The sequence below is a fragment of the Sphingosinicella sp. SM1-17 genome, assembly GCF_056821765.1.
Genome location: NZ_JBPDIO010000001.1, coordinates 1,278,085 through 1,333,845 on the forward strand (window position 1 = coordinate 1,278,085; position 55,761 = coordinate 1,333,845).

Sequence of the window (55,761 nt, forward strand, 5' to 3'; positions counted from 1 at the left end):
CCTCGGCTTTGGGCCATTCCATCTCGGGCGGGACCGGCCCGGGCTTGGCCGTTACGACCACGGCTTCCCTACTCCGTTCCTTCGACAGCAGATTGTCAGCTGAACGCCACCCTAGTCCAGGAGCAATGCTTGCCAGCCACGCTCGGCTAATCGCAGCTTGATGGCGGTCGGCATCCCCCGGGGAAAATGGTCGATAATCCGAGGGTGGATCCCACAAGATCGTGGTCGGGTTTACCCTTCGATGATCGGTGGCCCAGCGGATCGCGGCAACCCACTTGGCGGGGTGAATTTCCGTTGTGCCGTCGAACGTCTTAACTCGCTCGAACTGCGATTTGCCATCATGCGCGCACTTCGGACCGCCTGTGGACAAGAAGTCGTTCGAAGTTAGGCTACCCTTAGCTTCGCAGAGCACAAACCGCGATGCACGATCATCCCAGGCTATCCAATCGGGTATGTCGCCGGGAACCTGACGCTCGACGTGAACTGATCCTGGTATAGCAAGTCCATTTCTCTTCAAGGAAAGGAAACGTGTCAGGCAGCTTGGAAAGCGTCGATTCCGAGCGACCTTCCTTCTGGAGCCGCTCAAGCCACTCATCCGCGATGACGCTGAATGTCTCCTCCTGTCTCGCCCGCTTCTCGGCCTCCTCCTGCTTCCGCTGAGCGGCCGGGTCATGTCCCGCTACGACGACTTTTCGGGCGGCATCGCGCTTCTCGCGGGCGCCCGCCAGACTGACATCAGGATAGACTCCGAACGCGAGCGTCTTCTCCTTCCCGTCAGATCGATATTTAAAGCGCCAGTACCGCTGACCCTTGGGCGTCACGAGCAGAAACAACCCCCGCTCGTCGCTCAGCTTGTAAGGTTTTCCCTTTGGTTTCGCGTTGCTTACGGCGACTGCGGGAGAGGGGCATGGGGATATCTCCCGAGTTACGTTTGAGGACGTACCCCCAAAAGTACCCTCCCCTCTTTCGGATGCAAAGCGACGCCCCGACGCAACTCGGTACATCACCGCAGAAAACTGCAGTTTCTAGGCTGTTCCGAAGCTGCTTGGGAGGCCCTGAGACAGGGAGGTGGTGCCCAGGGGCGGAATCGAACCACCGACACCGTGATTTTCAGTCACGTGCTCTACCAACTGAGCTACCTGGGCATGACCGCCGGAAGCGGACGAGCGCCTATAGAGGCGGTCAGCGTCCGCTGTCCAGTGCGTCCTCGCCTTCGCCGAAAACCGGTTCGCCGGGCACGCGATAAGCGTCGCCGAGCCAGTTCAGCAGATCCCGATCGCGGCAGCCCTGGCTGCAGAACGGCCGCGCGGCGGGGGCGGCGGGTTTCCCGCAAAGCGGGCAGCTTTCGCCTGGATGCGCTTTGCCGGAATCACGACGGCTGACGATGGACATGCCCGGCCCATATGGAGAGGTCCGCCCGCTCCTGCAAGGCGACGGGCGCGCCGGCGCGGCGCTGCAGCGCCTCAAGCCAGTCCGCCCTGGCGGCGAGCCGGGCAATTACCGCCGGAGCGGCGTGGAGCATGATCGAGCCATGGCCGGAGCTTCGCTCGGCCCGCCGGAGCAAGGCGCGACTCGCCGCTCCGACCGGATCGCCCTGGACGATTTCGGCGATCGACGGCCGCTCGCGCCGGCGGACGATCTGGACGAAGCCGAAGCCATTGACCGAGGTTCGCTCGAACGGCTGGGGAAGCAGGGCATCAATCGCCCGAGCGGCGGCCTGCCGGTCGCCTCGCGCGGCCAAAGTCGGCAGGTCGATCCCGATCGAGCCGCCAAGGCCCAATCGGCGGATCGCTCGGGCGGCCGCCGCCGCTCCGGCCTCGGCGAGCTGGGCGGCGGGAAGGCTGCCGTCGACGTCGAACAGAGTCATGGCCGGAGTGAGACTCATGCGCAGCGCACCGCCGAGAAACCGTATCTCCCCCTGGGCGGCCTGTTCGAGTAGTTCCGACCAGCCCGCTTCCTCGAAACGGTCTGGGCCATGCAGCGGGTTCGACGAGCGGGGACCCAGCCGGTTGGCGAGGCATGGGCCGGGGCAGGGCGGCCGGTCCGTTGCTCGCCCCTTCGCCAGCTTGGTCCGGCCGGTCTCCGGAATCGCTTCGCGGACGATCTCGATCCGGAAGGCCGCACCTTCGCTAAGCTGGGGAGGCAGCGGCTCGACCAGCGCCTGTTCGCCGTTGGCGAGCTCTGCGATGCCGCGTTCTGCCGGTATCAGGATCCGGGCGAGGCGGCCCGGGATCACCGAGCCCGAGCGGGTCTCCGACGGCAGTTCCAGAATGGCTTCGACGATCAAGCCTTGCTCGACGAGAATGGCGCGATTCTCGCCAATCCCTTCTTCATAGATCCACTCAGCCAACAGGATAGCCCGCGGATCGGAGCAGAGCGCGGGTTTCGAACAGCGGCAATCCGACCACCGCGGAATAGGAGCCCGAGATCATCCGGACCAGCGCCTGGGCGCGTCCCTGGATGCCATAGGCGCCGGCCTTGCCCTGCCACTCGCCGCTGGCGAGATAGGCGTCGATCTCCTCTGCGGAGAGCCGCTTGAACGCGACGATCGTGGTGGCGAGGCGGTGTCGTGCCGTCCCGTCCGGATGAACCAAAGTGACGGCCGAGTGGGCCCGGTGGCGACGCCCCGACAGAAGCTTCAGCATCGATCGAGCGTCGTCCTCGGTCGCCGGCTTGCCGAGGATACGCCGTCCGGCGACGACGATCGTGTCGGCGGCGAGCACCAGCGATCCCGGCTGAGCCACGGCTTGCGCCTTCTCGCGGGCCATTCGCTCGACGTAACGCAGCGGCACTTCGCCCCGCCCCGGCGTTTCGTCGATATCCGCAGGAATGACGGCGTCGGGCGTGACTCCGATGCGGGCGAGCAGTTCAAGCCGTCGAGGCGAGGAAGAAGCCAGGACGAGCCGCATTGGCGGACAACCGTCCTACTTGAATCGGTAGGTAATCCGACCCTTGGTCAGATCATAAGGCGTGAGCTCGACCAGCACCTCGTCGCCGGTGAGCACCCGGATGCGGTTCTTGCGCATCTTTCCGGCGGTATGGCCGAGTATCTCGTGGCCATTCTCCAGGCGGACTCGGAACATCGCGTTGGGCAGAAGTTCGACGACCTGCCCGCGCATTTCGAGAAGTTCTTCCTTGGCCATTCAGATCCTTGTCGCAAAAGAGCCGGCAGCCCTTAGCTTCTGAACTCCGAAATGGAAAGTCCGCCTTAGGGCAACCGCGCGGCGGTGACCGTCGATGACGCGTCAGCCGGGTTGTGCCGGCGAAGGAACGCCTCGACCCGGCGTAGATAGTCGATGGAGTCTTCGGGCTGGGTGAAACCGTGCCCAGCTTTCGCGTAGAAGACGGATTCCACGCTGGCGCCAGTTCGTTGAAGCGCTCGCAGCAGGTCGCGCGACTGCGAAACGGGCACGTTGGTGTCGCGTTCGCCGTGGGCGAGGAGCAGCGGGATACGGAACCTCGCTGCCTGCTGAGTCGGTGAGATAGCAGAAAGATCCGTCCGCTCCTGACCTTCAACCCTCAGGCGCCATTCGCGCGAGTAGCGCGGGGCGGCAGCCACTCGCGAGTCGTAGCGAAGCATGGCTCGAACATCTCCGATCCCGGCAAAGCTGATCGCGCAGCGGTATAGTCGCGGGTTTCGGATCGGTGCCCACAGGGCTGCATAGCCGCCATAGGAGCTGCCCATGATGCAGACCCGGCCAGGATCGATCGTTCCCTGGGAGGCAAGCCAGTTCACGCCGTCCTCCATATCGTCGATCATGCCGGTACCCCACTGACCGAAGCCGCGCTCCACGAAATCTCGGCCATAGCCGGTAGATCCGCGGAAGTTCGGCTGGAGGACGGCATAGCCGCGGCTGGCCAGAAACTGGACTTCTGGATTGAAGGTCCAGCCGTCGCGCGCAAAGGGACCTCCGTGTGGCAGGACGATCAGCGGCAAGCGGCGATCGGCCCGCCGATCGGGAAGCGTGAGGTAGCCATGGATGGTGAGACCGTCGCGGCTCCTGTAACGGATTGGCCGGACTTCGGCGAAGCTCTGGTCGCTCAATTGCGGAAAGGGGCTGGCGAAGACCTCCATCCGGCGTGCGCGCCTGTCGAAGATGTAATAGGTTCCGGGATCATCGGCGGCCCCCGACCAGACCAGCACCCGGTTTCCATCCCTGCTGGAATTCAGAATGGTGTTGGTCTTGTCTGGAAAGACCCCGTCGATCGTCTCCTGAAGACGGCGAAGCTCCGGATCGATCCAATGGACCCGGGGGCGCTCATCCTCGAAGGCAATGCCGTCAACACTCCCGTCCGAGCCCATGATCGTCCGGCTGACATCGACTTGGGCATGCTCGAACAGAACTGTGCCTCGGGTGTCGGTGGCGAAGTCATATTCGTAGGCGGCGAACCGGCCGGTTTCCGCGTTGGTGATGACGACACCGCGATCGGTGTCGCTCACGAACCGGATCATGTCGACGACGCTGTCATCCCGGACGTAGCGGCGGGTGTCGACCCGGCGCAACGGCTCGCCCGCCGCAGCGCGGTAGTAGAGTTTGATGCGCCGCTCCCCATAGTCGACCCCGACCCGGACCACGCCCTGGTTGTCGGCGAACCAGTTCCAAACGCCCGTGCGCGGGCTCTGGATCTCCGTGGACTCTCCGGTGGCGAGATCGAAACGCTGCACGCTTGGAAAGCTGGTCACCCGCTCCTGCGCGGACACCAGCACATAGCGGCCGCTCGGATCGATATGGATGACGTCGTCGCCGATCAAGCCGCGGCCCACGTCAAGCAGCTCGGCCTTGTCAGCAAGCAAGTCATAGGAGACGACGCGCGAGACCGGAACCGGGATCCCGAGGATTACGGCCACGGTATGGACGCCGATCAGAAGGCGCTGGTCTCCCGCCCAGCGAAGCCACCGAACATTGATGTTCCCTGGAGAGATCAGCCGGCGCAATCTCCTCTCGCTACCGGCCTCCCACAGGGCGATCCGTTCCTTGCCATCCTCGAAGACCCGTGCGGCCACCTGTGTGCCGTCAGGCGAAAGTATGGGATCGGTGATGAAGGGAAGCTCGCCGAATAGTTCCACCGGGATCTGGGGTTCGGGAGTCTGGCCGGTTCCCGGTGCCGGCGAAACCGTCAGCAACGCCGCAGCCGACACGGCGAGCAGCCTCTTCAATCCCCCTTGCCCCACCAATCGTCCTCTCCCCCGATGAGGACGATGTTAAGGGAGTCGAAGGAGCTGTAAAGATAAAGAATGGCCCGCCCGGCACTCGCCGGACGGGCCAGAAGGACAGTCGAACTACAGATCAGCCTGCGCCGTGGCCGGCAAGCGCCGCGAGCAGCAACAAAGCGACGATGTTGGTGATCTTGATCATCGGATTGACCGCCGGACCGGCCGTGTCCTTGTAGGGATCGCCCACCGTGTCGCCGGTCACCGCCGCCTTGTGGGCTTCGGAACCCTTGCCGCCGTAATTGCCGTCCTCGATATACTTCTTGGCATTGTCCCAGGCGCCGCCGCCCGAAGTCATCGAGATGGCGACGAACAGGCCGGAGACGATGACTCCGATCAGAAGGGCGCCGAGCGCCGCGAAGCCATGTTCCGGACCCGCGACCGCGCGTATCACGAAATAGACGACGATCGGCGCGAACACCGGCAGCAGCGACGGGATGATCATCTCCTTGATCGCGGCACGGGTCACCAGGTCGACGGTGCGGGCGTAATTGGGGCGGCTGGTGCCGTCCATGATGCCCGGATTGTCGCGGAACTGCCCGCGCACTTCCTCCACCACCGCGCCGCCGGCCCGGCCGACCGCGGTCATGCCCATGGCGCCGAACAGATAGGGCAGGAGCGCTCCGAGCAGCAGTCCGACGATCACGTAGGGATTGGCCAAGGTGAAATCGATGTCGGCATAAGCCACGCCAAGATCACCGGCGAAGCGCCTGAGGTCGGTGGTGTAGGCGCTGAACAGCACCAGCGCACCGAGCCCGGCGGAGCCGATCGCATAGCCCTTGGTCACCGCCTTGGTGGTATTGCCGACCGCGTCGAGCGCGTCGGTGCGGGTGCGAACGTCTTCCTCCATGCCCGCCATTTCGGCGATCCCGCCGGCATTGTCGGTGACGGGGCCATAGGCGTCCAGGGCGACGACCATTCCGGCCAGGGCGAGCATCGCGGTCGCGGCGAAGGCGATCCCGATCAGGCCCGCAAACTGATAGGCGACGATGATGCCGATGCAGATCACCACCGTCGGCAGCGCCGTCGATTCCAGGCTGATGGCGAGGCCCTGGATCACGTTGGTGCCGTGGCCGGTCTGCGAGGATTGAGCGATCGACTTCACCGGCCGATAGTTGGTTCCGGTATAATATTCGGTGATCCACACGATCAAAGCGGTGACGGCGAGACCGACGATCATCGACCAGAAGAGGTCCCAGCCGGTGAAGCCGCCGGTGACCGCGTCGAGCGACACCGCCGGATCCACATCGAAACCCGTCGCCTCGCGAGCGCCGCCAATGACGGTGTTCATGTCGCCGAGGGTCTGGGCGGTGACGTACCAGAGCGCCGGCACCGACAGCAGGGCGGTCAGCCAGAAGCCCTTGTAGAGCGCTCCCATGATCGACTGGTTGCGGCCCAGACGGACGAAATAGGTGCCGATGATGGAAGTCAGGATGCACACGCCGCCGATGATCAGCGGAAGGCTCATCAGCGCCGTCATCTGCTCGACGCTCGTGCTGACCAGGAGCGCGATGAGCACCATCGTCGCGCCGACGGTAACGACATAGGTTTCGAACAGGTCGGCGGCCATTCCGGCGCAGTCGCCGACATTGTCGCCGACATTGTCGGCGATCACCGCCGGATTGCGGGGATCGTCCTCGGGAATGCCCGCTTCGACCTTGCCGACCAGGTCGGCGCCGACGTCGGCGGCCTTGGTGAAGATGCCGCCGCCCAGTCGGGCGAAGATCGAGATCAGGGAAGCGCCGAAGGCGAGGGCCACGAGCGCGTCGATCACGTCCCGGTCGTTGGGGGCGAGTTCGCGGACCCCGACCAGAAAGTAGAAGAAGACGGAGATGGCGAGAAGCGCCAGGCCGGCCACCAGCATCCCGGTGACGGCGCCGGCGCGGAAGGCGACGGTGAGGCCGCGCTGGAGGCTGGCCCGGGCCGCCTCAGCCGTGCGCACATTGGCGCGCACCGAAATGTTCATGCCGATGTAGCCGGCTGCCCCCGACAGGATGGCGCCCAGCACGAAGCCGATCGCCTCCGTCGAACCAAGGAAGACGAAGACGAGCGCCGCGACGACGACGCCGACGATGGCAATGGTCGTATATTGGCGGCCGAGATAGGCCTTGGCGCCCTCCTGAATAGCCGCCGAAACGGCCATCATCTTTTCATTGCCGGCCGAAGAGGCCAGCACCTGACGGCTGGTAATGATGCCATAGAGCACTGCGACCAGGCCGCAGGCGATGGCAATAAGCACGACGGTCATGAAATGTCCTTCCCCTGATTTGAAGGGCGCATGGAAGCGCCCACGGAGCGGACAAGCTCCGGAGTGACATGGGTTTACGAAGGAAAAGAGGAGGATTCAACTGTGGAGACTTGGGGTCTCCAGGTCTCCCTCAGCCCTGATGTTCGAACCCGAGCCTGGCGGGCAGAAGCACCGGCTCCCCGTCTTCAGTGAGGGTGAGTCCAATGCCCTGGACGCACTGGCCAATTCGAGTCATCGGCAGCCCGATTTCTTCGGACAAGGCAAGAAGAAGGGCGGCGGCATCGATCGGCGCGGCAAACAACAATTCATAATCGTCGCCCGCCGTCGCGGCGAAGAGCCGATCGGAGCGGCCGTCGCTGCGAACCGACAGGAAGTCGTCCGACAGCGGCACCGCCTCCAGCTCCAGCGCTACTCCGCAGCCGCTTGCCTCGCCCAGGCGGCGAGCATCGATCAGAAGCCCGTCGGACACGTCCATCATCGCCGACACGAGGGGCGCCAGCCGCTCGCCCGCCTCGAGCCGGGGCCTGGGGCTTCGATAGCGCTCGATCAGCCCCATCGGGCTTTGGCCGCCCTTCTCCAGAAGCTCCAGTCCGGCGCCCGCATCGCCGATCGTTCCGGTGACCCAGAGCTGGTCTGAAGGGCGAGCTCCGCTTCGCGAAGGCACCGGTCCGGCGGCTTCGCCGATCGCGGTCAATCCCAGCGCACGCGGAGCCCCGCTCGGCATCGAAACCGTGTCCCCGCCGAGGAGAGGGATCCCGAACGCCGCGAGCCCGGTGCGAAGTCCGGCTGCGAAGCTGGAGTCCCAATCGCGCTCGCCCAGCGCATAGCCGAGCAGGGCGCCGACCGGCCGGGCCCCCTTGGCCGCGAGATCGGACAGGTTCACCGCCAGCAGTTTCCACGCCACTTCTTCAGGCGGGTCGTCCGCGCGATAATGGACGCCTTCGACGATCATGTCGTGGGTAAGGACGAGAGTCCGCCCAGCCACTCCGAGAACCGCCGCATCGTCGCGCAGCCCTCGCGCTCCAGGTTCGGTCGCGAGCGCCCGGAGCGCGGCGATGAAGTCGGCCTCCGCGCTCATCGCGCCCGACCGGCCGCGAAGCGGCGGCGGCCTTCCGATCGGGTCTGGACCCTAACGCCTCGCCTCCTTCGCCACGGCATCGAGCAAGCCGTTGACGAAGGCCGCCTCGCGCTGGTCGTAAAAGGCTTTGGCGACATCGACATATTCGGAAATGATGCTTCCGGTCGGAACGTCCGGCCGGGCCAGCAACTCGTAGGTGCCCGCACGAAGGATCTGCCGCATCGGCCGGTCGAGCCGGGCGAGCGACCAGTCCCGGGCGAGCTTGGCGGCGATCCGTTCGTCCAGCTCCTCGCGGCGGGCATCGACGCCCTTCACAAGATCGTCGAAGAAGTCGACTTCGGCGTCGGCATATTCGATCCCGTCAATCGTCGCCCCCAACCGGTGGTGATGGAATTCGTGGAGCAGCGGGGCAACGGGCGTGCCTTCCATCTCCTGCTGATACAGGGCCTGGACGGCGGCAAGCCGAGCGGCGGATCGGGATCGTGAACGGGCGGGGGAACTCGACATGGCGGCCGGCATAGCCGTCCGGTGCGGCCAGCCCAACCCCCCTATTCCCGGCCGGCCGGGGTCTCGGCAATGAAATCCCGGATCGCTTCGACGACGAAGCGAGGATCCTCCCAGGGGATGAAATGTCCGGCCTGCGGATTGGTGGCGATCCGAAGATCGTCGACCAGATCGTGGAGGCCGAGCTGCAACGGCAGCAGCGCCTTGTCGCCCAGGCCCCAGATGACGAGCGTCGGCACCTTGACGCTTGGGAAGGGAAGGCTGGTCCAGAGCGGAGTCGACGCCTTCTCGCCGACAGCCGGAACGACGATGTCGCTGGCGCGGTACCAGTTGAGCATGGCCGTCAGCGCGCCTTCGCCGCTCCATTCGTCGAGATAGGCCTGCCGCTCCTGATCGGATATCCTGTCAGGATCGACATGGCTTGTGAACAGCTTGTCGAAAAAGGCGTCGAGACCCATCGCCTTGATCCCCGCCTCCATCATCGGGCTCTTGAAGGCTCGGATATATTGCGAGGCGGCGCGCTGGTCCTCGTCCTCGATCAGGCTGCGCTGGAAGACGAGGGGATGGGGCGCGTTGACGATGACCAGCCGATTCAACCGGTCGGGATGGCGGAGCGCGGCGAGCCAGGCGACGGCTCCGCCCCAATCATGTCCGACCAGAGTGAAGCGCTCGAGCTTCAGGGCGTCGGCCAGAGCGAGCAGATCCTCGAGGATTCGATCGGTCTTGTACGCGTCCACGCCTTCCGGCTTGTCGGATCCTGCGAAGCCCCGCTGGTCCGGGGCCACGACTCGGAAATCCCGAGCCAGATCGGGCGCGACGGAGCGCCAGGTGCGGTGCGATTCCGGGAAGCCGTGGAGCAGGAGGATCGGCTCGGCCGCTTCGAAGCCGCCGAGCTGCACCCGCAACGTCACGCCCGTCGGCAAGCCGATCCGAGTCAAAGCGAGCTGGCTCACGGATAGCTGACCGTCTTTGGCACTTCCGGCAGCGGGATGAACTCGTCGCGATCGTCGGGAGGAAGGGGAAACCGCATTGCTTTCCAGTCTTCGCGCGCCTGGCGGATCCGATCGCGGCTGGAGGAGACGAAGTTCCACCAGACGTGTCGCGGCCCGTCGAGCGGCTCGCCGCCGCAGAGCATCACATGTCCGCCCGATTCCGAGCGAAGGGTCGCCCGGATCCCGGGACGAAGAACGTAAAGCGTGCGCGGCTCCAGCCGGAGGCCGTTCAGCGAAGCTTCCCCTTCGGCGACATAGAGACCGCGTTCCTCCGCTTCCGGATCGATCGGCATCGCCCCGCCGGTAGCGAGATCGATATCCGCGTAGATGGTGTGGCTGTGGCAGGTTACCGGCGCGGTTTCGCCCCACAAGCTGCCCATCACGATCCGTGCCCGAGCGCGGATTCCCTCGACCAGAGGAAGGTCGCTGCGCGGCACATGTTCGAAGGCGGGATCGATCTCCTCCCTGGCGCTCGGCAGGGCAAGCCAGGTCTGGATACCGGACAGTTCCGGTCCGCCGGGCCGTTCGCCGGCGGGCGAGCGCTCGGAATGGGTAATCCCGCGCCCGGCCGTCATCAGGTTCACCGCGCCGGGCTCGATCGTCTGGACGGTGCCGAGCGAATCGCGATGCTCGATCGCTCCGGCGAAGAGGTAGGTGACCGTCGCCAGGTTGATGTGCGGGTGCGGCCGAACGTCGACTCCGCCACCCGGCGGGAGCTTCGCCGGCCCCATCTGGTCGAAGAAGATGAACGGACCGATCGTCGTCCGGTCGCGGTGCGGCAAGGTCCGGTAGACCTTGAAGCCGCCAAGATCGTGGCTGGTCGGGAGCAGGGTCTGGAGGAAAGGATCCTCGCTCACAGCCGCACCAGCATCTTGCCGATATTGGCGCCCCGGAACAGGTCGAGAAAGGCATCGGGCATGCTCTCGATCCCCTCCCGGACCGTCTCCCGGGACTTGAACTGGCCGCTCGTCACCCAGCTCCCCATGTCGCGATAGAAGTCGCCAATCTCGGGAAGGAAGTCGGTATAGATGAAGCCCTTCAGCATGATCCGCGCGGCGATGATCCGCAAGATGTAGCGGAAGGAGTGATTGGAGCCCGTATTATAGTCTTCGATCATGCCGCAGATCGCGAAGCGCGCATCCTGGCGGGCGGCCGCGAAGGCGGCGTCGAGATGCTCGCCGCCGACATTGTCGAAATAGACGTCGATCCCCTTGGGCGCGGCCTCCATCAGCTGGGGAAGCACGGGACCGGCCTTGTAGTCGATCGTTGAGTCGGCGCCGAGCTCGCGTAGCCACGCCGTCTTTTCCGCTCCGCCGGCGGAACCGATCACGGTCATGCCCTTCGCCTTGGCGATCTGGACGACCGCCGATCCGACCGCTCCGGCGGCCGCCGAGACGAAGACGGTATCGGACGGCTGCGCCTGCGCCACCCTCAGCAATCCGAAATAGGCGGTGGCTCCGGTGAGCCCCAGATTGCCGAGCCAGTGATGATCCTCGATCGGGATCGGCGGAACCTTGTTGAACTGCTCGGCCGGCCCGGCCGCCGACTCGCGCCAGCCGTGCATGTGAAAGACCGTCTCGCCCTCGCGGAAATGCGGCGAGCGGCTTTCCACCACCTTGCCGACAGCGCCGCCCTGCATCGGCTCGCCGATCTGAAACGGCGGGACGTAGCTTTTCACGTCGTTCATCCGGCCGCGCATGTACGGGTCGACCGAGAGCCACTCGTTGCGCACCAGGATCCAGCCGTCCTGAAGCTCGCCGAGCGTCGTTTCCTTCAGTTCGAAATTGTCCATGGTCGGCAGCCCGGACGGGCGCGACTTGAGGTGCCAAGCGCGGGTGGTGGCCATCGTCTCTCCCCTGTGCGTTGCCGTTGCTTTCGCGCCAATGGCCGCAAGAGTCAAAGAGGCCCGGCGCTCGGCCGGGCCTCTCACGCTCGGACGAAAGTCACTCGTCGTCGCGATAGGTCCCGGAGAAGCTCCGGTTGAGCATGTGCGGTCCGCGGCTCCCCTCGTGCTGGCGCTCGAACAAGGCGCCGCTTCGCTCGACGTTGCGCCAGCGCCGGATGGCTTCTTCGGCGCTGATGTTGAGATGCACCTGATTGTCCACATTCTCGATCCAGGAACAGGGAATCGAATGATGGGCACCGCCCGAATTCGGGTCGTTCTTGGTCAGGACGATATGGTCACCGCGTACCGCATCGACGGTTCCGACATGAGCGCCGTCGGAACCGACCACCTCCATATGGTCGACGACCTTCCCGAGCGCCTGGCGCTGCTGGCCGCGCCGTTCGCGCCAGGCGCCGAATTCCTGCTCGAAGCGCGACTGCCGCTCGCGGCAATATTCCTCATAGTCGCGGTCATATTGTTCCATCTGGCGATTACGCCACTCGGCATAATGGGGATCGTGCGCAGGCTGCTGCCGCTGGCCGCCGCCAAGCATGGCATAGCGTCGGGCCGAACTGTGACCCTGCATGCCGAACCCATAATCGCCGCCGAACGGCGATGCCACCGGGTGGACGCCGTGAGTGCCGGTGCTGCCGACGTCGGCACGGTCGAAGCGCGGTCCGGGAAAGCTCGGATCATAGCCGGGCGAAGCCGCAAAGCGCGCCGGATCGCTGCTGATCCCGCCGAAATTCTCCTCGGCGCCATAGCCCTGGCTGGGCCCGGCGCCATAACGGGCGCTGCCGGCATCGGGATCGTCCGGCTCCGAGCGGAAGTTGCGCCCGCCCAGTCGCTCGGAGCGCGGGGTCTGGTTGCCCCAGCCGCCGCCGAAACTATTGTCGCCGCTCCAGTGCATGTCGCGGTTCCGCCCGCGGCCATAACGGTCGTCACTCATCTCACTCTCCTGCTGTGCGAAGATCGTGTCGGATGAACGTAACGGCGCCGGTCGGCGTTCCGGTCGGTCGGACGATCCGTGGCTCGCCCCGGTCGGAGCGCGGGAGGCTCTTTCGCAATCGGGAAGAGGGACGCATTGCAACTTCGCAGGCCGCCCGCTATCTGGAGCGCCCACCGTCAGGTACGGGGCCGTAGCTCAGCTGGGAGAGCGCTGCAATCGCACTGCAGAGGTCAGGGGTTCGATTCCCCTCGGCTCCACCATTCCTCCAAAAATTTCGCAGGTTTCCGCGGGTTTGATCGACCGGCTCGATTCCCGCCCCACATTTGCGTCCACAGGCTCGTGCGCTTTGGTGGAACTGCCTGAGATGATAACCGCGTTACCTCTCTCAGTCGGCTTTGGGCTGAAACTGGCGGAAGCGGAAGATCAGCTCCGGGAATCATAGGTGGCGAACACGGCCGCTCAGCCGCAATCGGCAGCTATGACCGCTTTGGACCCATTGCGGACGACGCCGAACGACCCTGCGCAACAGCACGACTAGCAATGGACCAAGTAGGCCGATTGCAGAACTGGCGTAGCTGGCAGTGACATAGCTTCCCTTCTGGCGCAGCGCCGCAGCGCGAGACGCGTAGCCGCTGAATGTCCGTCACGTCAGTCAGCCAAATGTAGGGCGCTGACAGATGAAGTCTTCCGAAAGCCCTTGCTCAGGACCGCGCAATATGGTCGTCCCGTGCCAATGGCGACGATTGCAGTTTTCAGTTTGAAGGGCGGTGTTGGGAAGACGACGCTGGCGACCACGCTCGCCTGGTTCGCAGCTGCCGGCCCTTCGGCCAGGCGCACATTGCTGTGGGATCTCGATCCCCAGGGCGCGGCATCCTGGCTGCTGAACACAGAACCGGGCGGCCAGGAGCATGCTCGAGAGATATTCCTAAGGACTGCCGATGCCGAAAAATACGTTCGGCCCACTGCCATTGGCAGGCTGTCCATTCTGCCTGCGGATCGATCGTTGCGGGGTCTCGATCGTCTGTTTCAGGATCTCGACAAACGTAAACGGCTGGCCAAGCTGGCGGCATCCCTAAACAAGGAATGGGACCGGGTAATCCTCGATTGCCCTCCAGGCCTCACAGCGACCGCAGACCAAGTCATCCGGGCGGCGACTTTGATCATCGTTCCAGTGGTTCCGTCTCCCCTAGCCCGCCGTGCCTTCGACGATGTCGTCAGGCATCTGCGCGAGGAGCATGGCCGCACTGTGCCCATGTTGCCCGTCTTCAACATGATGGACCGGCGCCGCTCGCTGCACATGGCGGCAAGTGCGGATTTGCCGGATTGGCCGGTCATTCCGATGGCCAGCGCCCTCGAGGCGATGACAGCCAACCGGCCGGTATCCGGCCCATTTCCCAGCGGAACGGTGGCAGGGCAGGCCATTGCTCGGCTGTGGCAAGGCATCGAGCGAAAGCTTACCGGTTGAGCGTATCAGCCCTTCGTTCTGGCCTCGGCAATACCCGCCTTCCACTCTCCGTCCCGTATTCGCCCATCCTGCCTTGATGGCGCCATGGCATTGTCTAGATGCTTCGGCGAACTTCGGGACGATCACAGTTGCCGGGGTCGGCGCAGTCGTCACCATCTCCCCGCGCAGCAGGCGAAGCTTCGTCTCTTCGGCCTTTGTACGGGCCTTGGAGAGGGAGAGCTCCGCGGCGGACCCAAGACCGAGGTCCTGCCGCTTCCCGTTCACCTGCGTCCGGAGCACCCAGGACCGAGATACACTCTCGCGGACCATCATATGGGTTGAAGGCGGGTGCAGGGTTGGCAAGGTTTCATCTGCGAAGGTTACTCAAGGCTCGACGAACGGCCATTTGATCGCTTCTCAACCATCAGCAGCTGCGGTGGGCGGCGGCAGTGCTCGTCTTCGATGAACCGGCGCTTTCGACTAGGCAGGTCAGTCCATCGTCGTTTCTGGCGATAGATCACCCGGGTCGAAATGTCGGCAACCACAGGTCTTCACGAGAGGGCGATGTCTCCGCTCGGACCCGCGACGGCAAAGAGTTACCGAACCGTAAATTCCCCACCGCAAGGATACGGTACATCACCTGTATTGCCGTCCGTGGAGCGCCGAGCGAGACTGGGACGTCAGCTAAGTCCTTGTGACGACGACGGTCGGTGACGGATCATGGCCCAATTCGGGCCGCGCCATCAGACGCGATCGACCGGGTTGCTGGCGAGGGAGGAGATGCCGTCGTCGCGGCATCGAAGCGCGAGGGTGAAGCCGGAGCGCGTGAAGAGGGGGTGAGTATGACGGCCAACTATCCGCCGAGACTCCGAAGTCCGTGGACGGGATTCCGGATAGGCTGAGCGGGCAGCGCCCGCGAATGGGCGGCCGCCGATAGTCTGATCATGGAGAAGGCAGTGGAACGTGCGTCGGGCTCGGCGCGCGACCACCCGCCCCATGCCTGCTCCGGCCAAAGGCGCTGCGAAGCGTCGTCCGCGTTTCGGGAAAGGAGCGTGTCTCGATCGAAGGAAATGTCGAAGTGAAACTCTGAAAAAGGCAAACTGCCGGCGACGGCAGGACGCAAAGCCTCCGGGCTCGCAAGAGCTAGCGGGGCTGCTGGTGAGGGCGTGATGTTTCTGTCGTGTGATGTGTACCTTGCTGATTCCGGCCGGGCCCTGGGCTGGGACGGACGAAGGCGGCGTTCAGCGCCGTTCCCTGGCAGCGTGGCGCCGATCGACCATTGGCGAACGAGCTTTTCAGCGACAGATCCGGGCGCCCCATTGCGCCCAGGCCGGCTGCCTCCCGTCAGCCGCCGGGCGGCGAGATGAGCTTCGCCCGCGCGACATTTCAGAGCCAGCGTCGTCGCCGGGTGAGACGCGGGGCGGCCTCGCCGCCGCGCGGGCCTCCAACCGCGCCGGCCTTGTAGACAGAGAAGACTAAATGAAACTCCTACTAAGGCGACTTGAGTTGGGGTGAGAGGTGACGTGTATCTGTACACGGCAAGTAGAAGTTAATAACTGCTTACCAAATTGTTAAATATGTGAAATTGCATCTAACATGTTGACTTCAAGAAAGTTCCAAATCATCTTCATCAAACCGATTCGAAGGAGTCGTGTTGGTGATCGTACTTCGCACGTGTTTGTGGAAATGGTGCTAGTGCCGAACTAAGTGTTCGATCGGTCGCGCCTATTGTGCGGAGGGCAATTTGTTACTGGAGGGAGCGGGGCGAGCATGAGTCTTAATCGACCAAAGGGAATGGTCTCTGGCCGGGCGACGATCATGTTGCTGAGCCTGGCCTTGTCGGCCGGAGCCGCGCCGGCACGTGCCCAGCCTGCCCCGGCAAGCAGTACGGGGACGACGTCGACCAATGCCTTCCAGGAGCAATCAGATCGCCTTGGGGTGCGCCGGTGCGCCGGTCTCTTCACGGCGCTTGGAAATGTGGTTGCCCATGGCGCCGCCCACAACGTTCAGGTGCGGGCGGAGCGTGAATCGCCGGACGATCATGCGGTCCAGGGGCTCGTCGGAATGAACTATAGCGGCCCCGATCATCGCGGGCAGGCGGCAGGCATCGTCATGGCGGCTCCGGTGGGCCAGGGCTGCGAGGGTCAATTGGTTCGAGTCGCCCCGTTCGACCGCTCCTGCGACCAGGTCGTGTCGCTGCTGCCCGCTGGCAGTGTCCACTCAGGCACGCTGTCGGGCGTCCCGCTCTACGAACTCGGCGGCAATCAGGGCCAGGCTCTGCTGGTCGCGAGCGGCGGCACTTGTGTGGTCGTCAGCGTCGCTCAGGGCCGGGAAAATCCGTGATTCGGGACAAGGGCAATGCGAACGAAGGCCGTCCTCGGCCCCCGCTCGCCAGCCAAAGGGTGAAGGTCGGAAGTTCTCGCACCATTCGGGGGTGAGGGCCTGTGGATTGCTCGGCTGACGGCGGGAGGGTCGCAGCGAGCTGTTGGTAAGGGGAAATGCCATGTTCGGAGTTGAGCGCGCTTCGCAGAATCGCCGGTTCGGCTTCGCCGGAAACTGGGTCCTTGGCGGGGAGGGGGCGAGCTGGTCGCAGCGCCGCCGGCTCATGTCGGTGCTGCGGATGGCCCACCGGGTCCTTGGCGTCGATCGAACGAAGATCGGTATCGGAGCGCTGGGATTCGGCGGCGCGGCTCGTCCGGCGCTGCTATCCTCGGTCAGCTCGCCGAGCATGTTCGGCGGCCTGGCCGCCATTTTGGCGCTCGGCCTGTCCTCGCCCGCACAGGCTCAATATTCCGCCGGGAGCGGCACGGCAACGGCTGGTGGCGCAATCGGCATCAGCGGTAACTGCCCGGGGACCGAAGCTGCAGCCACCAACGGCAATGCGATTGCGGTCGGATGCAGTGCCAGTGCCGGCGGACTGCGCGGAATCGCGATTGGAAGCCTGGCAAGTGCGATCGGACTGGACTCCGTTGCTCATGGCTCAACAGCCAGTGCGGGCGCCCAGAACGCGATCGCTCTCGGCTTCCAATCGATCGCGTCGTCTTTGAACTCCATCTACATTGGCGCGCGCACAGTTCCTGGGACAGGCGCACTCGCTCAGGCAGCCATTGCCATCGGCCAGGATGTGACCGCATCCGGTTTCAGTTCAACGGCAATCGGCGCCCTGGCCGCGGCCACGGGCGATCGAAGCACCGCGCTGGGGGTTGGCTCTGACGCGAGCGGCCTGGAAGGCACAGCCGTCGGCCTGGCTAGCTCCGCGACGGCCACGAATGCCGTCGCGATCGGCAACCAGGTGACGGCCGCCGGCGTCAACAGCGTTGCGATTGCTGGGAATTCTGGGGTGATCGTCGCGACAGACGCTGCCTCGACCAGCGCCGTCGCCATCGGCAACGCGGCCAGAGTTACCAACGGGCCTTCGGCAGTCGCCTTGGGAGACCGAGCCCGATCCTCCGCTTTGAATGCCACCGCGGCGGGAACTTTGGCCACGGCCGCCGGCCAAAATTCTACTGCCCTGGGTTCCAGTGCAAGCGCTTCCAATGATGACGCCGTCGCCCTGGGCGCAAGGACGGTCGCGAACGGGCAGCAGACGTCCGCAATGGGCGCGGATGCATCGGCTCTGGGCTTCCAGACGATCGCAATCGGAACCGGCAGCAGCACCGACGGAAACAGCACCGTCGCCATGGGGACCGGGGCCACCGCCACCAACTTTGCAGGCCTTGCCCTCGGCCTCAACAGTGTCACGAATGGGAACAGCACCATATCGATCGGCAGGGCTGCGCAGTCGAGCGGGGTCGAGGGGATCGCAATGGGCGCCGAAAGCTCGGCCGATCTCGGCGGTACCGCGGTCGGCGCCCGGACCGTGGCCACAGGGTCGCTTTCCACCGCCCTGGGCCGGGCGGCAAGCGCGACGGCCGCCAACGCCACCGCGCTGGGCGTCCAGGCCAATGCCGCCGGCGACTATGCGGTCGCCGTCGGTAACCTGGCCCAGGCGACGGCCGCGGACGCCGTCGCGATGGGCGACCGTGCCGCTTCAAGCGGCGAAAGCGGCATCGCCATCGGTCGAGACAGCGCGTCGACCGCCGTCAACGCCATCACCATCGGCGTCGACACCGACGCGACAGCTGTCAACGCCGTCGCAATTTCGGCGCTCGCTCAGGCGACCGGCGTGAATGCGCTGGCGATCGGAACCAGCGCCAATGCCAGCGCCGACAATGCGATCGCCATGGGCAATGGCGCTCTCGCCAATTCGGCCGACGCCGTGGCCATCGGCAACGGGTCGACGGCCACGGGCGGGCGCGCCGTCGCCGTCGGAGCCGGCAATCTCGCCAACGGCAATGGCGCGGTGGCGATCGGAGACCCGAACACCGCGACCGGAGACGGCGCCGTGGCTCAGGGCCTCGACAATACGGCGACCGGCAACGGGTCCGTGGCCATGGGCAACACCAACTTCGTCGGCGGCGGCGGCCAGGCGGTCAGCACGCCCGGAACGCCCGCCCAGGGTGCCGTCGGCATCGGCTATCAGAACGTCGTCGTCGGCCAGGGAAGCGTTGCGCTCGGAAGCACCAGCCAGGCACTGGGCGCGGGCTCGCTCGCCTTCGGCGACACGGCCATCGCCAACAATTCCGGCGACGTGGCTCTGGGTTCGGGAAGCACGACCGCCGCGGCCGTCGGAACCACCGGAACGACGATCGGTGGGACCGCTTATACCTTCGCCGGAACGGCGCCGGCGTCGACGGTCAGCGTCGGTTCGGCGGGCGCGGAGCGGACGATCACCAATGTCGCCGCCGGCCGGCTCTCGGCCAGTTCGACCGATTCGGTGAACGGATCGCAGCTCTTCGCGACCAACCAGCAGGTCACCCAGAACAGCACCGACATCGCCAGTCTGGACGGGCGGGTGACGACGGTCGAAGGCGACGTCACCAACCTCGACGCCCGGGTCACGACCGTCGAGAGCGATGTCACCAACCTCGGCAACACGATCAACAACATCAACAATGGCGCCGGCATCAAATATTTCCGCGCCAATTCCCTGCTTGCGGATTCGCAGGCGCTTGGGACGGATTCGGTTGCGATCGGGCCCAATGCCATCGCCAACAATGCGGGCGACGTGGCTTTGGGGCTGGGAAGCACGACCGCAGCGGCCGTCGGAACCACCGGGACGACGATCGGCGGGACTGCCTACAGCTTTGCCGGAACGGCACCGACGTCGACGGTCAGCGTCGGCGCGGCGGGCGCGGAGCGGACAATCACCAATGTCGCGGCGGGCCGGCTTTCGGCCAGCTCGACCGATTCGGTGAACGGGTCGCAGCTCTTCGCGACCAACCAGCAGGTCACCCAGAACAGCACCGACATCGCCAACCTAGACGGGCGGGTGACGACGGTGGAAGGCGACGTCACCAACCTGGACGCCCGGGTCACGACCGTCGAGAGCGATGTCACCAACCTTGGCAACACGATCAACGACATCAACAATGGCGCCGGCATCAAATATTTCCGCGCCAATTCGCTGCTTGGCGACTCGCAGGCGCTGGGGACGGATTCGGTTGCGATCGGCCCCAATGCCATCGCCAACAATGCCGGCGACGTGGCTCTGGGTCTGGGAAGCACGACCGCTGCCGCCATCGGCACCACCGGAACGACGATCGGCGGGACCGCTTATGCGTTCGCCGGAACGGCGCCGACCTCGACGGTCAGCGTCGGTTCGGCGGGCGCGGAGCGGACGATCACCAACGTCGCCGCCGGCCGACTATCGGCCAGCTCGACCGATTCGGTGAACGGATCGCAGCTCTTCGCCACCAACCAGCAGGTGACCCAGAACAGCACCGACATCGCCAATCTGGACGGCCGGGTGACGACGGTCGAGGGCGATATCGCCAACCTGGACGGCCGGATCACGACGGTCGAGGGCGACGTCACCAATATCGGCAACACGATTACCAACATCGCCGGTGACACCTCCACCGCTTATACGGACGCCAACGGCGACGGCCTGCGCTATGCCCGCACCAACGAGGCGGGCCTGGCGGAAGCGGACGCGTTCGCGCAAGGCCTGGGCTCGACCGCGCTCGGCTATCAGGCGCAGGCAGGCGCTGCGAACGCCGTGGCGCTGGGTCGCGATTCCCAGGCTTCCGTAGAGGGGTCGTTGGCGCTCGGCGCCGGCTCGGTTGCGGATCGTGCGCTGGCTCCGGTCACAGGCCAGATCCCGGCTGGAACCGGCTACGTGCCGTACAATACGACAGACCAGGTCCTGCTCGGCTCCGTGTCGGTGGGGAATGCGGGTGCCTATCGCCAGATCACCAATGTCGCCGACGGCACTCAAGCGCAGGATGCGGTGACGCTCCGGCAGCTCGCCAATTCCCTCGCCTCCTTCGCGGTGACGCCGATCCAGTATTTCCACGCCAATTCGACCGCGGCCGACTCGCTCGCGGTCGGGCAGGAATCGATCGCGATCGGCCCGACGACCGTGGTCAACGGCAACAACGGCATCGGCATGGGCAATGGCGCCATCGTTCAGGCGACCGCTCCGGGGGGTACGGCGATCGGCCAGAACGCGCAGGTGGCCCAGGCGGACGCGATCGCCCTCGGTACCAATTCGCAGGCCAACGGGATCCAGTCGATCGCCATCGGACCGGGAGCGAATGCGAGCTTTTCCGGAAGCGTGGCTTTGGGTGCCGGCGCCGAAACGGTGGTGGGATCGAGGATCGGCTATACCGCTTATGCCCTCGCCGCACCGCAAAGTTCGGCAGGCGAGGTTTCGGTCGGACGAGCGGGTGCCGAGCGGCAGATCACCAATGTCGCGGCCGGCTCCGCCCCGACCGACGCCGTCAACGTGGCGCAGCTCGATCAGGTCGCGCAGAATGCGACCAATGCGATCAACAATCTCGGCGGGCGGGTCACGAACGTCGAAACCAATGTCGCCAATCTCGACAACCGGGTGTCGACGATCGAGGGCAGCATCACCAATGTCGGCAACAATGTCACCAATCTCGGCGACACGATCGCCAACAGCCTGGGTGGCGGTTCGACCTACGATCCGACGACGGGCACCGTGTCGACCGTCCTGAACGTCGGTGGCAACACGTACAACAATGTCAACGATGCCTTGCAGGCGGTCAACCAGACGGCGGGCGCCGGCTGGAACATCCAGGCCAATGGCGGCCCGTCGACCAACATGCCATCGAACGGCACTCTGAATGTCACGGCCGGGGCCAACACGGTCGTGACGTTGAACGGCAACGAACTTCGGGTGGCAATGGCCGACAATCCGACCTTCGCCGGCATGGTCACCGCCAATGGCGGTCTGACCGTCGGTGCCTCGACGACCGTGAACATGGGCGGCAACGTCGTCCAGAACGTTGCGGCGGGAGTCGCCCCGACCGACGCCGTCAATGTCCAGCAGCTCAACGACGGACTGGCCACCACTCTGGCATCGGCCAACGCCTATACCGATCAGCGAGTGGCCGCGCTCCAGTTCGACATCGCCGATGTCCGGCGCGACTCCAATGCGGGGGTTGCCGGAGCTTTGGCGGCCGCGGCGCTTCCCCAGGCGTTCGAACCGGGGCGGGGCATGCTCTCGATCGGGGCCGGCACCTTCCAGGGCCAGTCGGCCTTCGCGATCGGCCTTTCACGCGTGATGGACGACGGCCGAACCGTCGTCCGGGCCGGAGCGACCTACGACACCCAGCAGCGTGCCGGGGCGAATGTCGGAATCGGCTATGCCTTCTGAGCGTCCGCCTCACTGCCAACGGAGGATGAATTCCATGCGATCGAACATCTTTGTTGCGGCATCCCTGTTCGGACCGGTGCTGTTCACGTCGACCGGAGCCCTGGCGGCGGACGATCCACGATCTGGCTATGCCGGCATCGTCGATGCCTCCGCGTTCCGGGAAGTGCCGCGCGAGCGGAACCGGCCGGGGGCAACCGTCATGCCGGAGGTCGTGCGGGCGATTACCCCGGGAGTCGACAAGTTCAGCATCTACCGACTGATCGGCCCGCCTCATTTCAACGAAGGGATTACCCGGCGCTGGAACTATATCCTCTTCTTCCCGGTCGAGCCGGGAAGCAGCGAACGGATCCGTTGCCGGATGGAGATCCGCTTCGAGCGCCAACCCCGCCGCTACAACGTGACGGTGTCGGAAGTCGTCTGGCAGGAACAGGCCTGCGCCGATCGGGTCGCGGCGGCGAGCTGATCGCGTGAGGATCAGGCAGGTTCGTCTTGTCGGAGCGATTTCCGTCGCCCTGTTCGCCTGCGCCGGCCTGTCTGCGTCGGCGCAGACGTTCGGGCCGCCGGTCGCCGGCATCTGCCTCCTCTCGCGGACTGCGGCGATCGGCGCCTCCCGAGCCGGCCAGTCGATGCAGGCGCAGCTTCGCCAGATGCAGTCGACGCTTTCCGCTCAGCTCGGCCAGCAGCAGTCGGCCATCGATGCTCAGCGGCGTGCACTCGAGGCCCGCCAGAGCTCGACCGCGCCGATCGAATATCAGCGCCAGCTGGCGACGCTGGCCCAGCAGGCACAGGCCGCGGAGCAGCAGCAGAACGCCCGTTTCATTGCCGCTCAGCAGCGCGGGCAGCAACAGATCGATCGAGCTCTGGGCGAAGCGCTCAGCCGGGTCATCACCCGTTCGGCATGCAGCGTCGTGCTCGAACGCGACCATGCCTATGGCTGGAACAATGAAATGGACATCACGCCCCAGGTCACCCGAGAGATGGACGGGATCCTGAACAGCGTCGCGCTCTGACGAGCCGCGCGCGATCCGCGACCGCAGGATCGAAGCGCAACTGAGCGGCGCAATCGCTCCACGCTCACCTGGCGCGAACTCGCGCGTCAGCGCTGCGTGTCACTCGTCTCATTCTGGATCTTCTCCCGGAGTCGAATCGATTCGGCCCGAAATGTCCCGACGTGCGATGCCCTGTGGCGCCAGGAGCCCGCCTCATCGCGGCGTTAACCTTTTGTAAACCACTTTGGCGCAGCCGGAGCGAGGGAGTCGCGACAGAGGGTTTTTACCGTGAGCGCGCGAAAAGTTCGGCCTGGGATCTTGCTCCTTCTTCTCGTCAGCGGTCTGGGATTGTCCGGCTGCGCCCGTCAAGGCGCGGCGCCCCCGAGCGCGATCGTTGATGTCGAACCGGGAGCTGTGACGCCTGCGTGGCGGAGGGTCCTCCTGGACCATGACATCGACCGACTCGAGCGCATAAGGGACGCCTGGTCCCAGGCGCTCGAGACCGCCCGGTCCGCCGGCTTTGCCAGAGCCGTTGCGAGCGAAGGCGACCTGCTCGATCCCGACTCCGCCCTGCCGCACGCGGCGCTGGCTCCCGGGCCCTATCAGTGTCGACTCATCCGGATCGGCTCGGCGCCCCGCGGTCGCCGCGCCTATATCCCGACCCGGAGCTTCTTCTGTCATGTTGGCGCCGAAACCGAGCGACTTTCGTTCACCAAGCAGACGGGGACCGATCGCCCCGGCGGCTACGTCTACGAGGACGGACCGAGGCGCAGCATCTTCGTCGGCTCGCGGGCCATGCATCGGGAGGAGGCGTCGCCCGCCTATGGCGAGCGGCCGGAGCGCGATGTCGCCGGTATCATCGAGCGCATCGGACCCTTTCGTTATCGCCTGGTCGTACCGTTTCCGCCCAACGGAGCCATCCTCGACGTCTACGAGCTCGTGCCCGTCATCGAATGACCTTGGCCGTGCTCCTGGCGCGGGTTGGGCTTCGGACTCGAGCCTCTGTGCTTGCTCCCGTAGAGGCAGCGCCAAGAGCCGGTTCGCTATCGGGATTCCATGAATCACAATTCACCGACTGAAGGTGGCGACGGACCACAAGCGGCTCTCCGGCAAGATTTGACTGTTTCACGTGCCAGATTGAGACAATGTCGCCGGCTGCGCGGATGCAGATTTCTGCTTCACCGGAAGGGTGCCGAGTATTCACGGTGGGGCAAGGCATTCCAAGCCGGGCGCGGCAGTGGCCGCAACGCCGGATAGAGGTCGGCTTGTAAGAATCGTGGAACATACTTCGAGCAGTGAAGCGCAACGCCAACCTTTATGGGGACTGTCCTCGATGACGGCAGAAAGATGTCTGAATGACTGATTTGTTGCGGCCGCTGCAGAAGGGTGGGCGCTCGTTGCGCTGCCTTCTTACGGGAACGGCGATGGTGATGATGGTTACGCCGGCGTCGGCGCAGGACCTTACCTATCAGCCGATCAACCCCAGCTTTGGGGGAAATCCTTTCAATTCCGCCCATCTCCTGGGCATCGCCAATGCCCAGAACGACTATCGCGACCCGCGAACGCAGAGCACGAGTTCGCAGGCCGACATCTTCGCCCGGCAGCTTCAGTCGCGGCTCCTTTCGGCGCTCTCTTCCCAGCTCGTCGACGCGATCTTTGGCGATAATCCGCAGGAGCGCGGCACCATCAGCTTTGGCGGTCAGACAATCAACTTCGTCCGTGGTCTCGAGGACGTGACGATAACAATCGTCAACGATGCGACCGGTGAGGAAACGGTGATTGTTGTGCCGACCTTCGTCGATATCCCAGGCTGAACGGCGATGGGTGGGGAGGTTAGGTTCAAGCTCGCGCTTCTTGCCGCTGGCGCGTCGATCCTGAGTGGCTGCATGAGTGTCGGCGGACCGGGCGAAGGGCCTTCGGACATCCCGACGATGAACCGGATGGCTCAGTATCCGAAGCAGACGCAGACCCAGCGCATGCTGATGGAACTGCCGCCGCCCGAGCGGCCGGTGGCTATCGCAATTTACAACTTCGCGGACCAGACCGGCCAGTTTCGCTCCAGCGAGAACGGGCAGCAGACGCTGTCCCGGGCCGTGACCCAGGGTGGCGCCTCGATCGTGGTTCGAGCCTTGCAGGATGCAGGGAATCGCCGCTGGTTCACCATTGTCGAGCGGGAGCAGCTCCGAAATCTCCTGAACGAGCGGCAGATCATCCGCGAGATGCGCGAGCGGTATCTAGGCGAAACCAACGTCAATCCTCAGGCGCTTCCCGCGATGCTGTTCGCCGGCGTGCTCCTCGAGGGCGGAATCATCAGCTACGACACCAACACGGTGACCGGCGGCGCCGGTGCGGCCTTCCTCGGCATTGGCGGTCGTACGCAATACCGCCAGGACACGGTGACCGTCTACTTGCGGGCCGTCTCGGTGCGCACCGGAGAGGTGCTGACGACAGTGACCGCTTCCAAGACGATCGCCAGCCAGGCGCTGGGTGGAAGCGCCTTCCGTTTCGTCGCTTTCAAGGAGCTGCTGGAGGCGGAAGCGGGATTCACCGTCAACGAGCCGGACCATATCGCTCTCCAGCAGGCGATCGAGAAGGCGGTTTATGCGCTGATCATGGAAGGGGTCGAGCTCAACCTCTGGAGCTTCGCCGACCAGGAAGCGGCCTGGCCGATGCTCTGGCGCTACCGGCAGGAACGGGATGGCCTGTTCTCGCCTCAACAGGTGGAGCGGGCGATGGAGAACGCCCGAAGTTCAGCGCCGATGCGGGTTCGGCCGCGCGAGGTGCCGGTGAGGGAAGTCCCCGCCACTGGGGCACAGCTTCAGCCGGGGCAGGTGGAAGGTCGCCGCAGCGGCAGCTGAGAGAAAGGGATTCTCGCCCGGTTTTCACGATGTCTGCCAAGTGCAAGTGCAAGGGCAAGGGCAAGGGCAAGGGCAAGGGCAAGGCAGGGGCAGGGGCAGGGGCAAGGGACAGGGAGTGAAATGACCGACCTAGCCGCGAGAGTCGCTCAGACCGGCAGCGCAGTCTTTGCGGTCGTGACTCAGAACTCGCCTTGTTCCGGCATTCGCCAGGAGCGAGGGTTTTTCGAGCCGCCAAGTCGGAACGACGGTATAGAGTGAGCAAGGTTCGGCAGAATCGTTCGCAAACTCATGCTTGGCGGCTTGCCGCGGGAACGGCCGAGCGCATAGGCATGCCGAACCGGACTCTCGTTGTCCCATTTGGGGATGGTCGATGGGCTGGGCTCAAGAATGTCTACCTACCTGTTCGGGCGTACAGATTTTGAAAAGGAGGACGCCATGAACTGGGCCAATATCATTCTCGCGGGGCTGATCACGGGAGCTTTGCTGACCCCAGCCATGGCTCAGGTTCGAAGTGGCGACGGCATCTCTGACAGCGGCCATGTTCCGCCCGCAAATGCTTGCGGCGGCGGTGCCGGTCGGGGCGCTGGCAGTGCTTGCAACGGCAATGACGGCGACCAAGGCATATCCAGCCGCAATGGACAGGCCCTCGCGCCTCAGGTCGAGCTGCCAATGCCGTCGGTTTCGGGGCGCGGCGCCTTCATCGAGCAAATCGGCGATGCGAATCATGCCACCATCGTCCAGTGGGCGCCCAACGCCTTTGTCCGGGTGGTCCAGCATGGCGACGGCAATCGGGGCGCTGTCGAACAGACAGGAACGGGAACCGCCTATGCCGAATTGCTCCAGCGGGGTGACAACAATGAGGGTCGTGTCGAGCAAGGCGGCATCGGCAAGAATGTGCTGTTCCTCACCCAGTCGGGCTATAACAACCTGGCCACCGCTCGCCAGACAGCTCAAGGCTCGGTGCATAACGGGGCCATCCTCATCCAGTCGGGCACCGGCAACGACCTGTCGCTTCTCCAGGACGGCGCCGACAATCGCGCTATCCTCACGCAGAACGGCTCCGACAACGCCATGACAGCGCAGCAGACAGGCACCGGCAATCGTTTGGTCTGGACTCAGGAAGGAAACGGTCTCCCCAATCTGGGAATCCAGCAATCAGGCGGTCAAAGCCTGCAGGTGACACAGACGTCCCTCGGCGGCGCCCCGGGAAGGTGAGGAAAGGCGGCGTTGAGCCGACGGGTGAGTGCCATGATGATTGAAACACTGTTGGGGAGACTCGTCTGCGCGATTGTCCTGGTCGGCCCAGCGGCGGTCGGTGGCCAGCCGATCCTTCAGCCGATGGACCAGATCGCCGAGCGCGACCGGTCCGTTGCTGTACCGGCGCGGCATCCGGATCTCACGGTAGCCTCGGTCCAGCTATCCACCGAACGGGCATCGGAGCCCGAAGCCGATCAGTTGACGGTCGAGCGGCATCCACGGCCTCAGCAGCAGGTTTATAGTGGCGGACGCAGCGCTCAGGCCTCTGAGCCGCTGTCGCGCCGGTCGGAGGGTCGCACGGCCGCGGTCTCGCCGGTGGAGGGTGCTGACCGCTGCGACCTGGTCGCTGGAGATCAGGATCGGGAACGTCCGCCCAGCTGCAGTCGAGTCATCGAGTCTCGGGCCGCTGAATTCCGACGGGCCAATCCTGCCATCTTGTCTGCCGAGCAACGGCTTCTCGCCGAGCAGCGGAGCCGGGATCGACCCTCGTCCGAAGCGGCCGCTCGGCGATTGGCGGCTGGCTCGGCTGATCCCGACAATATCGAGGAGCAAGTGATCGCGTCGATCGTGTTGCCGAGTTCATCCGTTCGCGCCGAAGAGTCGCAGTTGGAGGAACAGGCGGCTGCTGTGACCGCTGCAGCGATCCTCCAGGCCGTCGTCAATCCGCCGCAGCAATGAGCGTCAACCAAGCGAGGAACCACCATGGCGTGGAAGGCAGCTTTGATTGCGGGATCGGTCCTGGTGTCGGCCCCCTTGGATGAGAAACCGGTCCGACTGGCGGTGCAAGCCACGGCGGAAGGAGTCGAACTCCGGGTGGTCGGTAACTCGTCCCGGCCCTTAGAGGCTGAATACCGACTGGAGGTCGAGAGCGGTGCCGACGGCAATGCGAGCCGCACGGCACAGGCCGGGCAGGCGCGCCTGGTCCCCGACGCCAGGGTCGATCTGCTGCGTCTGCGACTGGGCAGCGCCGCTGCGGCCAACTGGGTGGCGCGAATGCAGGTGCGGCTGGACGACGGCACCGAATATGAAGTGGTCGAGCGCGGCTCCCGAGCGGAGGCACGCTGAGGCGGCGAGCCTCGAAAATGGCACGGGCCGAACTCGCCCGTCACCGATCGGGGTGCCTGCTGCTCTACTCGTTCGGCAAGCAGAACCAAATCACGGTCCTGCCGATCGACCGCAGCCAATTGCCTGGTCCGTTGCAGCGATCAGATCGGGTTGATCTGAAACTCGAGGCGGTCGGTGTCGAAGCCGCTTTCGCCCGGCATGGCCACGAGCGGGCGGGAGCGGCGCCGGGCGCCTGGCGCCTGGCTGACTACCGCCTGGCCGGAACCGTTGAGGACGACCTGGTCCTCGCCGACCATCAGCACGGTGCCGCGGAGCGTCCCGGGCGCGTAGCTCACGACGACTTGGTAGCCGCCCGGTGCGTTGCAGAATTCGTTGAGCTCGCCCAGGTTCACCGGACCGCCCTGAGCGCCACCGCCACCTGAAGGCTGGTAGCGAACCTGGCAGGACACCGGAACGGTGAGCTGCAATTGCATGCCGACCGATTCGGCTCCGGCCGGAGCCGATGCGATGAACGCCGCGTACGCAACAAACCCGACAGCAACACTGCGCAACATATGGGTACCTTCCCGCTGATGGTGCGTGCCAATCAGCGATCCAGCTACTCGTCTCGAATGTGCAAAAGGTTAAGTCTCAGACGGGGTCTTGCCTGTATTCGACCTTTTCAGTGATCGAAAACGATCTCGGCGACTTTTTGTTCAGCGGCGGAAAATCCGAAAAGACATCGAAACAATTGTTAAGCTAGTCAATGCAGCCTTAACCAAGAGGTGGATCGGACTAGCGAGGGCATGCAAACAAATCGACAAGAGCAGATGCAAAGCCGAGCCGCTGCTTGAAAACTCACCAACGGCCATGCGAATCGATGCGAATCGCTTCGGAGTCACCTGCCTTGACGACAAGATCGGAGTTTTGGTGAGAGCGGTGCCGTCGCCGCACGAGAGCCGTCTCGCGGGAGAGTGGGACAGCAAGGGCTTAGGTCAGTATGTAGTGCCTCTTAAAGCGGCTCAACCGAGATCGTCACGACATCGCTATAGGTACCGGCTCGCCGGTTCGACACGTCTCCGATCCGGAAGTGGATAGGCAGCGCCGCGCGCGTTGTTCCCCCGCCGCCTGGCCCGGTCACCTGACCGCGCCCGCCGGCAAGTTGCACGGTGTCGCTGCCGACACGCAGCTGGTACGGAACGTCCCAATCGGTGCCGCGAAGAACAAGCCGGCCGTTGTTGCGCGACTCTACCCTGAGCTTGAAATTGCGTGTGCTCTCGACATGCAGTTGCAGCGGCACCTGCGCCATGCCTTCGCGCAACTCGCCCAAGTCGACCACCGCCTGGCCGTTGCTGCTCATCCGATAGGCGCCAGCCAGGCTCATGGATGCCGACGGCAGCACGTCGATTCCGAGCACCAATTGGCGCGAAGCGATCGAAATGCCTTCGCCGGTTTCCGCATCGACCTGGATCTGCTGCTCGAACAGCCCATCCCTTTCGATAGCCTCGCTCGCCACGACGAAACGATACTGGACCACCTGCTGGCTTCGCGGACCGACAATGACGTTTCGACGCGAAGGGCGCTGGATCGTTCGGCCAGAGCGAGGCGTGGCATCATAGGATCCAAACAAGTCGACCAGAGCATAGGGTATCCGCCGCCCCGATCCGCCAAGCAGGCCGAACGCGCCCCGATCGACACTGAAGACGGGAAACAAGCTGCACTCAGCATCGCCGTCGTTGGTGAAGACGAGCTCGAAAGTGGCCGACGGCTCGTCGGATCCGAATGGATCGTAACCCCGAATGATCCAGCTCGACGCCCCGGCATCGATGCGCAGTCGGCACGCCGGAGGCGGGGCGCCTTGAGCCTGCACCGGAGAACTGGCCAGCACCGTTAGTGCCACGGCGATCAGTGAGAGAGTGCGCATCCTCGAATCCTCAGTTGCTGGCCCGCAAAGCTATTGTGTTGAGATTGACGAGCCCGTCAGTATCAGCCGGGGTTTCGAACTCGAACGTTTGCACCATGCCATAGATCTCCACCCGATAGCGGCGACCCGGGAGCAGGTTGGCAATCGCGAAACGGCCGGCAGAATTGGTGAAGAACGGCAATGGATCTCCGGTTGTTTCGCCGAGCAGAGTCACTCGGCCGCCGACCAGCGACACGGGGCGACCGTCCGGCAGCTGGAGCGTGCCGACCGCGCTGACGAAGGCGTCGGTGCCGATTCGATAAGCGTAGCCGCTGCGATAGGGCGGCCGAACCCGGACGACACCCGCGCCTGTGTCGTAACCCGTGGGAGCGTCCTCGACGTCATACTGAACCGACTGCGTGACATAGGAAGTAAGGAAGTTGTTGAGTGCTCCCCCCAGCGCACCGCTGCGCCCGATATAGTCGTTTCTCGCCAGCGACTGCCCGGCGACCACGCTTCGACCACCGAGATTTTCGTGTGGGTAGAGTATCATGAAGCTGTCGCTGATTCGTCGGCCAACGGCGAACTGGCCGTCCGCGATCGCCAAGGTCGTACCCACCCTGATCGTGGTGACATTGAGATCTCCGAAATTGCCGATGCTCCGCCCAAAGCTGGCATGGCTGATGCCTGCGTCGAAGCGATTGCCGACATAATCCGCGAAGGCTTGGCCGGTCACCTGCTCATCCTCGCGAGTCAGAACGCCGCCGAACCCGACGCTGCCGAGTTCATTGAGCCCGGTCTGCGTATAAGACAGCTCCGTAGTTTCGAACGCACTCTCATGGCGCAGCTCGGCACGGCGTCTGTAGCTTGGCTGCCAAACGATCGAGACGCTGAAGCCGAGACCCGATCCGCGAGCAAAGTCCGTGGCGAAATCGGCATAGTCCACGCCGCCCCGAAGGAGCCATCGGTCGGAAATTCGGTAATAGGCCGAGGCGCTCAGCCGATAGCTGTCGCCTGTGCCATTGCGGCCGGCAATGTACGATCCTCCGGCGAGCACCGTGAATCTCGTGTTCACCGAGCGCGAATACTGGCCGCTGATTGACCATTGAGTCGAATTCAGGCCCTGAAAGTTGCCCAGAGTGGCGTAGTTTTCCGAAACGTAATCGGCTCGGACGGTGAGATTGTCGACAAGGCCGGCGCGCTCGATAATCTGGTCATAGGCGAGCCCGACAGAGAAACCGCGGCCGACTGCCTTCGCGTTGCTGACACCAGCGTCAATGAGGACACGGGAGCCGCTTCCGATCAGGAACTGACTTTGTCCGGTGAGGGTCTGGACGGCTTCGCTGGCCTGGAGCCCGATGCCGATGGCTGGTCGATTGAAGAACGCCTTCCGATAGAAGCCCGTGAAAGCCAGCGGTCCACCATATTCAGGAGAGCGGCCGAAAGTTCGGCTGGTGGGACCGAGATAGGCCCCATATTCATAATCGCCGGGATCGAGGTCGATCGGATCGAGATAGGCCTGATAGTTGAGGCTCTGGACCGCCCCCGAGCTGTCCCGGATCTCGATCTGGACGTCGTTGCTTCCGGTAAGCAGCGGAAGCGCACTGAAGTCATAGCTGCCGGCGTCCAGGCGCAGTTCGCGGTACAAGACGCCATTGCGAAGAACGCGGACTGTCGAGTCGCGCGAAAGCACGAGCTGGCGATTGCCCTGAAGAACCGCCGACCGGAAGGCGTTGAACCGCCGGCGTTGGCGGACAACGCCAACGCCGCCCATCTGGATGAAGCTCTGCTGGCCGCGGATTTCCGGAGTGAGATCGCCGAGATAGAAGCGGCGGAAGTGCTGCGGCTGATCATAGACGAGACGAGCATAGTTCCGCTCGAACTTATACTCCTCGCTGGTGAATCCGAGTTGCTGGCCGAATTCTCCGTCGGCTTCGAACACGACGCCTCCCAGCCGAACAGCCCCGTTGAGGTTGACGGTCGGCGGATCCTGCCGCGACGCTTCCCAGAAGTAGCTCTGGAGCAGGTTCAGGTTCAGGTAGGCAGAGAAGCCCGCCGGTTGGAGATCGATGTCCTGCTGGTCGTCCCGCGGAGGGGCGAACAGAAGCTCGACTGCGCGTTGCGAGGGATCGATCCGAAGGACGACAACCGAAAGGCTTGATGAATCATATTCCAGCGCCACTCCGGTCGGCTCGAGATCCTCGGACGAGAATAGCCGCTGGTCGCTGAGTTGGCTCGACAGACGTTCGAAGGCCTCATCATTCAACTGCGTGCGAATCAAGCGCAGGAAGGCCTCGGAATTGACGAGCAGCCGATCGTCGAAGGTCAGCCGTACCTCAATCTCGCCGAGGTTGCGGTTGCGGTAGGTGAGCGGCACCGTCATGTCGATGTCGCGCTCGTAGGGATTGATGTCGGGGCGGCCATGCGGCCCGAGGGGCGGCGACGCCGGGCTGGTGACTTGCTGTTCCGGTGAAGTGGGCGGGAGCGGCCCCCGATCCTCACCTTGCGGCAGCGGAACCTGTGCAGGCGAGCCACCCGTTGCGCCGGGGCGCTCCTGAGAGGGCAGCGGCACGGTCGCCTGCGCAAGCGCAAGAGTCGGTGTCAAAAGGGCGGGAAGTGCCGCCGTACAGAAGAGCCAGCTGCCCCTCACCGCGAGAACGTCACCCTGATCGGCTGCGGTCCGAACAGTTCGTTGGTTGGAAGGATGAAGGTTCGCTGGCCGAGCGCGGGCACATAGCCGGTGCCGATGGTGCGGTTGAGCTCGTCCGGACTGATCTCGAGGCGAACCGTCTGACCCTGTGCATTGGTGCCGATCAGGTGCCAGGTCAGCCCCGCCATCATCGCGTGGCGGCGTCCGGTGTTGCGAAGGATCACCTCGACCCCGGGGCGCTGCGGCTGTTCTTCGCTGGAACCCGGAGGAGGCGCCGGCCGGTAGACGATCGAGCGGGCGCTCTCAGCGGTTACGTTCGGCTCCGCGCCCGGCGGAGCGACGACGACCAGCGCCTTCATGTTGTAGACGATCTGTACCTGGGCACCGACCGAATCTTCCTGTCCCGGCTCGAGCGGAACCGGAAGCTGGGCAACGGACAGATAATAGGCCTGTGAAGCGGCGAGCTCCGGGTTGCCGACCCATTGCACGCGCACAACCTGACGGCCGCCGGTAGGGAGGACGCCTTGCGGCGGGAAGATCAGGAAGTCCTCGTCGGCCGGAGTCTCGCGTGTCGTTCCGTCCTCATTATATTCGAGACGGGTGATCCGGGTCTCGAAGGCAAGGTTCCCCTGATTGAGGTTCTGCACTTCGACCCGCCCTACGGCCTGGCTTCCGCGCGATTCCAGCTCAAGCACCATTGGCGACACGCGCATCGCGTAAGCCACGGTTGCCGCGGCGATCAGCCCAAGGGCGACAATGAAAAAGGCCGTGCGCCGGACGGCGCACCGGAAGTTGCTATACGCGATCATACCCCACCCGCTCTTGGAAGTCGGCGCTTCGGCTATCCGAGGAAAGCTAAGGAAGGGGAAAGATTTCTCTTTCCCCTTCCAGAGTCTTGGAACTTCGGAACTTCGTCCGACTTACTGAGCCGCGAGGGTCAGGGTCAGAGTGTCCGAATAGTTGCCGGCGACGAGTGCATTCGCCGCGACCGGGGCGTTGATCGCCAGGTTCAGGGCCGAACGCCATGCGCCGCTGGTCAGAGCCTCGCTATTGTCATTCTGGGTAACGACGAGGTTCCGCGTACCGCCGGCTCCAACGGTGTTCACCGCAACACCGGTGAACGAAGCCGTGACGCTGTACGGAATGTTCGCCTGGAACTGGGTGTTGTCGTAACCGCCAGCCGCGGCGTTCACCATGCCGCTGGAGCCGTTCGCCTTGCTCAGCGTCAGGGTGTTGTTGAAGTTGCAGCCCGCGGTGGCGCTGTTGACGTTGGCGGTGGCCGGACCGACCATCTCGAAAGCGTCCGACACATTCTCATTGTCGCCGGTGCGGACACCGATGACTCCGAAATTGACGTTGCGCGAGGAGGCGCTGTTGCCGAGATAGAGCGAGCAATCCTTGTTGACGCTGCCATTCAGCTGGAACGTCGTCGTGATCGACGGCGTCGCAGTGACGGTGTCCGCCGGAGCGTCGGCCGTGATGACGTAGCGCGTGCCAACGCCGTTGTTGACACCCCCAATGCCGAAGAAGCCGTTGTCTAAGAGACCAATGGCTACTCTGTCGAGGAATCCTGGATTGACGAAAGTGAATTGGGCGCCGGCGACGTTGTACTCACGACGGTTCGTCTGAGCTTGAGCGGTGCCGGCGACGGCGACCAGAGCAATGGCGGCAACGGCGCCGCGAAGAAGAGTCTTCATATTCTTTCCTCCATTAGCGGCCTCGGGCGGAATTGCCGTAGGCCACGCTTTCAACAACTTGCACTTCAAGATGAGGCGCGCGGGGAGACCCGCCGCCTTACTCAGTTGGGCGTGATCGTTATTTCGATCGTCTCCCCGTACTGGCCGGCCAGAAGACCGGCTTCTCCCGAAGGCCGGCCGAGCGACACGCTCAGTGCGAGCCCGTCCACGGCGATGCCGCCTTCGCTGGAGATGGTGGCGCCGGCCCCCCGGAGCTGGTGGCTCTCGAACGAGCGGGCGACGATGGCGCCCTGAGGACGGCGAATCGGCATGGCGATCCCGATCCGGTAAGGAAGTGAACCGGAATAGGACCCCTGGCCCGAAGGCATCTGACTGTGCGTCAGCCCGCCATTCTGAGCCCGGATGTTCATGCTGAAGGGAATGTTGCAGCTCAGCGAAACCTGCGCTTGAGCGTTCAACCCCGGACGGGTGAGGTCACCGAAGTTCATGTTGCCGATGCTTCCCATCTGGCAACGCTCGGTGATCCTGCCCTGAACGGCGAGCTCGAGTGTTCGCACATTCTCGATATCCGCCGCCTCGGTCGGCGCGGCGACACCTAATGCGGCGCAAGCCGCCAGTCCCCAGCGCATCAGCCTTTCCCCCCAAAATCCCTTTTGCTCGGCTCCCAAAGAGCCGGCTGGATTCATTCGAGGAAAAGCCGGACGCAGCCCGTGACTCGCTCCTCGAAAGTAAACAAAGGGTTAAGGCGATTGCGGGTTCTACTGCATCCCCAATATTGAGGATAAGCTTAGGAACCGGAGGCTTTCGGCTCCTGGTTCCCGTTTCGGCACAGAAAGCCGGCGATTGTTACCCGATTCAAGGCGACGTCTAAACGTTTCCTCAATCGAAGTCCGGTGGTTCAGAAAGGTTAGCGCAGTCTTTGCAAAGCCGGGGAAAATGCCATATCCCGACCCGCCGTGGGCCCCGGTGATTCGGTTAGGTTCCACCGGGGGGTTTTCAAATGCATGCGATTCGGTCGCAGCGCCGCGGCTCGCTGTTGCCGTGCCGGCCGGAAGAAGCCGCGCTGGCCTGGCTGGCTCAGGCAACCCAGCCGATGCTGATGGTCGACGACACTCTGACGATCCGCTGGTCGAACCCCTGCGCCCAGGAGGCGCTGAAGCGGCGCGAAGGGCTGGAGGAACGCTGCGGGATCCTTTCAACGCTTGATCCGTCGCAGCAACTGAAGCTCGAACGCTTCATTCTGGGATGCGAGGAGGTGCTCGCTACCTTGTACCTTACGGCCCCGGAAGGTCGCGATCCCGTCCTCGTGCGGGCGCAGCGCATCGGCTGGACCGCGCCGGTCTATGGCATCTCCTTCAGCCTGCTGGGCGCCACCTTCAAGGTCGAGTATCGCGACCTTGCAACCGCCTTCGGGCTGACCGCGACCGAGCACAAGGTGCTGCTCGCCATGCTCTCCGGCCAGGAGGCCGATGCCCTTGCGGAACGCTATGGCGTGTCGATCGACACGATCCGCTCGCATATTCGCAGCATCTACGCCAAGCTCGACGTCCGCTCGCGCGAGCAGCTTTTCTTCAAGACCCAGCCGTTCAGGATCTAGCACGGGGTCCCAAGTCGCTGCGGAAATGGAGGGCGGCGGCCGCAATTCTCCGCCAATGCTTCCCACCAGCCGCTTCACGCGACAATATGGCCGCGTGCCGAACATTCTCACTCGACCCCGCTTCGCGCCGGCCTGTCCCGTTCCGGCCCCGTCGGCGTTCGCGCGCATCGTTCCGCCGGGAGGAGCAGGCGCTTGATCATCCTCGGCCTCGATCCCGGCCTCGGCTGCACCGGCTGGGGACTGATTGCCGCTGAAGGCAACCGGCTTCGGCACCTCGGCAATGGCCAGGTCCGGACCGATCCGAAACTTGCTCTGCCGGCCCGGCTGGTTCGGCTCGAGGCAGCGCTCGGACAGGTTCTCGACGAACACCGGCCGGAAGCGGCCGCTGTCGAGGAAGTGTTTCTCAACGAGAATCCGCAATCCACGTTGAAGCTCGGACAGGCGAGGGGAGTCGTCCTGCTGGTCGCTGCCCGCCGCGGCATCGAAGTCGGCGAATATGCGCCGCGGCTCGTCAAGAAGGCGGTGGTCGGTGTCGGTGGCGCCGAGAAGTCCCAGGTCCATGCCATGCTGCAGCGGCTGCTGCCGGGCGTGAAGATCGCCGGAGCGGACGCGGCCGATGCTCTCGCGGTTGCGGTCACTCATGCCCACCATCTCGCCAGCCGCCGGACGATCGGAGCCGCGGCATGATCGCCCGGCTGCGCGGACTGCTCGACAGCTTCGGCGCCGATCATGCGGTGATCGACGTTCAGGGCGTCGGCTATCTGGTTTCGGCGTCCAGTCGGACGCTTTCCGGTCTCGGCGCCATCGGAAACGAAGTGGTGCTCCACACCGAAATGCTCGTGTCCGACGATTCGATCCGGCTGGTCGGCTTCTCGACGGCGGCGGAACGCGACTGGTTCAGGCTTCTGACGTCGGTTCAGGGCGTGGGCGCGCGAGTCGCGCTGGCCATTCTTTCCGCTCTGTCAGGCGACGAGCTTCATGGCGCGGTTGCGAGCGGGGACAGCCGCACGATCAGCCGTGCCCAGGGCGTGGGTCCCAAGCTCGCCCAGCGAATCGTCAACGAGCTCAAGGACAAAGCGGGCGGGGTCGCGCTCGGGCCAACGGGCGCCGCCGCCCCCCTTTCGGCCGGCTCCCACGCCCAGGACGCGGTTTCGGCCCTGCAGAATCTCGGCTTCCGGCCCGCCGAAGCCGCCGCCGCCGTGGCCAGAGCGGAGGCCGAACTGGGACCGGAATCAAGCCTCGACGCCCTTGTTCGCGCCGCCCTCAAGAAGGCCGCGCGCTAGGCCCCGACCGACGGGCCACAACCGCCTCTTCAAGCGGCCTTGTCGATGACGGCCCCGACCGCAGCGATCCGTTCCACTTTCCGATAAGCAGACTTCTCCAGTTCCTCGCCGAAAATGTCCGAGTCGATCTCGACATATTCCAGGGTGCAGCCGAGCGCCGGCAGCTCGGCTTGGAGCGTCGCGCGGATCTCGTCACGGCCCTCGACGATCGCGCTTCCGGTATAAAGGATCGCTCGGCCGCCGGGTGCGAGCTTCGCCGCCGCATCCAACGCCCATCGTAGCGACAGCTCACCGCCCAGTCGGCCGCCGCCGGCCCGGTAAGCGGGTCCGTCCTGATCGGCGATGAAGGGCGGGTTCATGATGGCAACGTCGAAGCCTTCTCGAACCTGCTCGAGCCCGTCACTGGTCAGGACCTGCACCGACATCCGGTGATGTGCGGCGTTGACCCGCGCGAGGTCGAGGGCGCTCCTGTTCGTGTCGGCCAGTTCGATTCCTGCTTCGGGCAGAAGGCCACTCGCGACGATACCGCCCACCCCGGCACCTGACCCGACATCGACGAGACGGCGTGCGGAACTGGCTTCGCTCAGGTGACGCTTCAGAAACCGACAGAAACGCACCGAGTCCGGACCGAGGAAGACGCTGTCCTCGCTGTCGGTCGGATAAGCGGAATGGACAAACAAGCGGTCGCAAACGCGCGAGACCCGAACGCGGCTTCGCCACAATCCGCCGTTCCGCTCCACCAGCTCGCCGTCGCGCAGAGTTTCGAACAATTCCCCCGTGAAGACTTGCTCTTCGAACGGCAAGTTCCAGCCGAACACGCCCCGAAGGTCCCGCGCCTTTGCCATGGCCGGTCGAGCGACGACTCGCCGATGCGTCGCGGGCGTCACCGGAGTGAAGGCATAGTCCTGCTCGTCGAGCCACTGGAGCAGGCGAAGCGCAGCGGTCTGCGCGAGGCTGAACGCGGTTACGGCTTGCTCCAAAGTTCTTTGCGATATCGCTGGAAGCAGCGTTCGCCCGCCTGCAACCGGATCAGCGCGCCTTCGGCCATTGCGGTGGCGCGCCGCGGATCTTCAGCGACGAGCGGCGCGATCACTTTTGCATTCCAGTCGGCGCTGTGCCGCAGGTCCAGAGTGGCGTGAAGCTCGAAATAGCGTCGTGCCTTGCCGCCGAGACCGAGCCGCCTCAGCCCGTCCGCGACCGCCCGGCTTCGTCCCGGTGCGGTCAGCTCGATCGCTCCGAGCGCTCCGATCGAATGCCAGGCATAGCGCCGGTTGGTCGCCATCGCCGTCATCGCATTGGCCAGCGCAAGGCTTTCCCAGACCGTGTCATCGATCTTGGGCGCAAGCGCCAGTTCGACGGTCAGCGCCGTCAGCATCGGGCCGTGCATGCCTTTCGGATTGCCGCGGCCCATCTCGTCCCAATAATTGTTCGCCAGTTCCATCTTCGCGGATTCGGGAACCTTGACCTGGGTCATGGCCAGCAGATCCTCGAAGCCCGCTTCCCCGGCCGCCTCCTGGCGAAGGAAATAGCGGAAATCCTCGATGGTGGCCTCCTGCGCCAGCCAGGGGAAGAGCGGATCGCCCTGGCCGGGCCCGACCTGCTTCAGCGCCTCGAACCAGGCGATGAAGTCGTCCACATCGGTGGGCGCTTCGGCCGCCCGGTCCCTGGCGGCGAGGCGCAGCTCCTCGAGGAACGCGCCTTCGAGCCGCTGCATCCGGAAATCCTCCTCCTGCAGTCTCGTCCAGTCGTCGGCAGGGAAAGCGGGCTGCAGCCGCCGGCGGTTCCATGCGGCGAGGCCGCGCTGGAAGGAGTCGTTCAGAAACTGCGACGTGCCTGACGGCGCGTCCGCGAAATATTTGGTCGCCATGGAATACTCTGTTGTGGTGCTCGAAGCGCAGAGCGTTTTCGGCCCCGAATCGTTCCCGCTCAGACGAAAAGTGCGGTCGCTCGGGCGGCATTCTCCGCTTGAACGGGAAACCGCTCCGGTCGGCAAAAACCTGGCCGGCTCAGGGGCCTGTTCCGGCTTGGTCGCTCAGGCGCGATGGCGGGCGGCCACCGCAGCGGCGGTGGAACAGCCCTCGCAGGCGCGCGGCACCCGGCCGGCGTTCAGCGCCTGGCGAAGCTCGGACCGGCGCGACTGGACAAGGGCGGGTTGGTCCAGCGGCCCCAGTGATCCGTCCTTCATGAAGCAGCAGCCAGTAACCTGCCCGTCCCGGCCCAGATAGGCGCCGCGCTCCAGCCAGGGGCAGGAACGGCCATCGAAGCCGGCGAACAGCGAGAAATAGAAGAAATGGTCACGCTTCTGCACGGGCGCTTCGCGAGCGAAAAGCCGGCGCAGCTCCGAAAATTGGACGCGCATCGCGGGCGAAAGCATCTGCGCGGCCATTGCGGGGCGATAGTGCCGCCGATAGGCCGGCATCGTCTGAAGCGGCTGGGCGACGATTCCGCCGTCCAGCCCGAGCTCCGAATACAGACGAAGGAGGTTGGGTGCGGTGGCAAGCGTGTCGGCAAGCACGGTCACCGCGAAACCGACGGCTGGTCCCTTCAACCCAAGCGTTCGGCGTCGGTTAACGAGCCGCTCGATGCCGTTGCGGACCTTGGCGAACGCGCCGCCGCGGATCGACTGGAACTGTTGGGGATCGCTGCTCTCGATGGAGACATGGATCGAGGTGAGGCCGGCGCCGAGCAGGCGCTCGACCCTTTCCGCGCCGAGAAGGCTTCCATTGGTGATCAGTCCGACGCGAATCCCTCGCCCGCGGCAGGCCTCAACCATGTCGAAAAAGCGCGGGTGGAGCATCGGCTCGCCTTCGCCCTGGAGCTCGACGTGGGCGAGGTCCGGATGGGCATCGAGGAAACGCATGAAGCGGTCCCAGTCGAGATCGCCCTGCGGCATCGCCCGTCCGGCGCAGAAACCGCAGGTGAAGTTGCAGCGCGTCGTCGGCTCGATCTGGGCGTGGGTGATCCCGGCCATGGCCGATCATAGCGCCAGCCGCTTCAGCGGGCGAGGCGCCAACGCTCGACAGGTCCGGCGCTTGCGCTAAAGCAGGGTCGTGGACACGGACCGCCTCACCACCCCAGAACGCCGAGCCGAGGATCTGGACGCTGCGCTGCGTCCCAAGTCGCTCGACGAATTTGTCGGCCAGAAGGCCGCACGCGAGAATCTGCGCGTGTTCATCCAAGCCGCCAAGAGCCGAGGCGACGCGCTCGATCATGTCCTCTTCTTCGGGCCGCCGGGGCTGGGCAAGACGACCCTGGCGCAGATCATCGCCCGCGAACTGGGGGTTGGATTCCGGGCTACTTCCGGACCAGTGATCGCCAAGTCGGGCGATCTCGCCGCAATCCTCACCAATCTCGAGGACGGCGACGTCCTGTTCATCGACGAAATCCATCGGCTCAATGCCTCGGTCGAAGAGATCCTTTATCCGGCGATGGAGGATAGGGTGCTCGACCTGATGATCGGGGAAGGCCCGTCGGCGCGCTCCGTCCGGATCGACTTGCCCCGATTCACGCTGGTGGGGGCGACGACCCGCCAGGGCCTGATCACGACTCCGCTTCGCGACCGGTTCGGGATCCCGGTTCGGCTCAGCTTCTATTCGGTCGAGGAACTCGAGCAGGTCGTGCGCCGGGCGGCGCGGCTGCTCGGTCTGGTGCTGACGGAAGATGGCGCCCGAGAGGTGGCGAAGCGGTCGCGCGGAACGCCGCGGATCGCCGGGCGGCTGCTTCGCCGGGTGCGCGACTTCGCTCAATCGGCGGGCGAAGCCGAGGTCGACGCCAGGGTCGCCGACGGAGCCCTCAACCGGATGGAAGTCGATCATCTCGGGCTCGACGCCATGGATCGGCGCTACCTCCACATGATCGCCGACATCTACAAGGGCGGTCCCGTTGGCGTCGAAACGCTTGCCGCGGGACTGTCCGAGCCGCGCGACACGATCGAGGAAGTGATCGAGCCTTATCTGATCCAGCTTGGGCTGATCGCCCGGACGGCACGGGGTCGGTGCCTGAACGGGCCTGGCTGGAAGCATCTAGGGATAACGCCGCCGCGCACCGCGCAATCCGGCCTGTTCGACGCCAAGTGAGCGGAGGGAAAATGAAGAAGTTGCTTGCTTCACTGGTGATGATGCTGTCGCCCGCACCGGTGATGGCGCAGTCCGAAGCGGCGCCGGAGCCGGTCGATTATTCCAGCGAGGCAAGCTGGCTCTGCCTGCCGGGGCGCGCGGACGATGCCTGCGGCGGGCCGCTCCCGACGACGGCGCTGAACGCCAACGGCTACGGTTCGGTCGGTCGGGTCATGCCCGCCGAAAATCCGCCGATCGACTGCTTCTACGTCTATCCGACCATTTCCCGGGATCCCGGCGACAATTCGGATCTGGAGGCGGGAGCCGAGGAACGGGCCGTGACGAGCGTCCAGTTCGCCCGCTTCGCCAGCCTCTGCCGACCCTTCGCGCCCATCTACCGGCAGACGACTCTCGCCGCGCTGATGCGAGCCGTGGCTTCGGGCAGCACCCGTCCCCCGGACAGCCTGGAACTGGCCTATCGCGACGTTCTCGATGCCTGGCGCCACTATCTCCGCCATCACAATCAGGGGCGCCCCTTCGTTCTGATCGGCCATTCCCAGGGAACGCTCCATCTGTCGCGGCTGCTGGCGACGGAGATCGAGGGCAGCGCCGCGGCCGAGCGGATGCTCTCCGCTCTCCTGATCGGCTTCAACGTCGAGGTGCCGCAAGGGCAGCTGACCGGCGGCACCTTTGCTCGCACCCCGCTTTGTACGCGTCCAGGGCAGACCGGCTGCGTCATCACCTACGTGTCGTTCCGGGCTGACTCGCCGCCGCCTGCCCTTTCGATGTTCGGACGGGCACTTGGGCCAGGGATGACGGTGGCGTGCACCAATCCTGCCGCGCTGGGCGGCGGAAGCGCGCCGCTCGACAGCTATTGGTATGCGGGACCGTCGGTCACCAGCACCCAGAGCCAGATCCAATGGTCGTCGCAGGGCGCGCCGCCGACACCCTTCCTGCGCACCGAGGGCCTGGTCAGCGGAGCCTGCGTCAACGAGGGGGCGCTGGGCTATCTCGCCGTCACGGTGGATGCGGATCCCGGCGATTCACGAACGGACGAGATTCCCGGCGATGTCGTGCTTGCGGGCCAGGTGCAACCCGGCTGGGGGCTCCACCTGGCCGACATCAATCTCGCGATGGGCGACCTGCTCAGCGCAATCGAGAGCCAACGCGACGCCTTTCCAAGCGATGGTCGACCTTAACCCAGAATCGGCTCGGTTCGTCCTGCTCGGCGCCCGTGGGGTTCACGCGCCGGAGCGGTGCCGGTAAGCGCGAAGTCGTGCCGGATCGCTTCGACATGCCGTATCAGGGCGCCTTCGTCGGCAGGACCCATCATTTCGCGCTTCGAGTCTATTTCGAGGATACCGATACGGCCGGCATCGTCTATTACGCCAACTATCTGAAGTTCATGGAACGGGCGCGCTCGGACATGCTTCGGCTCGTCGGCGTCGACCAGCGCCAATCGCTGGATTCCGGCGCCGGCGTCTATGTGGTTGCCGAGGCTCACATCCGATATGTTCGGCCTGCCCGGCTCGACGATGCCTTGCTGGTCCTGAGCGAGGTGCGCGAGGTGCGTGCGGCAAGTTGCGTCATTCATCAGCGAGTCATGCGCAGGGATGAAATCCTCGCCGACGCGACGATCCGGGCCGCCTTCATTGCCGATGGGCGGCCGAGAAGGCAGCCGCGCGCCTGGCTGGAACGGTTCAAGCGGCTCACGGAGGAAGGGAAATAGTGGCAGCTCTGGAAATGCACGGCGCGACCGAGAATCTGATGTCGCCCGTCGCCTTGTTCATGCAGGCGGATATCGTCGTGAAAGTGGTGATGGTGGGGCTACTGCTCGCCAGCATCTGGACCTGGGCGATCATCGTCGGACACTGGCTGCGGATGCGCAAGGCGGTTCGCGAGAGCGAGGCCTTCGAACGGGATTTCTGGAAAGCGGGCGATATCGACAGCTTCTACGAATCGCGCGGGCGCGGCGATCTGCCCGCGGCCAAGGTGCTTGCGGCCGGGATCGCCGAATGGCGCCGCTCCACCGCCGGCAAGGCGATCGACAAGGAGGGGACGCGCTCGCGGCTGGCGGTGGCGATGCACTCCGCGGTGGCGGCGGAAACCGACCGGCTGGCGGGCCGGCTCAACATCCTTGCAACCGTCGGCTCGGTGGCGCCGTTTGTCGGCTTGTTCGGTACCGTCTGGGGAATCATGCGGAGCTTCTCCGACATTGCCGGAGCCCAGAATACGAGCCTCGCCGTCGTTGCGCCGGGTATCGCCGAAGCGCTGTTCGCGACGGCGCTCGGCCTGTTCGCCGCCATTCCCGCGGTGATCGCCTACAACCGGTTCAGCCATTCGATCAACCGGTTGGAAGCGCGCCTCCAGCGTTTCGCGGACGGCTTCCACGGAACCTTGAGCCGCGAGCTGGAGGCCGAGGGCTGAGCCATGGCGATGGGTCCAATCCTCGGTCCCGGTCGGCGCGGGCGAAGAACGCCGATGGCGGAGATCAACGTCACCCCGATGGTCGACGTCATGCTGGTGCTGCTGATCATCTTCATGGTGACGGCCCCGCTCCTGGCGACCGGAGTCCAGGTCGACCTTCCGGAAAGCAAGGCCGAGGCGCTCGAGCAGGATCGCGAGCCGATCGCGATCTCGCTCGACCGAAGCGGCGCCGTCTTCGTCGACGATGCCGAGGTCCCCGAAGAGATGCTGGGCGCTCGGCTCCAGTCGATTGCGGCGGCCAGTCGTGAGGAGGGAGGACCCCGGATCTTCCTCAGGGCCGATCGTGGACTGGATTATGGCCGGGTGATGCAGGTGATGGGGGAGATCAATCGCGCCGGATTGAGGCGCGTGGCCCTGGTCAGCATGGCGGCCGACGAGGGGCAGTGATGGATCGGGCGGAGGCGACAGGACTGGGTGTTGCGGTGGCGGGGCACGGGCTGCTGCTCGCCATACTGACTCTTGGCCTGTTCTCCACCTCGAACCCACCGCCGCTCAGCAAGGCGATCGAAGTGTCGTTCGTCGACAATGTCGCCTTGACCTCCGCTTCTCCTGAGCCGTCCGCAGAGCCCGCGGCGCCCGCCGCGGCCGAAGCTCTGGGGCCACCGGAGGAAGCCGCTCCGGAAATGGTCGCAGCCCCTGTGCCCGAACCCGCGCCCGCTCCGTCGACGCAGCGGCAAACAGCGGCGCCAGCCGAGCGGGCTCCGGCGCAGCGCCGGCCGTCAGAGCGCCCCGTCCCGAAGCAAGCCGCTTCGCGGCCCGCGAACAACGACCCGCGACGTCGTCCCGAAACCGCCCGCCGCAACCAGAGCGACGCCACGCGCGGATCGCGGCTTGCCGACCTCGATCTCAGCAATCTCGGCTCGGATGCGAACTCCCGGTCGCGCGGCGCCCCCGCCGCGACGATGAGCGCTCAGGCAGCGGCCGACATCGCCCAGGCGATTGCTCGGCAGGTACAGCCCTGCGCCGACCGGCAGGTCCATCCCGGGCCCGGTGCCGAACGGATCGTCACCCCCGTGATTTTGCGGCTCAACCGCGACGGTTCGCTCGCGGCCCGGCCGCGGGTGGGCCAGCAGCGCGGTCTTGACGACGAAAACCGGCGCTACGCCCAGCGGGTCGCCGACATCGCCGTCGCCGCCTTTGTCGCCTGCTCGCCGCTGCGCGGGCTGCCCCAGGAACTTTATGACGTGCCGAGGGGCTGGAGCAATTTCACCATGAACTATCGACTACCGGGATGAGGAACACGAGCGTGCGCATTTCTTCGCTATTTGCTGCTTTCGCCGCGCTGCTGGTGGGTGCAGCCGGGATCAGCCAGACTCCCCAGGATCAATCGCAACCCGCCGACGATTCTGGACAGCTGGTCGTCGACGTCGTCGGCGGTCAGCGCGCTGCGCTGCCGATCGCCGTTCCCTACATGCCGACCCCGGCGGCGACCGAAACGGCGGCCGGGAATACCGGCGCGTTGGGTCGACAGGTCGCGGAAATCGTCGCCGCCGATCTTCGCAATTCGGGCCTTTTCACGCCGATCGGGCCAAGCGGCCTTCGGCCGGTCAGCTTCCCGCAGGTCACGGCGCCGGACTTTGCCTATTATTCGACGACTGGCGCCCAGAATGTCGTCCAGGGCTTCGTCCAGGCCAATTCCAACGGCTCCTTGACCGTAGGATGCTATCTTTACGACACGGCCGCGCAGACGGAGCTGACTCGCGAAGGCTTTGTCGTTCAGCCGCGCGACTGGCGACGGGCCGCTCATCGCTGCGCCGACACCATCTTCTCGCGGCTCACCGGCGAAGGCGCCTATTTCGACACTCGGATCGTCTATGTCTCCGAAACCGGACCGGCTCGTCGTCGGATCAAGCGGCTCGCCATCATGGATTATGACGGGGCGAACCATCGGTTCCTGACCAATGGCCAGTGGACGGTGCTGACTCCGCGCTTCGCTCCGAACCAGCAGACGATCGTCTTCATGACCTACCAGGACGATCGGCCGCGAGTGATGCTGTACGAGCTCGACTCGGGACAGACCCGGCCGCTCGTCCAGCAGCCTTACATGACCTTTGCTCCGCGTTATTCGCCGGACAGCCGCTACATCATCTTCTCCATGGCGGTGAACGGCAACACCGACATCTACCGGGCCCCGGTGAGCGGCGGGACTCCGGTTCGGCTGACCAACGCGCCCGGAATCGACACCGGCGGTTCCTATTCTCCGGACGGAAGCCGGATCGTGTTCGAGAGCGACCGAAGCGGCAGCCAGCAACTCTACGTGATGAACGCTGACGGTTCGAACCAGCGCCGGATCAGCTTCGGCGGAGGCGGCTATGCCACCCCGGTCTGGAGTCCGCGCGGCGACCTCATCGCCTTCACCCGGACCAGCGGTTTCCGGATCGGCGTGATGGCGCCGGACGGTTCGGGCGAGCGCATCCTGACCGGCGGCGGCGCCGAGGGGCCGAGCTGGGCGCCGAACGGACGCGCGATCATGTACACGCGCGGGCTCGGCTCTGGACAGCTCTGGTATGTCGATGTCGCCAGCGGCACGACCCGCCGAGTGCCGACCCCGCTCGGCGGCTCCGATCCCGCCTGGTCGCCGCTGCGGCCGTGAACCTGTCCACAAGAGATCTGCAACGGAGGACTGAATGAACGCGAAGATGATCAGCATGGTGGCGATCGCTGCCGCCCTCATGACCGCCGGCTGTGCGCGCCGAACCCGCGAGCTTCCGCCGGAGCCGCCGAGCTCGAACGTGCCTTCGGACCCTTATGGCGATCAGTCCGGACAGGTCGGCCAGGCGGCGGTGCCGGGCTCGCGCGCAGACTTCCTTCAGACCGTCCCGTCCGATCGGGTTCTGTTCGAGCTCGATTCCTATTCGCTGGACGCCCAGGATCGCGCCATTCTCGATGCGCAGGCGGCCTGGCTCAATCGCTATCCCAACGTCCGGGTCACCATTGAAGGCCATGCCGACGAGCGTGGAACGCGCGAATATAATCTGGCGCTCGGCGACCGCAGGGCCAATGCGGCGCGCGACTATCTTCAGTCGCGCGGCGTGGCGGCCAACCGGATGCAGGTGATCAGCTGGGGCAAGGAGCGCCCGGCGGTGGAAGGCTCCAACGAGTCCGCCTGGGCGCAGAACCGGCGGGCCGTCACCGTCCTTCCTGAATGATCAGGCGAGCGCCTCGTCCAGCATCCGGGCGAGGCGCAAGCCGCCGCGAGCGATCTGGCGGCGGACGATCGGGATCAGCCGCCTTGTCATCTCTTCGGTGATGACGGGCGTCTCGGCCGCCGCCGCGCCGCACGGATCGCCGAGCAGGCTCCCATAAGCGGCTTCGCGCGACGTTTCCCAGCTCTCCCGAGCCCAGTCGCTGACGGAGCCTTCGCGCATCGCGAACCGCTCCCCTCCATCGAGCTCCGACAGGATCCCTGCGGCTGCGGCCGGAGGCGTCGAGATTCCCCGTTCCGCGAGATAGCCGTCCCAGACGAGGTGGAGGTTCTTTGGAATCAAGCCGTAGAAGACGGCCTGCCGATTGCCGCCGAGATCCGCCTTGTCGCCGACGTGGAGCGGCTGGTGGAGGTCACCGACGAGGTGGACGAGGAAGGCTAGAGCCATGATCCGCTCGCGAACCGGAAGCGTGCGGTCGGCGAGCAAGCGGGCGTTGCGTTCGATCTGCGCCGTCACGCAATTGCCGTCGGCGCAGGCGCTCCGGGGATCGAAGGGGCGGCAGATGTTGATGTTCTGATAATGCCAGGTCGACGCATAGCTGAACCGATCGTCCAGCCTCTTTATGCAATCGGCCCAGACGCTGGCTTCCTCGATCGTCCGGGCCGGACAGGTCGGCGTTTCCAGCAGATGAGAGCGGGCGAGAAGCCGTCTCAACCGGGCGCGGGTCTCCGGCCGGGCATTGTCCTCCGCTATCCGGGCGATCGTCTGGTGCCCATAGTCCCACCAGGCCGCCGCCGGAGCCGGGGCAAGCAGGGTCGCCAAGAAGAGGCAGAGTCGGCGCAGCACGGCGGGCCAGGGATCAGGAGCCGCTGTTTCCGGAATCGGGCCGGCTTTCGTCACCATAGATGGCGACCGAGCGGCCTTCGGGCGAAGCCTGTCCGCGATACATTCCCGGCGTGTTGAAGCTGTAGACGCCTTCGCCGCGCGGCGTGACGACGATCACCCCGCCGGTTCCTCCCAGCGCCCGGACTTCGGCCATCACCGCGTCGGCGGCCGACTGCGCCGTGTCACCCTGGCGGATCCGGGCGCAGATTTCGTGAGCCACTCCGACCCGGATGAAATATTCACCCGCTCCCGTGGCGGAGACGGCGCAGGCCCGGTCATCGGCATAGGTGCCGGCGCCGATGATCGGCGAATCGCCGATCCGGCCCCAGCGCTTGCCGGTGAGGCCGCCGGTGGAGGTGGCGGCGGCGACATGGCCATGGCTGTCGAGCGCCACGGCGCCGACGGTGCCATATTTCAGGTCTTCGTCGAAATATTCGGCGCTCGGGCGGGAGCGAAGCTCCTCGAGCTGGCGCCGCCGCTCGGGAGTCTGGAAATATTCGGGCGGCGCCTGCTCCAGACCCTGCAAACGGGAGAATTCGTCGGCCCCTTCGCGGCTGAGGAAGACATGGGGGCTGTCTTCCATCACGGCCCGTGCGAGACGGATCGGATTGCGAGTCGCGGTGACTCCGGTCACCGCGCCGGCGGCGCGATTGCGCCCATCCATGATCGAGGCGTCCATCTCGATCGTTCCCTGGTAGGTGAAAACCGACCCGCGGCCGGCGTTGAAGTTCGGATCGTCCTCGAGCACCCGGGCCGTCGCTTCAACCGCGTCCAGCGCATTGCCCCCGCCGGCGAGCACTGCCGATCCGGCCTCGAGCGCCCGGTCGAGCGCCGCCCTGATCTCCCGATCCTGGTCCGGCGTGAGCCGGTCGCGCTCGATCACTCCGGCTCCGCCATGGATGACCAGTCGCCAGCTGGGTCTCTCTCCACTGGAGGCGGGCTCGGCGGCTTGAGCGGCGGGATTCATCAGCAAGGCTCCAATCAGCAGCGGCAGGAAACGCATGGCATCCTCTCCTTCTCCGCGCGGCCCAATAGCAGATCGTCGATGGGCCGCCAGCGCGAGCCGCCCCACCTGGCGACGATTCTGCTTGCGGATCACGACATGATGTAATTATGATATCACCATTCCTAGGGAGGGACTTCATGGCTGACACCAACGACCTTGCGGCTGTTCACGCACTGAGACTTTCGCGCGAGCGTCCCGCGCAGACCCAGAGCGGCTACCCCATGCTGCTCATCCTGCTGCCTCTGTTGGCGGGGATCGGCGCCGGCCTCGCCTGGCTGCCCGAAGGCGGCAATGTCGCGGCGCTGGCGCTGCTGATCGTTTCCGGTGCCGGATTCATTTTCGTTTCGGCAGGCTTCTATTTCCTTCAGCCGAACCAGGCCGCCGCGATCCTGCTGTTCGGCGACTATCGGGGGACCGACCGCACAACCGGGCTGCGCTGGCGCCTGCCCTGGCTCACCCGCACGAAGATCTCCACGCGCATCCACAACATGACTTCCGACAAGCTCAAGGTGAACGATCTTCGAGGCAATCCGATCGAGATTGCCGCCAACGTTGTCTGGCGGGTCACCGATACCGCCCAAGCGCTGTTCGACGTCGACAATTATCAGGAGTTCGTCGAGATTCAGATCGAGAGCGCGGTCCGGGCGATTGCCGGCCGATATCCCTATGACGATATCGAACATCAGGAAACGACCCTGCGCGGCGACGCGGACATCGTGAACCGGGAGCTGGAACAGGAGCTTCAGGATCGCGTTGCCAGGGCCGGGATCAGCATCGACGAATCGCGACTGACTCACCTCGCCTATGCGCAGGAGATCGCCCAGGCGATGCTTCGCCGCCAGCAGGCCGAAGCCGTCATCGCCGCTCGGGCGAAGCTGGTGCTCGGTGCCGTCAGCATGGTCGAGACCGCGCTGCAGATGCTGTCGGAGAAGGATGTCGTCCATCTCGACGACGAGCGCCGCGCGGCGATGGTCTCCAACCTGATGGTTGTGCTCTGTTCCGAGCGCGACACTCAGCCCGTCGTCAATGCGGGGTCATTGTATCAGTAGATCCGAAAAATCCATGCCTGCGCCGCCGCCGAAAAAGGCCTTCCCGCTCCGCATCGAGCCTGCCCTGTGGGACGCGCTCGAGCGGAGTGCGGCGGCGGACTTTCGGAGCGTGAACGCGCAAATCGAGGTCTTGCTTCGTGAGGCGCTTGGGCGACGGGGAATCAGAGTGGCTCCACCCGAGGAACGAAAGCGGGGAAGGCCTGCCAAGGAGGAGAGATAGCGGTGTTTGAGGCATTCCATGCACGCAGGGTCCATAAGGTTTTCCTGATGGCGCTGTTCGCCACCCTCCTGACCGGAGGCGTTGCGCTCAGTCTCGCCCAATAGTCACCGGCCGCTCGGCAAGAAGGCGACGCAGGGCGGAAACTTCCGCAGCCAGTGCCTTCAACTCGGCGCTGCCGGCGACCTCGCCGGCAGCCGATTCGGCATCACGGCCGATGAAGAAGCTGGCGAACGCGGCCGCAATGTAGCCGAGCACCGCCAGGCCGTAGGCCGATAACAGCAGCGTCAGGACTCGCCCTTCGAGCGTAGCCGGCCAGAAATCGGTGCCCATCGTCGCAACGATCATTCCGGTCCACCAAAGGGCGTCGGCATAGGAGGTAAAGCCCCCCTCCACCTCCGTGGCCGGCTCGAAATTGAGCATTCCGGCAGCGCCCAGTCCCACGACCAGCGCCGTCAGTCCGGTGAGATAGCCAAAGCCGCGGCGCCGCAAGGTCGCTTTGAGTGCGTTCATCGAACGGTTGGCCGTGCCGACGATCCGCACCAGCCTGGCGCCTCTCAGAGCGCGCGCCGCCCGGAGAAAGGCCAGGCCGCGGAAAATCCTCAGCGCCGGCACCAGCAGCGAGATCGCAACCAGCCAGTTGCGCCTGAGGAAGGTCCCCTTTTCGGGTGCGAGCACGAAGCGAAGCGCGAACTCTCCGAGGAAGACGATCCAAATGGCAGTCCCGAACACTTCCAGCGCCTGGTCGCCGCCCAGCACAAGCTCCCACAGAACGACGGCAAGCCAGAGAAGGGAAAGAAGAAGCATTGGCGTACGCAGCCACTCGTCGAGCTGTTCGAGTGCCTGCCACCTCTCCTCCCTGTCCTTAGCCGCTTCGGTCATGCTTGCCTCCCATGCCAACGCGGCGCGCCTTTCATGACGGCCGCTGCGTCTCTATATGGCCGGACGGGGCTTGGAGTTTCATCGCATGTCGGTTCGTCCTTGGAGAGACATTGCGCGGCGTCGTTCGCGGCAGATCATGGTCGGCAGCGTGCCGGTCGGTGGGGACGCGCCCGTCACCGTGCAGACGATGACCAACACGGTTACCGCGGACGTCAAGGCGACGATCGACCAGATTCGCCGCTGCGAGGAAGCGGGCGCCGACATCATCCGCGTTTCCTGCCCCGACGTGGAGAGCACTCGAGCGCTGAAGCAGATCGTTCGGGCCGCCCAGGTCCCGATCGTCGCCGACATTCACTTCCACTACAAGCGAGCTTTGGAAGCGGCCGACGCCGGCGCCGCCTGCCTGAGGATCAATCCAGGCAATATCGGCTCCGCCGATCGGGTTCGCGAAGTGGTCAATGCGGCCAAGGCGAACGGCTGCTCGATGCGCATCGGAGTCAATGCGGGCAGCCTGGAGAAGGACCTTCTCGAGAAATATGGCGAGCCCTGCCCCGAAGCCCTGGTGGAGAGCGCGCTCGATCATATTCGGCTTCTCGAGGATCATGATTTCCGCGAATATAAGGTTGCCGTGAAGGCTTCGGACGTCTTCCTTGCCGTCGCCGCCTATCAGCAGCTGGCCGAGGCCGTGGATTGCCCGCTCCATCTCGGAATCACCGAGGCGGGGGGACTGCGCGGCGGAACGGTGAAAAGCGCGATCGGGATCGGCTCGCTGCTCTGGTACGGCATCGGCGACACGATCCGAGTCTCGCTCTCGGCCGAGCCGGAGGAGGAAGTCAGGGTCGGCTTTGAAATCCTGAAGGCGCTCGGCATCCGCAATCGCGGCGTCCGTGTCGTTTCCTGCCCGTCCTGCGCCCGACAGGGTTTCGACGTGATCCGAACCGTCGAGAAGCTCGAACAGCGCCTCAGCCATATCCGCACGCCGATGTCGCTTTCGGTGCTCGGATGCGTGGTCAACGGTCCGGGCGAGGCCCGCGAGACCGACATCGGAATCACCGGCGGCGGCAACGGCAAGCATATGGTCTATCTTTCCGGGGTGACCGACCATCATGTCCGGGACGAGGAAATGATCGACCATATCGTCAGCCTCGTCGAGGCCAAGGCCGCGGAGATCGAGGCTGCGCGCGAGAGCCCGCCCGAGACGTCGAACGCCGTTCTGCCCGACGCCGCCGAATGAAGCGGAACAGCACGGCGATCGCCTTCGCCGTCGCCACTGCTGGAATCGCCCTCTTCTCCGCGATGGACGCGCTCATGAAGGCGCTGTCGCTGGCGATCGGCACCTACAATGCCTTGCTGTGGCGGACCGGTGCCGGCGCGCTGTTCGCTGCCGCCTTCTACTTTGGACAGCGAACGCCCTGGCCGGGCAAGGAGGCAATGCGAGTCCATCTCAGCCGTGGTCTGCTCGGCGTTCCACTCGCTTTCCTCTTCTTCTGGGGGCTGGCGCGGGTGCCGATGGCGCAGGCGATCGCCCTGGCTTTCGTCGCCCCGCTCATCGCCCTCTATCTCGCTGCGATCCTGCTCGGCGAGAAGATCGAGCGTCGAGCCATTTTCGCCTCGCTGCTGGGGTTTGCCGGCGTGCTCGTCATCTTCGCCGGGCAAGCCGAGGCCGATCTCGGCCGGGAGGCCATGTGGGGCTCGCTGGCCATACTTGGTTCGGCGGCGCTCTACGCCTACAACATCATCCTCATGCGCCGGCAGGCGCTGCTCGCCAAGCCGGTCGAGGTGGCCTTTTTCACAAGCGCCCTCATGGCCGGTTCCTTCCTGATCGCCGCGCCCGTCCTGGCGGAGCTGCCGCCGGCCCCGCACTGGCCAGCGATAATCGCCGCCGCCCTGCTTGCCTTCGGTTCCCTGCTGCTCCTGTCCTGGGCCTACGCCCGGGCGGAGGCGCAACATCTTGCTCCGGTCGAATATACCAGTTTCATTTGGGCGGCCCTGCTCGGCTGGATGGTCTTCGAAGAGGCGGTTCAGCCGCTGACGCTGGCCGGTGCGGCCATGATCATCGTCGCCTGTCTTGTCACCGCGACCCGTCGACCGCCGCCGGATCCGGACGTCGATACGGGAGTGCATGCCTGATGGCCTGGTTCTGGCTCGTCCTTGGCGGATTTTTCGAAGTCGGCTTCACCACCTCGCTGCGGTTCGTTGACGGTTTCAGGAACCTGCCCTGGACGCTCGCTTTCCTCGTCTCGGTGATGATCAGCATGGGCCTGCTCGAATATGCCGCCCGAACCATTCCGATGGGCACCGCTTACGCGGTCTGGGGCGGAATCGGCGCGATCGGCACGGTGGCGGTCGGGATCTTCTGGTTCGGCGAACCCGCAACCACCGTCCGGATGTTGCTGATATTGGGGATCGTTGCCTGTATCGCAGGACTGAAGCTTACCGGCTGAACTTTCCCAAGGCGATGATCGATTGTGACCAGCAAACCTTTGCGCTTCATGGCCCCCGATCGCCGAACCCACAGCCTCCAGAAAGGCCGGCTCGCTCCCGATATGCGGGATGTAACCGGCGCCCGGCAGATGTAGGAGAGTCCGGACCCGCAACAGCCGCGAGGCGGCCAGTCGCAACCCGACCAGCGCGACGAGCAACATCATAATGGCCGATGTTGCGGCGAGGCCCGCCCATCGCAGCGTCCTGCAAGCCCTTGCCTGTTGCGATCCACCTTGCGCCCGGAGGATGAAGACTTGCTCAACGCGGCAGGACCCGCTTGGCTGGCAAGGCCGGAGGAGGGGGGCATGGGATTCGATCGAGCGCTGGTTGACTGGGTCGAGGAATCGCTGGAAACTCTCGGCGCCGTGACCCATCGCCAGATGATGGGCGTGGCGATGCTCTACCTCGACGGCCTCCCCTTCGCCGTCGTCGACGATGAGGTCTGGTTCAAGTCCGACGATGAGAGCGCCGCTCTGTGGGAGTCGGCGGGATGCGAACGCTTCACCTTCACCGACCGGAACGGCCGAACCGAAACCCTCAATTATCGCCGGGCGCCTGACGACGTGTATGACGATTCGGAAGCGATGCGGCATTGGGCTCGACTGGCGCTGGAGGCTGCGCACAGAAGCGCTTCAAGGAAAAGGCGAAGCCGCTCCGCGAAAGGGAGCTAGACCGGGCCTGCCAATCCCGGCCGGTGCTGATCCTTGTCAGTCTTGATCGCGGTCGCTGAGCTGGACCGGCCGAAGATAAGGCGCGACCTCCGGGCTTTCCTCGATCGATTCGATGAACCGAGGCTCGATCCGCCGCCGTGAAGCCTGCTCATAGGCATAGCCGAGCGACAGGATCAGGCCGTCGGACCATTTCGGCCCGATGAAGCTGAGGCCCACCGGAAGTCCGCGGACCTGCCCCATCGGCACGGTCAGGTGCGGATAGCCGGCGACGGCGGCGAGGCTTCCCGCACCGCCGCCGGGATACTGATCGCCATGGACCGCATCGATCGGCCAGGCCGCCGGCATGGTCGGCCCGACCAGAGCCACGACCTCATGCTCGCGCAGCAGGCGATCGATCCCTTCGACTCCGGCCATTCGAAGGCTGACCTCGCGGGCTCGGCGATATTCGTCAGTGAGCCCGGGCGTGGCTTCCGCGCGCTCGAAAAGGTCCTGGCCGAAAAGCGGCATCTCCTGCGCCGAATGCTGGCGGTTGAAGGCGATCACATCCGCGAGGCTCCGGGTGGCGACGGTCGGCGGAGTGGTCGCGAGATAGGCGTTCAGACCGTGCTTGAACTCGTGCATCAGAACGGTGAGCTCGTTGCGTCCGATCTCCTGCCGGCCGGGGAACTCGGCAATGTCGACCAGAACCGCGCCCTGGTCGCGCAAGTCCTGAAGGGCCTGCTCGAAGACTGCATTGGTGCCAAAGCCGGTGGCAAAGCGCATCACGCCGATCCGCCGCCCGCGCAGCGCATCCGGAGAAAGGCGCGAAGCATAATCTTCCCGGCGCCGATCCGCCTCCAAAGTCGCCGGATCGGCGGGGTCGCTTCCGGCGATCGCCGAGAGGATCAAGGCCGCTTCACGAACGGTTCGGGTCATCGGCCCGGCCGTGTCCTGGCTTTGGCTGATCGGCACGATGTGGGTCCGGCTGACCAGACCGACCGTCGGCTTGAACCCGACAATCCCGTTGACCGCCGCCGGGCAGGTGATCGAACCATCCGTCTCCGTGCCGATCGCGGCAGGGGTCATTCCGGCAGCAACGGCTGCGGCGCTCCCCGAACTGGAGCCGCAGGCATTCCGGTCGAGCGCGTGCGGGTTGCGCACTTGTCCGCCGACCGGGCTCCAGCCCGATATGGAATCGCTCGAGCGGATGTTGGCCCACTCCGACAGGTTCGCCTTGCCGACGATGACCGCGCCTGCCGAGCGAAGCCGCGCCACCAGCGGCGAATCGCGGCCGGTTACATTGTTGCGCAGGGCCAGGCTCCCCGCCGTCGTCGGCAGGGGGCCGAGGGTTTCGATATTGTCCTTGATCAGAACGGGCATTCCGTGAAGCGGTCCCCGCTGGAGCGTCGACCGGTCGAGCGCACGCGCCTGTTCGATCGCGGTCGGGTCCACGGCAATGACGGCGTTAAGTCGGGGGTTGAGCTGCGCAATCCGGGTCAGCGCCGCGCGAGTGCGCGTCTCGGCCGACTGGCCCTGGGGCACGGAAGCGGCCGCGCCCGGCGCCGGCGAGGTTTCGGGAAGGGT

General features: G+C 65.1%; 53 protein-coding genes, 2 tRNA genes, 2 pseudogenes and 1 riboswitch (1 of these 58 only partly in view). Of the genes and pseudogenes, 29 read left to right on the forward strand and 28 right to left on the reverse strand.

The features are described from left to right. Positions 1-428: 428 nt before the first annotated feature. The 14 genes from ACRYLT_RS06455 to ACRYLT_RS06520 form a co-directional block, all read right to left on the reverse strand. Positions 429-1,004, reverse strand: a complete 576-nt coding sequence (locus tag ACRYLT_RS06455; RefSeq protein WP_482665408.1) for an Arm DNA-binding domain-containing protein — start codon at positions 1,002-1,004, stop codon at positions 429-431. Positions 1,005-1,069: 65 nt separating this feature from the next. Then, positions 1,070-1,145: transfer RNA gene (locus ACRYLT_RS06460), tRNA-Phe, on the reverse strand. A gap of 37 nt (positions 1,146-1,182) precedes the next feature. After that, positions 1,183-1,392 (reverse strand): DNA gyrase inhibitor YacG, encoded by a 210-nt coding sequence (locus ACRYLT_RS06465; protein WP_482663280.1) that lies wholly within the window; start codon positions 1,390-1,392, stop codon positions 1,183-1,185. Next, on the reverse strand, positions 1,370-2,350 hold the full coding sequence (locus ACRYLT_RS06470; RefSeq protein WP_482663281.1) for a ribonuclease: 981 nt from the start codon (positions 2,348-2,350) through the stop codon (positions 1,370-1,372). Before ACRYLT_RS06470 ends, ACRYLT_RS06465 begins: the two co-directional genes overlap by 23 nt. Continuing rightward, entirely contained in the window at positions 2,343-2,909 is a 567-nt protein-coding gene (locus ACRYLT_RS06475) for a Maf family protein (RefSeq protein ID WP_482663282.1), read from the reverse strand. Before ACRYLT_RS06475 ends, ACRYLT_RS06470 begins: the two co-directional genes overlap by 8 nt. Positions 2,910-2,924: 15 nt before the next feature. Continuing rightward, entirely contained in the window at positions 2,925-3,143 is a 219-nt protein-coding gene (infA, locus tag ACRYLT_RS06480) for a translation initiation factor IF-1 (protein WP_114952794.1), read from the reverse strand. A gap of 65 nt (positions 3,144-3,208) precedes the next feature. Beyond that, positions 3,209-5,158 (reverse strand): alpha/beta hydrolase family protein, encoded by a 1,950-nt coding sequence (locus ACRYLT_RS06485; RefSeq protein ID WP_482663283.1) that lies wholly within the window; start codon positions 5,156-5,158, stop codon positions 3,209-3,211. Between the two features lie 130 nt (positions 5,159-5,288). Next, the gene (locus ACRYLT_RS06490; protein ID WP_482663284.1) at positions 5,289-7,460 is read right to left on the reverse strand and encodes a sodium-translocating pyrophosphatase; all 2,172 of its coding nucleotides are present in this window, start codon (positions 7,458-7,460) and stop codon (positions 5,289-5,291) included. 130 nt (positions 7,461-7,590) lie between these two features. Next, positions 7,591-8,538 (reverse strand): thiamine-phosphate kinase, encoded by a 948-nt coding sequence (gene thiL / locus ACRYLT_RS06495; RefSeq protein WP_482663285.1) that lies wholly within the window; start codon positions 8,536-8,538, stop codon positions 7,591-7,593. Positions 8,539-8,589: 51 nt separating this feature from the next. Then, positions 8,590-9,045 (reverse strand): transcription antitermination factor NusB, encoded by a 456-nt coding sequence (gene nusB, locus ACRYLT_RS06500; protein WP_482663286.1) that lies wholly within the window; start codon positions 9,043-9,045, stop codon positions 8,590-8,592. Positions 9,046-9,086: 41 nt separating this feature from the next. Then, positions 9,087-9,995, reverse strand: coding sequence for an alpha/beta fold hydrolase (locus ACRYLT_RS06505; RefSeq protein ID WP_482663287.1), 909 nt, complete (start codon positions 9,993-9,995; stop codon positions 9,087-9,089). Beyond that, complete coding sequence (locus ACRYLT_RS06510; RefSeq protein WP_482663288.1) at positions 9,992-10,891, reverse strand: pirin family protein; 900 nt, start codon at positions 10,889-10,891, stop codon at positions 9,992-9,994. The genes ACRYLT_RS06505 and ACRYLT_RS06510 overlap by 4 nt, the downstream gene beginning before the upstream one ends. After that, a complete protein-coding gene (locus ACRYLT_RS06515; RefSeq protein WP_482663289.1) occupies positions 10,888-11,880 on the reverse strand; it encodes an NADP-dependent oxidoreductase in 993 nt (330 codons plus the stop codon). Before ACRYLT_RS06515 ends, ACRYLT_RS06510 begins: the two co-directional genes overlap by 4 nt. A 97-nt stretch (positions 11,881-11,977) precedes the next feature. Further along, positions 11,978-12,868, reverse strand: coding sequence for a DUF2171 domain-containing protein (locus tag ACRYLT_RS06520; protein WP_482663290.1), 891 nt, complete (start codon positions 12,866-12,868; stop codon positions 11,978-11,980). Positions 12,869-13,052: 184 nt separating this feature from the next. On the opposite strand from ACRYLT_RS06520, the gene ACRYLT_RS06525 reads away from it, so the two are divergent. Further along, positions 13,053-13,128: transfer RNA gene (locus ACRYLT_RS06525), tRNA-Ala, on the forward strand. Between the two features lie 473 nt (positions 13,129-13,601). Beyond that, positions 13,602-14,333: a ParA family protein gene (locus tag ACRYLT_RS06530; protein ID WP_482663291.1), complete on the forward strand. Its 732-nt coding sequence runs from the start codon at positions 13,602-13,604 to the stop codon at positions 14,331-14,333. Positions 14,334-14,504: 171 nt separating this feature from the next. Here ACRYLT_RS06530 and ACRYLT_RS06535 read toward each other — a convergent pair. After that, positions 14,505-14,645: pseudogene (locus ACRYLT_RS06535) on the reverse strand (Arm DNA-binding domain-containing protein); the annotation flags it as partial. Positions 14,646-15,396: 751 nt separating this feature from the next. After that, positions 15,397-15,472: riboswitch (cyclic di-GMP riboswitch) on the forward strand. 610 nt (positions 15,473-16,082) lie between these two features. Here ACRYLT_RS06535 and ACRYLT_RS06540 point away from each other — a divergent pair. From ACRYLT_RS06540 to csgH, 10 genes and pseudogenes are all read left to right on the forward strand, one after another. Continuing rightward, the gene (locus ACRYLT_RS06540) at positions 16,083-16,655 is read left to right on the forward strand and encodes a hypothetical protein (RefSeq protein WP_482663292.1); all 573 of its coding nucleotides are present in this window, start codon (positions 16,083-16,085) and stop codon (positions 16,653-16,655) included. 160 nt (positions 16,656-16,815) lie between these two features. Next, positions 16,816-22,023 (forward strand): annotated as a pseudogene (locus ACRYLT_RS06545) (beta strand repeat-containing protein); the annotation flags it as partial. Positions 22,024-22,072: 49 nt separating this feature from the next. Then, positions 22,073-22,501 (forward strand): outer membrane protein assembly factor BamE domain-containing protein, encoded by a 429-nt coding sequence (bamE, locus tag ACRYLT_RS06550; RefSeq protein WP_482663293.1) that lies wholly within the window; start codon positions 22,073-22,075, stop codon positions 22,499-22,501. Positions 22,502-22,505: 4 nt separating this feature from the next. Continuing rightward, positions 22,506-23,048: an OmpH family outer membrane protein gene (locus ACRYLT_RS06555; protein ID WP_482663294.1), complete on the forward strand. Its 543-nt coding sequence runs from the start codon at positions 22,506-22,508 to the stop codon at positions 23,046-23,048. 267 nt (positions 23,049-23,315) lie between these two features. Further along, positions 23,316-23,984 carry a DUF4893 domain-containing protein gene (locus tag ACRYLT_RS06560; protein WP_482663295.1) on the forward strand — a complete coding sequence of 223 codons (669 nt, stop codon included), beginning with the start codon at positions 23,316-23,318 and terminating at the stop codon, positions 23,982-23,984. 398 nt (positions 23,985-24,382) lie between these two features. Further along, a complete protein-coding gene (locus tag ACRYLT_RS06565) occupies positions 24,383-24,841 on the forward strand; it encodes a curli assembly protein CsgF (RefSeq protein WP_482663296.1) in 459 nt (152 codons plus the stop codon). 6 nt (positions 24,842-24,847) lie between these two features. Next, entirely contained in the window at positions 24,848-25,885 is a 1,038-nt protein-coding gene (locus ACRYLT_RS06570) for a CsgG/HfaB family protein (RefSeq protein WP_482663297.1), read from the forward strand. 435 nt (positions 25,886-26,320) lie between these two features. Further along, the gene (locus ACRYLT_RS06575; RefSeq protein ID WP_482663298.1) at positions 26,321-27,100 is read left to right on the forward strand and encodes a hypothetical protein; all 780 of its coding nucleotides are present in this window, start codon (positions 26,321-26,323) and stop codon (positions 27,098-27,100) included. A 33-nt stretch (positions 27,101-27,133) separates the two neighbouring features. After that, positions 27,134-27,820, forward strand: a complete 687-nt coding sequence (locus ACRYLT_RS06580; RefSeq protein ID WP_482663299.1) for a hypothetical protein — start codon at positions 27,134-27,136, stop codon at positions 27,818-27,820. A gap of 24 nt (positions 27,821-27,844) precedes the next feature. Then, positions 27,845-28,207 carry a curli-like amyloid fiber formation chaperone CsgH gene (gene csgH / locus ACRYLT_RS06585; RefSeq protein ID WP_482663300.1) on the forward strand — a complete coding sequence of 121 codons (363 nt, stop codon included), beginning with the start codon at positions 27,845-27,847 and terminating at the stop codon, positions 28,205-28,207. Between the two features lie 140 nt (positions 28,208-28,347). On the opposite strand, the gene ACRYLT_RS06590 is transcribed toward csgH, so the two are convergent. The 6 genes from ACRYLT_RS06590 to ACRYLT_RS06615 all read right to left on the reverse strand — a co-directional run bounded on the left by ACRYLT_RS06590 (position 28,348) and on the right by ACRYLT_RS06615 (position 35,065). Next, entirely contained in the window at positions 28,348-28,680 is a 333-nt protein-coding gene (locus tag ACRYLT_RS06590) for a hypothetical protein (RefSeq protein WP_482663301.1), read from the reverse strand. 518 nt (positions 28,681-29,198) lie between these two features. Further along, positions 29,199-30,110 (reverse strand): spore coat protein U domain-containing protein, encoded by a 912-nt coding sequence (locus ACRYLT_RS06595; protein ID WP_482663302.1) that lies wholly within the window; start codon positions 30,108-30,110, stop codon positions 29,199-29,201. Between the two features lie 10 nt (positions 30,111-30,120). Continuing rightward, on the reverse strand, positions 30,121-32,739 hold the full coding sequence (locus tag ACRYLT_RS06600; RefSeq protein WP_482663303.1) for a fimbria/pilus outer membrane usher protein: 2,619 nt from the start codon (positions 32,737-32,739) through the stop codon (positions 30,121-30,123). Then, complete coding sequence (locus ACRYLT_RS06605) at positions 32,736-33,548, reverse strand: fimbrial biogenesis chaperone (protein WP_482663304.1); 813 nt, start codon at positions 33,546-33,548, stop codon at positions 32,736-32,738. Before ACRYLT_RS06605 ends, ACRYLT_RS06600 begins: the two co-directional genes overlap by 4 nt. A gap of 111 nt (positions 33,549-33,659) precedes the next feature. Then, a complete protein-coding gene (locus ACRYLT_RS06610; protein ID WP_482663305.1) occupies positions 33,660-34,436 on the reverse strand; it encodes a hypothetical protein in 777 nt (258 codons plus the stop codon). Positions 34,437-34,537: 101 nt separating this feature from the next. Continuing rightward, the gene (locus tag ACRYLT_RS06615) at positions 34,538-35,065 is read right to left on the reverse strand and encodes a hypothetical protein (RefSeq protein ID WP_482663306.1); all 528 of its coding nucleotides are present in this window, start codon (positions 35,063-35,065) and stop codon (positions 34,538-34,540) included. Positions 35,066-35,436: 371 nt separating this feature from the next. Between ACRYLT_RS06615 and ACRYLT_RS06620 the strand changes: the two genes are divergently transcribed. The 3 genes from ACRYLT_RS06620 (at position 35,437) to ruvA (ending at position 37,316) form a co-directional block, all read left to right on the forward strand. Then, a complete protein-coding gene (locus ACRYLT_RS06620) occupies positions 35,437-36,033 on the forward strand; it encodes a helix-turn-helix transcriptional regulator (protein WP_482663307.1) in 597 nt (198 codons plus the stop codon). 192 nt (positions 36,034-36,225) lie between these two features. Continuing rightward, positions 36,226-36,720, forward strand: coding sequence for a crossover junction endodeoxyribonuclease RuvC (gene ruvC / locus ACRYLT_RS06625; RefSeq protein WP_482663308.1), 495 nt, complete (start codon positions 36,226-36,228; stop codon positions 36,718-36,720). Further along, entirely contained in the window at positions 36,717-37,316 is a 600-nt protein-coding gene (gene ruvA, locus ACRYLT_RS06630; RefSeq protein WP_482663309.1) for a Holliday junction branch migration protein RuvA, read from the forward strand. Before ruvC ends, ruvA begins: the two co-directional genes overlap by 4 nt. A 29-nt stretch (positions 37,317-37,345) precedes the next feature. Here ruvA and ACRYLT_RS06635 read toward each other — a convergent pair whose 3' ends face one another. The 3 genes from ACRYLT_RS06635 to ACRYLT_RS06645 all read right to left on the reverse strand — a co-directional run bounded on the left by ACRYLT_RS06635 (position 37,346) and on the right by ACRYLT_RS06645 (position 40,287). Beyond that, positions 37,346-38,296 carry a methyltransferase gene (locus ACRYLT_RS06635; RefSeq protein ID WP_482663310.1) on the reverse strand — a complete coding sequence of 317 codons (951 nt, stop codon included), beginning with the start codon at positions 38,294-38,296 and terminating at the stop codon, positions 37,346-37,348. Beyond that, positions 38,281-39,183, reverse strand: a complete 903-nt coding sequence (locus tag ACRYLT_RS06640) for an iron-containing redox enzyme family protein (RefSeq protein WP_482663311.1) — start codon at positions 39,181-39,183, stop codon at positions 38,281-38,283. Before ACRYLT_RS06640 ends, ACRYLT_RS06635 begins: the two co-directional genes overlap by 16 nt. A 165-nt stretch (positions 39,184-39,348) precedes the next feature. Continuing rightward, positions 39,349-40,287 carry a radical SAM protein gene (locus ACRYLT_RS06645; protein ID WP_482663312.1) on the reverse strand — a complete coding sequence of 313 codons (939 nt, stop codon included), beginning with the start codon at positions 40,285-40,287 and terminating at the stop codon, positions 39,349-39,351. A gap of 79 nt (positions 40,288-40,366) precedes the next feature. Here ACRYLT_RS06645 and ruvB point away from each other — a divergent pair, with 79 nt between their 5' ends. From ruvB to pal, 8 genes are all read left to right on the forward strand, one after another. Next, positions 40,367-41,392 carry a Holliday junction branch migration DNA helicase RuvB gene (gene ruvB / locus ACRYLT_RS06650; protein ID WP_482663313.1) on the forward strand — a complete coding sequence of 342 codons (1,026 nt, stop codon included), beginning with the start codon at positions 40,367-40,369 and terminating at the stop codon, positions 41,390-41,392. Between the two features lie 11 nt (positions 41,393-41,403). After that, entirely contained in the window at positions 41,404-42,570 is a 1,167-nt protein-coding gene (locus ACRYLT_RS06655; RefSeq protein ID WP_482663314.1) for a DUF3089 domain-containing protein, read from the forward strand. Between the two features lie 95 nt (positions 42,571-42,665). Then, complete coding sequence (ybgC, locus tag ACRYLT_RS06660; protein ID WP_482665409.1) at positions 42,666-43,100, forward strand: tol-pal system-associated acyl-CoA thioesterase; 435 nt, start codon at positions 42,666-42,668, stop codon at positions 43,098-43,100. 14 nt (positions 43,101-43,114) lie between these two features. Continuing rightward, the gene (gene tolQ / locus ACRYLT_RS06665; protein WP_482665410.1) at positions 43,115-43,798 is read left to right on the forward strand and encodes a protein TolQ; all 684 of its coding nucleotides are present in this window, start codon (positions 43,115-43,117) and stop codon (positions 43,796-43,798) included. Positions 43,799-43,801: 3 nt separating this feature from the next. Beyond that, on the forward strand, positions 43,802-44,245 hold the full coding sequence (gene tolR / locus ACRYLT_RS06670) for a protein TolR (RefSeq protein WP_482663315.1): 444 nt from the start codon (positions 43,802-43,804) through the stop codon (positions 44,243-44,245). Beyond that, positions 44,245-45,093 carry a cell envelope biogenesis protein TolA gene (locus tag ACRYLT_RS06675; RefSeq protein ID WP_482663316.1) on the forward strand — a complete coding sequence of 283 codons (849 nt, stop codon included), beginning with the start codon at positions 44,245-44,247 and terminating at the stop codon, positions 45,091-45,093. The genes tolR and ACRYLT_RS06675 overlap by 1 nt, the downstream gene beginning before the upstream one ends. Before the next feature lie 17 nt (positions 45,094-45,110). Then, positions 45,111-46,451, forward strand: a complete 1,341-nt coding sequence (gene tolB, locus ACRYLT_RS06680) for a Tol-Pal system beta propeller repeat protein TolB (protein WP_482665411.1) — start codon at positions 45,111-45,113, stop codon at positions 46,449-46,451. Between the two features lie 34 nt (positions 46,452-46,485). Continuing rightward, complete coding sequence (pal, locus tag ACRYLT_RS06685; RefSeq protein ID WP_482663317.1) at positions 46,486-47,007, forward strand: peptidoglycan-associated lipoprotein Pal; 522 nt, start codon at positions 46,486-46,488, stop codon at positions 47,005-47,007. Here the strand turns inward: pal and ACRYLT_RS06690 are convergent, their stop codons facing one another. Continuing rightward, entirely contained in the window at positions 47,008-47,847 is an 840-nt protein-coding gene (locus ACRYLT_RS06690; protein ID WP_482665412.1) for a S1/P1 nuclease, read from the reverse strand. 16 nt (positions 47,848-47,863) lie between these two features. Then, a complete protein-coding gene (locus ACRYLT_RS06695) occupies positions 47,864-48,856 on the reverse strand; it encodes an isoaspartyl peptidase/L-asparaginase family protein (RefSeq protein ID WP_482665413.1) in 993 nt (330 codons plus the stop codon). A gap of 176 nt (positions 48,857-49,032) precedes the next feature. Here ACRYLT_RS06695 and ACRYLT_RS06700 point away from each other — a divergent pair, with 176 nt between their 5' ends. Both ACRYLT_RS06700 and ACRYLT_RS06705 read left to right on the forward strand, forming a co-directional pair. Next, a complete protein-coding gene (locus tag ACRYLT_RS06700; protein WP_482663318.1) occupies positions 49,033-49,944 on the forward strand; it encodes an SPFH domain-containing protein in 912 nt (303 codons plus the stop codon). Positions 49,945-49,957: 13 nt separating this feature from the next. Further along, positions 49,958-50,164, forward strand: coding sequence for a type II toxin-antitoxin system antitoxin (locus tag ACRYLT_RS06705; protein ID WP_482663319.1), 207 nt, complete (start codon positions 49,958-49,960; stop codon positions 50,162-50,164). Positions 50,165-50,251: 87 nt separating this feature from the next. On the opposite strand, the gene ACRYLT_RS06710 is transcribed toward ACRYLT_RS06705, so the two are convergent. Further along, positions 50,252-51,043, reverse strand: coding sequence for an ion transporter (locus ACRYLT_RS06710; protein WP_482663320.1), 792 nt, complete (start codon positions 51,041-51,043; stop codon positions 50,252-50,254). Between the two features lie 85 nt (positions 51,044-51,128). Between ACRYLT_RS06710 and ispG the strand changes: the two genes are divergently transcribed. From ispG to ACRYLT_RS06730, 4 genes are all read left to right on the forward strand, one after another. Then, complete coding sequence (ispG, locus tag ACRYLT_RS06715) at positions 51,129-52,277, forward strand: flavodoxin-dependent (E)-4-hydroxy-3-methylbut-2-enyl-diphosphate synthase (RefSeq protein WP_482663321.1); 1,149 nt, start codon at positions 51,129-51,131, stop codon at positions 52,275-52,277. Beyond that, positions 52,274-53,173, forward strand: coding sequence for a DMT family transporter (locus ACRYLT_RS06720; RefSeq protein WP_482663322.1), 900 nt, complete (start codon positions 52,274-52,276; stop codon positions 53,171-53,173). The genes ispG and ACRYLT_RS06720 overlap by 4 nt, the downstream gene beginning before the upstream one ends. Then, positions 53,173-53,487 carry a DMT family transporter gene (locus ACRYLT_RS06725; protein WP_482663323.1) on the forward strand — a complete coding sequence of 105 codons (315 nt, stop codon included), beginning with the start codon at positions 53,173-53,175 and terminating at the stop codon, positions 53,485-53,487. The genes ACRYLT_RS06720 and ACRYLT_RS06725 overlap by 1 nt, the downstream gene beginning before the upstream one ends. A gap of 345 nt (positions 53,488-53,832) precedes the next feature. Further along, positions 53,833-54,198 (forward strand): TfoX/Sxy family protein, encoded by a 366-nt coding sequence (locus ACRYLT_RS06730; protein ID WP_482663324.1) that lies wholly within the window; start codon positions 53,833-53,835, stop codon positions 54,196-54,198. Between the two features lie 36 nt (positions 54,199-54,234). Here the strand turns inward: ACRYLT_RS06730 and ACRYLT_RS06735 are convergent, their stop codons facing one another. Next, positions 54,235-55,761: the 3' portion of an amidase gene (locus ACRYLT_RS06735; protein WP_482663325.1), read on the reverse strand. It continues 51 nt past the right edge of the window; the window shows 1,527 of its 1,578 coding nt (coding positions 52-1,578); its start codon lies off the right edge, out of view; its stop codon occupies positions 54,235-54,237.

What these genes read in the sequence shown, in the direction of transcription:
- ACRYLT_RS06455 (WP_482665408.1), bottom strand. Translation starts at nt 1,004, where the DNA reads ATGTACCGAGTTGCGTCGGGGCGTCGCTTTGCATCCGAAAGAGGGGAG.
- ACRYLT_RS06465 (WP_482663280.1), bottom strand. Translation starts at nt 1,392, where the DNA reads ATGTCCATCGTCAGCCGTCGTGATTCCGGCAAAGCGCATCCAGGCGAA.
- ACRYLT_RS06475 (WP_482663282.1), bottom strand. Translation starts at nt 2,909, where the DNA reads ATGCGGCTCGTCCTGGCTTCTTCCTCGCCTCGACGGCTTGAACTGCTC.
- infA (WP_114952794.1), bottom strand. Translation starts at nt 3,143, where the DNA reads ATGGCCAAGGAAGAACTTCTCGAAATGCGCGGGCAGGTCGTCGAACTT.
- ACRYLT_RS06490 (WP_482663284.1), bottom strand. Translation starts at nt 7,460, where the DNA reads ATGACCGTCGTGCTTATTGCCATCGCCTGCGGCCTGGTCGCAGTGCTC.
- thiL (WP_482663285.1), bottom strand. Translation starts at nt 8,538, where the DNA reads ATGAGCGCGGAGGCCGACTTCATCGCCGCGCTCCGGGCGCTCGCGACC.
- nusB (WP_482663286.1), bottom strand. Translation starts at nt 9,045, where the DNA reads ATGTCGAGTTCCCCCGCCCGTTCACGATCCCGATCCGCCGCTCGGCTT.
- ACRYLT_RS06515 (WP_482663289.1), bottom strand. Translation starts at nt 11,880, where the DNA reads ATGGCCACCACCCGCGCTTGGCACCTCAAGTCGCGCCCGTCCGGGCTG.
- ACRYLT_RS06520 (WP_482663290.1), bottom strand. Translation starts at nt 12,868, where the DNA reads ATGAGTGACGACCGTTATGGCCGCGGGCGGAACCGCGACATGCACTGG.
- ACRYLT_RS06530 (WP_482663291.1), top strand. Translation starts at nt 13,602, where the DNA reads ATGGCGACGATTGCAGTTTTCAGTTTGAAGGGCGGTGTTGGGAAGACG.
- ACRYLT_RS06540 (WP_482663292.1), top strand. Translation starts at nt 16,083, where the DNA reads ATGAGTCTTAATCGACCAAAGGGAATGGTCTCTGGCCGGGCGACGATC.
- bamE (WP_482663293.1), top strand. Translation starts at nt 22,073, where the DNA reads ATGCGATCGAACATCTTTGTTGCGGCATCCCTGTTCGGACCGGTGCTG.
- ACRYLT_RS06565 (WP_482663296.1), top strand. Translation starts at nt 24,383, where the DNA reads ATGACTGATTTGTTGCGGCCGCTGCAGAAGGGTGGGCGCTCGTTGCGC.
- ACRYLT_RS06570 (WP_482663297.1), top strand. Translation starts at nt 24,848, where the DNA reads ATGGGTGGGGAGGTTAGGTTCAAGCTCGCGCTTCTTGCCGCTGGCGCG.
- ACRYLT_RS06575 (WP_482663298.1), top strand. Translation starts at nt 26,321, where the DNA reads ATGAACTGGGCCAATATCATTCTCGCGGGGCTGATCACGGGAGCTTTG.
- ACRYLT_RS06580 (WP_482663299.1), top strand. Translation starts at nt 27,134, where the DNA reads ATGATGATTGAAACACTGTTGGGGAGACTCGTCTGCGCGATTGTCCTG.
- csgH (WP_482663300.1), top strand. Translation starts at nt 27,845, where the DNA reads ATGGCGTGGAAGGCAGCTTTGATTGCGGGATCGGTCCTGGTGTCGGCC.
- ACRYLT_RS06590 (WP_482663301.1), bottom strand. Translation starts at nt 28,680, where the DNA reads ATGCAATTGCAGCTCACCGTTCCGGTGTCCTGCCAGGTTCGCTACCAG.
- ACRYLT_RS06595 (WP_482663302.1), bottom strand. Translation starts at nt 30,110, where the DNA reads ATGCGCACTCTCTCACTGATCGCCGTGGCACTAACGGTGCTGGCCAGT.
- ACRYLT_RS06605 (WP_482663304.1), bottom strand. Translation starts at nt 33,548, where the DNA reads ATGATCGCGTATAGCAACTTCCGGTGCGCCGTCCGGCGCACGGCCTTT.
- ACRYLT_RS06610 (WP_482663305.1), bottom strand. Translation starts at nt 34,436, where the DNA reads ATGAAGACTCTTCTTCGCGGCGCCGTTGCCGCCATTGCTCTGGTCGCC.
- ACRYLT_RS06615 (WP_482663306.1), bottom strand. Translation starts at nt 35,065, where the DNA reads ATGCGCTGGGGACTGGCGGCTTGCGCCGCATTAGGTGTCGCCGCGCCG.
- ACRYLT_RS06620 (WP_482663307.1), top strand. Translation starts at nt 35,437, where the DNA reads ATGCATGCGATTCGGTCGCAGCGCCGCGGCTCGCTGTTGCCGTGCCGG.
- ruvA (WP_482663309.1), top strand. Translation starts at nt 36,717, where the DNA reads ATGATCGCCCGGCTGCGCGGACTGCTCGACAGCTTCGGCGCCGATCAT.
- ACRYLT_RS06640 (WP_482663311.1), bottom strand. Translation starts at nt 39,183, where the DNA reads ATGGCGACCAAATATTTCGCGGACGCGCCGTCAGGCACGTCGCAGTTT.
- ACRYLT_RS06645 (WP_482663312.1), bottom strand. Translation starts at nt 40,287, where the DNA reads ATGGCCGGGATCACCCACGCCCAGATCGAGCCGACGACGCGCTGCAAC.
- ACRYLT_RS06655 (WP_482663314.1), top strand. Translation starts at nt 41,404, where the DNA reads ATGAAGAAGTTGCTTGCTTCACTGGTGATGATGCTGTCGCCCGCACCG.
- ybgC (WP_482665409.1), top strand. Translation starts at nt 42,666, where the DNA reads ATGCCGTATCAGGGCGCCTTCGTCGGCAGGACCCATCATTTCGCGCTT.
- tolQ (WP_482665410.1), top strand. Translation starts at nt 43,115, where the DNA reads ATGCACGGCGCGACCGAGAATCTGATGTCGCCCGTCGCCTTGTTCATG.
- tolR (WP_482663315.1), top strand. Translation starts at nt 43,802, where the DNA reads ATGGCGATGGGTCCAATCCTCGGTCCCGGTCGGCGCGGGCGAAGAACG.
- ACRYLT_RS06675 (WP_482663316.1), top strand. Translation starts at nt 44,245, where the DNA reads ATGGATCGGGCGGAGGCGACAGGACTGGGTGTTGCGGTGGCGGGGCAC.
- pal (WP_482663317.1), top strand. Translation starts at nt 46,486, where the DNA reads ATGAACGCGAAGATGATCAGCATGGTGGCGATCGCTGCCGCCCTCATG.
- ACRYLT_RS06695 (WP_482665413.1), bottom strand. Translation starts at nt 48,856, where the DNA reads ATGAATCCCGCCGCTCAAGCCGCCGAGCCCGCCTCCAGTGGAGAGAGA.
- ACRYLT_RS06700 (WP_482663318.1), top strand. Translation starts at nt 49,033, where the DNA reads ATGGCTGACACCAACGACCTTGCGGCTGTTCACGCACTGAGACTTTCG.
- ACRYLT_RS06705 (WP_482663319.1), top strand. Translation starts at nt 49,958, where the DNA reads ATGCCTGCGCCGCCGCCGAAAAAGGCCTTCCCGCTCCGCATCGAGCCT.
- ACRYLT_RS06710 (WP_482663320.1), bottom strand. Translation starts at nt 51,043, where the DNA reads ATGACCGAAGCGGCTAAGGACAGGGAGGAGAGGTGGCAGGCACTCGAA.
- ispG (WP_482663321.1), top strand. Translation starts at nt 51,129, where the DNA reads ATGTCGGTTCGTCCTTGGAGAGACATTGCGCGGCGTCGTTCGCGGCAG.
- ACRYLT_RS06720 (WP_482663322.1), top strand. Translation starts at nt 52,274, where the DNA reads ATGAAGCGGAACAGCACGGCGATCGCCTTCGCCGTCGCCACTGCTGGA.
- ACRYLT_RS06725 (WP_482663323.1), top strand. Translation starts at nt 53,173, where the DNA reads ATGGCCTGGTTCTGGCTCGTCCTTGGCGGATTTTTCGAAGTCGGCTTC.
- ACRYLT_RS06730 (WP_482663324.1), top strand. Translation starts at nt 53,833, where the DNA reads ATGGGATTCGATCGAGCGCTGGTTGACTGGGTCGAGGAATCGCTGGAA.